The organism is Conexibacter arvalis (assembly GCF_014199525.1).
GTDB classification, from domain to species: domain Bacteria; phylum Actinomycetota; class Thermoleophilia; order Solirubrobacterales; family Solirubrobacteraceae; genus Conexibacter; species Conexibacter arvalis.
Genome location: NZ_JACHNU010000006.1, coordinates 1 through 56,292, shown reverse-complemented (window position 1 = coordinate 56,292; position 56,292 = coordinate 1). Strand labels below are relative to the sequence as shown.

Below are 56,292 nucleotides of genomic sequence, written 5' to 3'. Positions count from 1 at the left end.
ATGACGGAGACGACGCCGCCGCGGTCGTTGCTTCTCGCGCCGTCGGCGGCGACGGCCAGCTGGCGCGTGAGGCCGGCGGCGAGCGTCGCTCTCTCGGCCTCGGTCGCTCTCGACGCCGTTCTGACGTTGCCGAGCTTGCTGGCGTCGAGCGACTCCTCCTTGATCGCGCCGCCGCCGAGCGAGTCGCGCTTGAACTCCTGCCCGCGCAACGTGCCTCTCTTGAAGTCGACGTTGCGGATCGAGCCGTTCTTGATCTCACGCGACGTGACGGAGCCGACGCTGAGCGCGGCGTAGGACGTGCCGCCCAGCGCGGCGAACAGCGCGACGAGCGCGACGATCATCGCCGGCGAGGGGAGCTTCAGGCGCTTGGGGCGCTTCATGCGGAATCGAACCTCCGGGTGGGTCGTTTGCGGTTGCAACGCGAGAGGGGCGGCGGAGGTTGCGGTGCGGGCGGCCGATTGCACGGGCGCTGACCGGTCACGCTCGCGTGCGCCCGGCTCGGTGCTGGGAGCGTTCCCGCACCTGTGGCGTGCGCGCCGGTATCATCGACGGACCCGCGGGCGAAGTGTTGTGGTTGCACAGGAGCCTTCCAAGCTCTTAGGGCGGGTTCGATTCCCGTCGCCCGCTCTCCACTCCGGCCCGCCGCGAGGGCAGCGCCGACCGGCGCGCCGACTCGCGTCCGACCGGGGTATCATCCCGTGAGCGCGCGGCCAGCCCCCAGTGCCGCGAGTGACCACATAGCAGTGCCACGGGGAGTGGCGCAGTCTGGTAGCGCACCCGGCTGGGGGCCGGGCGGTCGCAGGTTCAAATCCTGTCTCCCCGACTGAAGGAAAGCCCCGCGCGATGCGGGGCTTTCGTCGTCATGACGGCGCGCGGTCAGAGCGAGATGCTGACCGTGCGCGTCTCGGTGAAGAAGTCGCGTGCCGCGCGGCCCTGCTCGCGCGTGCCGAACGACGACGCCTTCGTGCCGCCGAAGGGGGCGTGGAGGTCGACGCCGGCCGTCGACTGGTTGACGCGCACGAGGCCGGCGTCGAGCGCGTCGACCGCGCGCGCGGCATGCTCCAGCGAGCGGGTGAAGACGGCCGCCGCGAGGCCGTAGCGGACGCCGTTCGCCGACGCGATCGCGGCATCGAGGTCGTCGGCGGGAAGCACGCAGGCGACGGGCGCGAACAGCTCGTCCTGGCCGAGCGGGTCGCCCGGGTCTGCGAGCGCCAGCAGCGTCGGAGCCAGGACGCTGCCCGGCTCCAGCGGCTCGCCGCCGCACAGCAGCTCCGCGCCGCGCCCACGGGCCGCCGCGATCGCGGCCAGCGCGCGGTCGCGGGCGGCATCGTCGATCAGCGGCCCGACGGCCGTCGCCGCGTCGGCGGGGGCGCCGACGCGCAGCTCGCGGACCGCGCCGACGAGCCGCTCGGTGAAGGCGCCGAGCACCGAACGCTCGACGATCACGCGGCTGGTCGCCGTGCACTTCTGGCCGGCGAAGCCCATCGCCGCGTGGGCGATCGTCGCGGCGGCATGGTCGAGGTCGGCGTCGGCGAGCACGATCGACGGGTTCTGGCCGCCCATCTCGGCCTGCACCGGCAGCGAACGCGCGCCGCCGGCCGCGACGAGCGCGGTGCCGACGGCGGTGCTGCCCGTGAACGACAGGCAGGCGGTCGCAGGGTGATCGAGCAGCGCGCCGCCGGTCTCGGCACCGCCATGCAGGACGGTCGCGACGCCGTCGGGCAGGGCCTGGGCGAACAGCTCGGCGAGCGCGGCGCCGCAGGCGCTCGCCTCCTCGGCGACCTTCAGCGCGACGGCGTTGCCGGCCGCCAGCGCCGGCGCCGCCTTCCACAGCGGGATCGCGAGCGGGAAGTTCCACGGCGTGATCAGCGCGCAGACGCCGCGCGGCCGGCGGCGTGTCGCGAGCTGCCACGTGCCCGGCGCCGGCGGCAGCAGCTCGCCGTCGGCGTCGAGCGCGCTCTGGCCGTGATAGCGGACGATCGCGACCGCGCGCGCGACCTCGCCGCGCGCCTCGGTCAGCGGCTTGCCGACCTCGCGCACGATCAGCGCCGCGAGCCGCTCCGCACGCTCGCGCAGCGCGTCGGCGAGCGCGTCGAGCGCGGCTGCGCGGGCCGCCGCGCCGCCCGCCTCCCAGGCGCGCTGCGCCTCGACCGCGCGCGCCATCGCCGCGTCGACCGCGTCGCGGCCGGCGGCCTCGAAGCGGCCGACCTCGTCGGCCGGATCGGCCGGGTTGCGCGAGACGATCACGCCGCACCGCCGTTCGCGGAGGCCGACGAGCTGTCGCGTGCGCCGACCGCGGACGCGTCCGGCCCGGCGCTCGCCGCCGTTCCGGCGGGCGCCGCCGGCATCGTCGCCGGAAGGCCGTGCCCGGAGCTGCGGCTCATCACGGCCGCCGGCGCGGTGCGCTCCAGCAGCGCGATCCCGAGCGCGGCGCGGCGGACGCGCTCGCGCGCCGTCGACAGCGCCGCCTCGCGCAGATGCTCGCCGGAGGGGTAGAGCCCGGGCGAGTTGCGGACGGCGAACTTCAGGTAGACCGGCGCCGCGACGCGCACGATCTCGGGGATCTCGTGGTAGCGCAGCAGGCCGCCGAAGTCGTCGGTCGTCTCGACGTAGAGGTCGACCGGCACGTCGACGGCGGCCCGGATTGCCGCCAGCTGCGCGAGCGTCAGGTCGACCGGCAGGTTGATCGTCGTCGCGCCCAGCTCCTCCAGCAGCGCGGCGGTCGCCGGGTTGGAGGCCGGCAGCGAGACCGAGACCTTCAGCACGAGGTCGGACGGCAGGTGGCCGGCGGCGCGCAGCCGCCCGAGCACGCGCAGCAGGCCGAGGTCGCTGATCAGCACGCTGCGCAGCCCCAGCTCGCAGGCTCGCACGACGTCGTCGAGGCCGTAGCGGAGCTGGTCGGCGCCGCGGAGGCTCATCCCGGCGATCCGGCCGGAGCTCGTGACGGCCTGGACGCCGACGTCCCAGCCGGCGCGCGGGCCGGTGAAGAGCGACACCTCGAGGTCGCGCTCGGCGCCGAGCGCGACCATCTCGCGGATCTCGTCGTCGCTCTGAAGCGTGATCCCGCTCCCCTGGCTGACGCGATGGACGCGCAGGCCGTGCTCGTCGGCGGCCGCCAGCACGGTGCGCAGCGACTCTGGGCCCTCGGTCGAGGGGATCTCCAGCCGCCACTGCCCGCCGTCGTCGAAGCGCTTGGCGGAGGCCGGCAGGTCGTGGGCGTCGGTGTCAGGGAGGCCGAGACCGGCCAGCAGGTGACGGGTTGGGATCATGGCGCCGACCGTAGCAACGACATATCAATTAACCAATCGATATACCGAAACGTGACGGCATGTGAAAACACGCTTGACAAGCACGGGTCGCATGGTCGAGCATGCGGCGAACGTTCCGGCATTTCGATGAACTCTTCGATATTTCGAAACTCAGCGATGGACGACACCCGACACGCCGCTGCCACGCCCCCGCCGCGCTCGAAGGCGCCGGCGGCCGATCGCACGCTGACGATCCTCGAGCTGCTGACCGAGTCCGAGGGGCCGCTCTCGCTGACCGAGATCGCCAGCCGCGCCGACGTCCCGCTCGCGAGCTGCTCGGCGATCATGCGGACGCTGGAAGCACGCGGCTACGCGGTCGAACGCGTCAACGGGCGCACCCACCATTGGCAGCCGACGCTCGCGATCTACCGGCTCGGCGCGCGGCTGATCACGAGGCTCGGCCTGCCTGAGATCGCCCAGCCGCACCTCGAGCGGCTCGCCGAGGAGGTCGGCCTCCCGGCCCACGCCGGCGTGCTCGAGCGCGACCAGGTGATCTACCTCGCGAAGGCGGCGGGCCCGTCGTTCGTCCAGTTCCACACCTTCGTCGGCCGCACCGTCCCGTTCGGCGCCACTGCGCTCGGCAAGGCGATCGCCGCCCATCTGCCGGAGGACCGCCAGCGCGCGCTCGTCGGCGACGGCCGCGGGGCGGCGAAGGCGCTCGCCGGTCTGCGCGAGAGCGCCGCGGTCGGCTATGCGGTCGAAGACGAGGAGGAGTACGAGGGGATCGCCTGCATGGCGGCGCCGGTCTTCGACGCGACCGGCCGCTGCTGCGGCGGCCTGTCGGTCACCGGCTTCCGCGCCGACGTGCTCGGCGACGGGCGACGCGATGCGGTGCTCGCCGCCGTGCGGGCGACGGCCGCGCGCGTCTCCGAGGAGATGGGCGCCCCGCGGGGCTGAGGCGGCGGACTGACGCGATGCCCGGATCAGCCGACCGGCGTCGCCTCGGCGCGGTGGCCGAGCCGGCGCGACAGCTCGCGCGCGGCAGCGACGAGCGCCTCGCCGATCTCGGCGCTGTCGTCGTGGTCGAGCGCCTGCACGGGAGCGCTCACGGAGATGCCGTACGAGGGCGTGCCGCGGCGGTCGCGGATCGCGACGCCGACGCAGCGCAGGCCCAGCTCGGCCTCCTCCTCGTCGGTCGCGTAGCCGCGCGCGGCGACGCGGTCGAGCTCGGCCGCCATCGCCTCGGCGGAGGTGATCGTGTGCTCGGTCGTCGCCGGCATACCGTGCTCGGCGAGCAGCGCGAGCGCGCGCTCGCGCGGGAGGCTCGCCAGCAGCGCCTTGCCGAGCGCGGTCGAGTGGAGCTGGTCCTCCTCGCCGACCTGGGCGCCCTTCTTGATCGAGCGGTTGCCCTCCATCACCTCGATCAGCACGATTCGCCCGTTACGGAAGGCGGCGAGGTTGACCGTGTGCCCCCACGCGTCGCGCAGCCCCTCCATCTGCGGCAGCACGAGCGGGCGCGGGTCGACGTCGCCGAGCGCGCGCTCGCCGAGCACCAGCACGCCGAGGCCGAGGCGGTAGCGCGCGGTCGCCTCGTCGTACTCGACGAACTCGCCGTCGACGAGCGTCCGCAGGTAGCGCAGCGCGGTCGCCTCGCTCAGGCCGGCGCTGCGGGCGAGCGCGGCCAGCGGGGCGCCGATCGCGCCGGCGTCGCCGAGGTCCCGCAGCAGGCGGAGGGTCCGCTGGACGGCCTGGACCGCGTTGGTCCTGGGCTCATCTGGCGGCGCTGGCATGGTCATGACGGATTCTCCGGAAGACGGCTGAACGACAGGCCGAAGGACCATACCAAGCGCAGTGAAGGAGGGCTGCCGAAAAATTCGCAAGTGGTCTGCCAAAAATTTCGAAAGCTCGCTTTCATTCTGATACGGTCTCGCTCGTCAGTTGATCGAGGAGAGGTTTGTGGAGTCGATGAGCGCAACTCCGGCATCGCACGCGAACGGCGCTGCGGCGGGTGAAGCGAGACGTGTCACGGGGCTGCTGCCGCCGCTGCTGACGCCATTCAAGGACGGTGCGGTGGACTTCGAGAGCTTCGGGCGCGTGCTCGACGATCTCGCCGGACACGTCGCGGGCGTGCTCGTCGGCGGCAGCGTCGGAGAGGTGCCGAGCCTCACCCTCGACGAGCGCATCGCGCTGCTGCGAGCGGCCTGCGGTCGGCGGGACCTCGTCGGCGCGGTCGCCTTCTCGATCGGCGACAACTCGATCGAGCACAGCCGCCGGCTGCTCGACGCGGCCGGGGAGGCCGGCGCCGACCTGCTCGTCGTGTCGGTTCCGAACTACTTCGCCAACAGCCGCGACGGGCTGATCGCCCACTTCGGCGAGATCGCGGCCGAGGCGCCCGCCGACCTCTGCCTCTACGACAACCCCGCCGCCAACCACACCCCGCTCAGCGTCGCCGACGTCGTCGCGATCGCCGCGGCAGTCCCCAGGCTGACGCACGTGAAGGTCACGGACACGGCTCTGGAGAAGGTCGCGGAGTTGAAGGAGGCGACCGGGCTGACGGTCCACGCCGGCGACGACGCGGTCCTCTGGCACCAGTTCACGCGCGGCGCCGACGGCGCGATGGTCGCGCTGCCGATGGTCTACCCGGCGCGCGCCGCCGAGGTCTGGAGCCTGCTGCGAGCCGGCCGCACCGAGGACGCGTACGCCGCCTACCGGCCCGCGACCCCGTTCCTGCACGGCGCGCTCGGCGGCCGCGACTACGTCGCCGTCATCAAGGCCGTCCTGCTGGAGCGCGGCCTGATCGACTCCGACGAGCTGCGCCTGCCGTTGACCCCGCTCGGCGGTGCGCGCCGCCGCGAGGTGCTGGAGGCGTTCGCGGCGGAGGCGGCGCTGCGCTGATGCGCGCGATCGTCTACACCGCGCCGCTGACGCTCGAGCAGCGCGCCGGCCAGCCCGAGCCGGTCGCGGGCCCCGGGGAGGTCGTCGTCGAGGTGAAGGCCGTCGGCATCTGCGGCTCGGAGCTGGAGGGCTTCCGCAGCCAGAGCCCGTTTCGCATCCCGCCGCTGGTGATGGGTCACGAGATCGCGGGCGTCCGGCTCGACACGGGCGAGCGCGTCACCGTCAACCCGCTGATCGCGTGCGGCCGCTGCGACCGCTGCCTGCGCGGCCTGCGCAACGTCTGCCGCACACGGGCGCTGGTCGGCATCCAGCGCGACGGCGGCTTCGCGGAGCGGGTCGCGCTGCCCGAGTCGTGCTGCGTGCCGCTCCCGGACGGGATGTCGTTCGCCGACGGCGCGCTCGTCGAGCCGGTCGCCAACGCCGTCCACGCGCTCGCGCTCGCGCAGGCGCACGATCCGCATCCGGCGCGCGTCGGCGTGATCGGCGCCGGCATGCTCGGCCTCGCGACGGCGCTCGTCGCGCAGCGGCTCGGCGTCCCCGAGGTCGTCGTCAGCGACCTCAGCGAGGAGCGGTTGGAGACGGCCCGCGCGGCCGGCGTCGCGCACGCCGCACGGCGGCTGGAGGGCGAGTTCGACGTGATCGTCGACGCCGTCGGCAGCGCGGAGACGCGCGCCGACGCCGCCGCGCTGCTGGTCCCCGGGGGCAGCGCCGTCTGGATCGGCCTGCACGGCGCCGACGCCGGCTTCGACGGGCTCGCGCTGGTCCGCGGCGAGAAGCGCGTGCTCGGCACCTTCGCCTACCTGGAGCGCGACTTCGCGCGCGCGCTCGAGATCGTCGCGCAGCTCGATACGAGCGCGTGGGTGAGAAGCGAGCCGCTCGACGCGGGCGTCGAGGTCTTCCTCGACCTGCTCGAGCGGCCGCCGGCCCACGCGAAGACCCTGCTGGTGCCCTGAATCGATCCGGTGTCCCGATCGGAGGATGACGTGAGCAGCCGAATCCGCAGAGCAGCGACGACGCTGGCCGTCGCCCTGCTCGCCTTGACGACCGCAGCGGCCTCCGCGAGGGCGGAGGCGCCATCCTGCCCGGTCGGGGCGCCGGCCACCTGGACGCAGGAGAGCGTCGGCGGCCCCGGCAACGCCGTGTACGGCGGCTTCTACCTCGGCGACGCCTTCGTCGCCAGCGGCAGCTCGATCACGCGCATGGCCGTCTGGATGAAGCAGGCAGCCGACGCACCGGTGACGCTGTCGGTCATCGAGGGGACGGCGATCGGCGGCACGGTCGTCGGCACCGCCACGATCGCGGCCGGCGTGAGCGGCAAGGCGGTCGCGACGCCGAGCAGCCCGATCGCCGTCAGAGCGGGCGGCGACTACATCCTCAAGGTCAACGCCCCCGGCGCCACCAGAGGCCTCGCCGAGCTGATCCCGGCGACGGCGAGCAGATTCGTCTACGCCAGAGACGGCGGCAGAGGCGGCGGCGACTGGAGACCGACCAACTGGGACATGGCGATGGAGGTCGACTTCTGCGGCTCCGCGGGCGTTGGCAGCTGTACGCTCGGCGCGCCCGCGACGGTGCTGCAGGAGTCCGTCGGCGGTCCCGGCAACGCGATCTACGGCGGCTTCTATCTCGGCGACTCGTTCGTCGCCGCCGGCTCCTCGATCGAACGCGCCTCGGTCTGGATCGCCGCCGCGGCCGATGCTCCGGTCACCGTCTCGGTGATCGAGGGCGCGGCGATCGGCGGCACCGTCCTCGGCACCGCGACGATCGCGGCCGGCGTGACCGGCAAGGCCGAGGTGACCTTCCCGAGAGCGATCGCGGTCAGAGCCGGCAACACGTACATCCTCAAGCTCAACGCCCCCGCCGCGACGAGAGGGACGGCCGAGCTGGTCCCGGCCCCCTCCGGCTACGTGTACGTCAGAGACGGCGGCGGCGGAGGCGGCGACCGGAGAGCGACCGGCTGGGAGATGGCGCTGGAGGTCGGCTTCTGCGGCGCCACCGTCACGCGCGACACGCAGCCGCCGACCAGCGGCGACTTCGGCCCCGTCCACGGACCCGACGTCGCGGCGCAGGGGTTCAGCGCCCTCGACGGCACGCTCTACGACGCGTCGATCTGGCTGACCGAGGCCAACGATGGTCCGCTTTCCCTGACCGTCCGCAACGGCTCGCCCAGCGGCGCGGTCGTCGCCTCCGCCGAGTTGGCGGCGGGCCCGGCCGGCAAGCGCTCGGTCCGCTTCGAAGATGGCGCGGCGGTCAGATCGGGCAGCACGTACGTGCTCGTCGTCGGCACCGGCGCCGTCGAGACGGGCGCCGGCCGCGTCGCGCGACGCGCCGACGACGCCACCCAGCAGGCATGGGACGCCAGCGGGCCGGTCAGCCGCGACATGGCGATCGAGCTCTCGTTCGGCCCGAGCGTCGGCCGCGTCGGCGACCTCGTCAGAGCGCAGTGCGTCGCCAGACTGTCGTTCCCGGGCGGCTACGTCGCCTCCGTCGAGACGGCCCTGAGATCGAAGCCGGACGTGTGGGGCGAGGCCCTGCTGAGCGCGCCGGGCGGACCGACCTACGACAACATCAAGGACCATCTGCTGCCGCTGCGCGGCGTCGGTTCGCCGGCCGGCACCGCCGGCAACCGGCTGACCGACTCGGGCGTCTTCTACATCCCGATGTGGGCCCCGCAGGCGGACACGTTCGCGCAGAGCGGCGCGCTGCACGTCGCCGACGGCAGCCAGATCGCGTCCCGCAGAGCCGACGGACGTCGGATGACGACCTTCGTCGGCGTCGACGGGCGCGAACGCTACGGACTCTGCGAGGCGGCGCTGGAGGAGCCGGCGCTGGCCGACGGCCACCTGCCGGTGCTCCAGGTCTCCTACAGAGACATCGACGGCGTCGCGTACACGCAGGAGTCGTTCGTCGCCTGGCTGCCGGGCACGAGAACGCCGGCCAGCTTCGTGAAGCTGACGGCGCAGAGGGGAACCTCCTCGCTGAGCGCGGTCGACCTGCGCGTCGTGACCGGAGACAGCGCGCTGAGCGACGCCGGCGGATCGATCACCAGCGACGGAAACGTCGTCGTCTACGACGGCGCCGGCTGGACGCTGGAGCACGGCACGACCCTGAGGTCGACCGTCGACATCTCCAGCGGTGCGGTCCAGACGCGCTATCTGGTGCGCCCGGTCGCTCCGGCGGCGCCGAGCACCTTCACCGCCGACGCGGCGAGCTACGCCGCCGCGCTCAGCCAGGTGAGAACGGAGTGGAACGCGAAGCTCGCGACCGGCGCGACGTATCAGGTGCCGGAGCAGCGCGTGATGGACGCGCAGCGCAACCTGCTGATCCAGGCGCTCCAGCTGAACTGGCGCTACAGCTACGGCAACCTCTACGAGACCTACTTCCAGCCGGAGAGCAGCTCGGCGCTGCAGCGGCTCGCGGAGTACGGCTTCCCGGCGGCGGCCAGAGACGGGCTGCAGGCGCTGCTGCCGCTGAGCAAGGGAGCGACCAGATACCCCAACTGGGAGCGGGGCGAGAAGCTCTCGCATGCGGCGGCGTACTGGTTCCTGACCGGCGACACCGCCTTCATCAGAGCCAACACGCCGACGTACGCGAGCCTGATGGACACGATGGCGAGCCAGCTCGCCGCGGACCCCAACGGCATCCTGCCCAGAGAGGGCGCGAGCGGGGACATCACCGCGAGCCTGTACGGCACCCACGCGCAAGCGGTCGGGTGGCGCGGCATGCGGGACATGGCGCTCGTCTGGAGACTGATCGGCGAGTCCGCGCTGGCGGCCAGATACGAGCCGATCGCGGAGAGCTTCCGCAGAAGCCTGCGCGCGGCGATCGACAGCTCCAAGCGCTCCGTCGGCAGCGCGACGTTCGTCCCGCACGACCTGCTCGGCGGGCACGTGGCGTTCGATCCGATCACCGCGACGAGAATCGGCTCCTACTGGAACCTGCTGCATCCGTACGTGCTCGCGTCGGGCATCTTCGCGCCGGGCAGCGCGGAGGCCGACGACATCTGGCGCTACTCGCGCGAGCAGGGCGCGCTGATGCTCGGGCTGCAGCGCTTCAACTACTACCCGACCGCGATCGGTTCGGTGTTCCCCAACGGCCTCCCCGGCTACAAGACCACCGGCGACGACAACGTCTACATGATCGAGCGGGTCCGCTTCCTGGCCGCCAACGACAAGGCCGACAAGATCGTGCTCGCGCTCTACGGCAAGCTCGCGCACGGCATGACCCGCAAGACGTTCGTCGGCGGCGAGGGCCACACGATCGGGCCGGTTCTCGGCGAGTACTTCCGCTCGATGTACCTGCCGCCGACCAGCTCGAACGCCGACGGCTTCCTGGTCGCGCTGCGCGAGGCGCTGGTCCACGTCGGCGAGCGCGCCGACGGCATCCCCGACAGACTCTGGCTCGCCTTCTCGACGCCGCGCGCGTGGACGGAGGAGGGCAAGACGATCGCGGTCGACGACGCGCCGACGCCGTTCGGGGCGGTCTCCTACAGAGTCGTCTCGAGCATCGCCTCGGCGAGACGGCTCGACGTGACCGCCACGCTGCCCGCGTCGGCGTCGCTGAGAGAGCTGAAGCTGCGGCTGCGGCTGCCCGCCGGAAGGGCGGTCACCGCGGTCAGAGAGACGGTGACCGGCAGAATCGTGCCGTTCAGCGGCGAGACGCTCGACCTGAGCGGATTCACCGGTGCGGTGAGCCTGCGGGTCGAGGTGAGATGAGATGAAGTCATCTGGGAGAGAGGCAGGCACGGTGGTGCTGATGAGAGAGACACGCGCTGCGGCAGCGGCCGCGCGCATCGCGGGCGTCGCCGCGCTGACCGCCGGGTGCGCGGCGCTCGCGGTCGGCTGCGGCGGATCGAGCCCGACGACCGACCGCGGAGCAACGGGCGAGTCGCAGCCGGCGAGCGCCGGCGGAAGGCTCGTCTACGGGACGGCGTCGGGCATCTCGCAGCTCGATCCGCACACGCGGTCGGCGGCGCAGCAGCTCGTCGTGCATCCGCTGTTGTTCGACGGGCTGACGAGAGCCGGGCGCAACGGCGAGACCGAACCCGGCCTGGCCGAGTCGTGGCGCGCCTCGCCCGACCAGCGGACGTGGACGTTCACGCTGCGCTCAGGCGTCAGGTTCCACGACGGCACGCCGTTCGACTCGCGGGCTGTGAAGGCCAACCTCGAGCGCGTGCTCGACCCGAGAGTTCCCAACCCCGACCGCACGAAGATCGAGATGATCGCGTCGATCGGGACGCCGTCGCCGACCAGGCTGGTGCTCCGGCTCAGCGCGCCGAACGCGCTGCTTCCGGACGCGCTGGCAGCGTCGTCGCTCGTGATGGTGCAGCCGAGAACGTTCTCGACGGCCGCCAAGGCGGCGGTCGGCACCGGACCGTTCAAGCTCGCTGAGATGGTTCCCGACGACCACGTGACGCTCGTCAGAAACGACGACTACTGGGGAGAGCAGGCGAACCTCGACGAGATCGAGATCGTGCGCTCGCCCGACGCGACGGCCGCGGCGACGGCGTTCCGCTCCGGCGATCTCGACGTGCTGTGGTCGGTGCCGCCCGCCGACGTCGACGGGCTGGTCGCGGCGACGCAGGGGAGGGCGCTGGAGCCCGAGGACATCTCGGCCGGTGTCTACTGGGAGGTCGACAACGCCAGCCCGCCGTTCGACGACGTCCGCGCCCGGCAGGCGCTGCTGCACGCGATCGACCGCGAGACGATGCTGAGAGTCGCGTACGCGGGCAAGGGCCTCGTCCCCGAGACCGCCTCGATGCTGTCGCCCAGAAACCAGGCATTCGAAGCGTCGCTGGCGGCGTATCCGTTCGACCTCGACCGCGCGAGAGCGCTGTTCGCCGAGGCGGGCGTCGGCGCGGGCGAGACGCTCACCTTCCTGACCCCCGCCGGGCAGTTCCCCGAGTGGGCGCAGATGGGCCAGATCCTCCAGGAGGACCTGAAGAAGATCGGCATCACGCTGAAGATCCAGCGCGAGGAGTTCAGCACGTGGCTGGAGGCGTTCTACCCGGCGGGCAAGCGCTTCCCCGGGACGATCGTCGCCAACTACCTGTCGCTCCCGACGACGCCGATGTACCAGCTCAGCTTCCTCAACGAGGGCGTCTGCGAGTGCAACGCGAGACTGCCCGGGTGGAGAGAGCTGTCCAGCAGAGCGGTCGCCACCGGCGACGCCGCCGAGCGTGACGGCATCTACGCGCAGCTGCAGGAGGTCCAGAACAGAGCCGTGCCCGTCCTGCCGATCGCGTTCACGACGCTGCAGACGGTCGTCCAGCCGGACGTCGTCGGGGCGTGGGTCGACACGCAGGGCAACGTCGATCTGACGCAGGCGGGCTTCGCGCGGTGAACGGGTTGCGCGGCTATGTCTTGCGCCGGCTGGGCGCAGGGGTCCTGCTGCTCGCGCTCGCCTCGCTGCTGACCTTCGCGCTGCTGCGGGTCGTCCCCGGCGACCCGACGATCACGAAGCTCGGCGGGGCGCGCAACATCGACCCCGCGGCGTTGGCGGAGCTGCGCCATGAGCTGGGCCTCGACCGCTCGGTCGTCGCCCAGTACCTCTCGTGGGTCGGCGGCCTGCTGCAGGGCGATCTGGGGCAGTCGTACTTCAGCCAGTACGCGGTCACGACGCTGATCGGTCAGCGCGTGGTCCCGACGCTGGAGCTGGCGGGGCTGGCCTTCGTGGTCGGCCTCGTCCTCGCCGTCCCGGCCGCGCTCGTGAGCGCGACGCGGCCGCGCTCGATCGCAGCGCGCCTCGTCAACGCGGCGACCGCGGCGCTGATGGCCGCTCCGCCGTTCCTGGTCGGGATCGCGTTCGTGGTCGTGCTCAGCGTGCAGGCGGGCCTGCTGCCGGCGCGCGGCTACGTGCCGTTCGTCGAGGACCCGCTCGAGAACCTGCGGCTCGTCGCGATGCCGGCGCTGACGCTCGGGCTCGCGGTCGCCGCGCCGCTGGTCGTCCTGCTGCGGGCATCGCTGGGCGAGACGCTGCGGGCGCCGTTCATCCGCACGGCGACGGGCAAGGGCCTGCAGCGCCGGCGCGTGGTGCTCGGGCACGCGCTGCCCAACGCGCTCATCCCGAGCCTCACGTACCTCGGCGTGACGGTCGGCTACCTGCTGGGCGGCGTGGTCGTCGTCGAGTACGTCTTCGGCTGGCCGGGGCTCGGCTCGCTGGTGGTCGACGCGGTGCTGAAGCGCGACTACGCCGTGCTCCAGAGCGTCGTGCTGCTGGCGGTCGCGATCTTCGTGTTCGTCACGTTCGTCACCGACCTGCTGTACGGCGTGCTCGACCCGCGGCTGCGCGTCGGGGAGGGGCAGCCATGAGCGCGACCGTCGCGACGGGCCCGGCGCTCGAGACGGCAGCGGCGGGACGCGTCGGCATCGTGCGGCGGCTGTCGCGCCGGCCGGCGGCCGTCGTCTCGGCCGTCACGATCGCGGTGCTCCTGCTGCTGTCGCTGCTGGCGACGCCGATCGCCGGATCGCCGACGGCGATCGACACGCGGGAGATCCTCGCCTCGCCCTCCGGCGCCCATTGGCTGGGCACCGACGACCTCGGCCGCGACGTGCTCGCCCGCACGCTCGCCGGCGGACGGCTCACGCTGCTGGTCGCGTTCGGCGCGATGGCCGTCTCGATGGCCGTCGGGACGCTGTGGGGGTTCGTCGCCGCGGCGGCCGGGCGCGCCGTCGGCGAGGGGCTGATGCGCGCCGCCGACGCGTGCCTGGCGATCCCGCCGATCCTGCTGGCGCTGATCCTCGTCGCGGCGTTCGGCGCGAGCTCGTGGACGCTGGCGCTGATCAGCGGACTGCTGCTCGCACCGCAGACGGCGCGCATCGCGCGCTCGGCGCTGCTGACGGAGCTGCGCTCCGACTACCGGCTGGCGGCGCGCGCCGTCGGCGTCAGCCCGCTGCGCACCGTCTTCGGCGAGCTGCTGCCCAACGCCTCGCCAGCGCTCATCGCGCAGGCGTCGCTGACGGTCGCCTGGGCGATCGGGATCGAGGCGAGCCTCTCGTTCCTCGGACTCGGCGTGCAGCCGCCCGAGGCGTCGTGGGGCACGCTGCTGCAAGAGGGATACGCCGGCCTGTACCGCTCGGTCTGGCTGACGGTCGTCCCGGGAGTCGCGATCTTCGTCGCGATCCTCGCGTTCAACACCTTCGGGTCGCAGCTCCAGCAGGCGCTCGACCCGCGACAGGAGGAGCGATGACAGCTGCGCTCACCGTGACCGGGCTGACGATCGAGGTCGTCGGGCGTGACGCCCCGCTGCAGCTCGTGCGAGACGTCTCGTTTCAGCTCGGCGCCGGTGAGCGCCTCGGGCTCGTCGGCGAGTCGGGCTCGGGCAAGTCGCTGACGGCACTCGCGGTGATGCGGCTGCTGCAGGCGCCCGTGCGGATCAGCTCCGGGCAAATCACGTTGTCGGACGGAACCGACGTCGCTGCGCTGGAGGAGCGTGAGCTGGCCGCGATCCGCGGACGGCGCGCGGCGATGGTCTACCAGGATCCGCTCTCGGCGTTGAACCCGGTGCGTCGCGTCGGCGACCAGATCGCCGAGGCGATCCACGCCCATGAGGACGTCACCGCAGCGGTCGCGCGGCGACGCGTCGTGGAGCTGCTCCGAGAGGTCGGCGTGCCCGACCCGGAACGGCGGGCCGACCAGTATCCGCACGAGTTCTCCGGCGGCATGCGGCAGCGGGTGGTGATCGCGATGGCGCTGAGCGCCGGTCCCGAGCTGCTCGTCGCCGACGAGCCGACGACGGCGCTGGACGTGACGACGCAGGCGCGGATCCTCGAGCTGCTGCTGCGGCTGGCCGAGCAGCGCGGGCTTGCCGTGATCCTGATCACCCACGACCTCGGCGTCGCCGCGCGCTTCTGCGACCGCCTGCAGGTCATGTACGCGGGCCGGCTGGTCGAGACGGGGCCGCTGGCGGATCTCTATCGGAACCCGCTGCACCCCTACTCCGAGGGGCTGCTCGCATCGGTGTGCCGGCTCGACGCCGACCCGGCGGCGCCGATGCCGGCGCTCGCGGGACAGCCGCCGTCGGCCGGCCAGCTGCCGGCGGGCTGCTCCTTCCGTCCGCGGTGCGCGTACGCGTACGAGCGCTGCGAGCGCGAGCGACCGCCGCTGACGGAGATCGCCGGCGGCCGCGCGGCCGCCTGCCATCTCGCCCCCGAGCGAAGCGCCGGCACGGTCGCGCCGGCGCTCGCGCCGACCGGAGGCGACCGGTGAGCGCCGTCGATCCGCTGGTCGAGGTCGAGCACCTCAGCCGCCACTACCGCGTCGGGCGCCACCATGTCCACAAGGCCGTCGACGACGTCTCGCTGACGATCGCCCGCGGCGAGACCTTCGGGCTCGTCGGCGAGTCCGGCAGCGGCAAGTCGACGCTGTCGCGCCTCGTGCTGGGGCTCGACACGCCCACCTCCGGCCGCGTCCGCGTGGCCGGCCGCGACCTCGCAGAGCTGGACGGCCGCGAGCTGCGCAGGCAGCGCCGCCAGATGCAGATCGTGCTGCAGGACCCGGTCGCCGCCCTCAACCGGCGCAAGACGATCGAGCAGATCGTCGGGCTGCCGCTGGCAGTGCACGAGCGGATGCCGCGCTCGGCGCGCGCCGAGCGCGTGCGCGAACTGCTCGCGCTCGTCGGGCTGCCGTCGGCGTTCGCGCAGCGCTACCCGCACGAGCTGTCGGGCGGCCAGTGCCAGCGCGTCGGCATCGCGCGCGCGATCGCGCTCGAGCCCGAGCTGATCGTGCTCGACGAGGCCGTCTCGGCGGTCGACGTCTCGATTCAGGCGCAGATCCTGAACCTCCTGCGCGACTTGCAGGGGCGCCTCGGCCTCACGTACCTGTTCGTCTCGCACAACCTCGCGGTCGTCCGCTACATGTCCGACGTCGTCGCCGTCATGCAGCGCGGTCGGATCGTCGAGACCGGCTCGCGCGAGCGGCTGTTCACCGCACCCGAGCATCCGTACACGCGCGAGCTGCTTGCCGCGGTCCCCGAGCCCCTGCCGCACGCCCGCGAGATCGAGGGGGCGCGATGAGCGGCTCGCGTCCCGAACGCCGCGAGGCGACGGCCCCGCCGACCGCTCCCGGCCCGGCCGGCCCGTACTCGTCGGCGATCGTCTCCGGCGGCTTCCTCTTCCTCGCCGGCCAGGCGGCGATCACCCCGGAGGGCGCGATCGTGCGCGGCACGATCGAGGAGCAGACGGAGATGACGCTGGCGAACCTGGCCGCGGTCGCGGAGGCGGCCGGCGCCGACCTGCGCGACGCGGTGAAGGTCACGGTCTACCTGACCGACATCGCGCTGTGGGCGCGGATGAACACGGTCTACGCGAGATGGTTCGACGATCCCAAGCCGGTGCGGACGGTCGTCGCCTGTGAGCTGAACGGCTTCGACGTCGAGATCGACGCGATCGTGGCGGTGCGCTCGTGACCGCACCGATCCGCGTCGCGCTGGTCGGCGCCGGCGACATCGGGCGCGGCGCCCACCTGCCGGCGCTGCTGGCGCACCCGCAGGTCGAGCTGGCCGCGATCGTCGAGCCCTCGCCGGTCCAGCGGGCGCTGATCGACGCGCCCGGGGTGCCGGTGCTCGACGACGCCGAGCAGCTGCTCGCCGACGAGTCGGTCACGGCCTGGGTCGTCGCGACGCCGCCGTGGGTGACGCCCGGGCTCGTCCGCCTCGCCGTCGAGCACGGCCGCCACGTGCTCGCCGAGAAGCCGATCGCGACGTCGCTCGCCGCGGCGCGGGAGGCGTACGGCGACCTGCCGCCGGAGACCGCGGCGCTGCTGCAGGTCGGCTTCACCTACCGCCACGATCCGGCGATCGAGCGGCTCGCCGAGCTGATCGCCGACGGCGCGCTCGGCGATCCGCTGCAGGTGCGCGTGATCGTCTACGACGAGCTCGACGATCCGCTCGACCGCGAGCACGCCGAGCGGATGCGCGCGACGCTGGCGCACGGCCTGCCCGTGATCCACGAGGGCGCACACGTCGCCGACTGGCTGCGCGTCCTGCTCGGCCCGGAGGAGCTGGCGCTCGAGCACGCGTGGTCGCTGCGGACCGACCCGGCGCTGCCGGCCGACAACCTCTGCGGGGCCAGCCTCGCGCACCCCGCCGGCCATCGGATCGAGCTCGAGATCGGCTGGCTGCTGCCGGCCCCCGTCGCCGGCGAGATCACGGTACGCGGCCGCGGCGGCTGCGCGACGATCGACGTCGCCGCGTTCTCGCTGCGCGTCGAGTCGCGCGCCGAGACCGCCGAGCTGGTCGGCGCCGGCGACCGCACGACCCGCTGCTTCGGCCGCCAGCTCGACCGCTTCGTCGCCCATTGCCGCGGCGAGCGGCCGACGACCCCGACCGGCCGCCCAGCCGTCCCTCTCCTCGCCGACGGCCTCGCCGCGCTGGCGCTCAGCGAGCGGCTGGCCGAGGCGATGGAGCGCGGCGCACCGGACCGTACGGCAGGTGGAGCGGGCGGCCCGCGGGATCGCCCGGGCGCCCCGGCGGAGGCGACGCGATGACCGTCGTGCGCTGGGCCGAGGCGACGCGCGAGGAGCTGGCGGCGCTGCTTCCGGAGGCGGTCGTCGTGCTGCCGGTCGGCGCGACCGAGCAGCACGGTCCGCACCTCGCCACGGGCATGGACGCGGTCGCGGCCGAGCGGCTCGCGGCGGCCGCTGCCGAGCGGGCCGGGGCGGCGCGGGGCGGGGCGGCGCCTGCCGACCCGGCGAACGGCGGGGCGGCGCGAGCTGGCGCGGCGCAGGGCGGCGGCCAGCCGGTCACGGTCGTGCTCGCCCCGACGCTCGCGTTCGGCGCCTCCGAACATCACCTCCCGTTCGGCGGGACGCTGTCGCTGTCGGCGGCGACGCTCGCGCGGGTCCTGGGCGAGCTGATCGCAAGCGCGACGAGCTCCGGGGCGCGCCGGCTGCTGCTGCTCAACGGCCACGGCGGCAACAGCGCCGTCTGCGCGCAGGCGGCCGCCGACGCGGCGCGCCTCCACGGCATCGTCGCGGCGGCCGCCGACTACTGGGCGCTGGCCGCGGCGGACGGACCGTGGGGCACGTCGTATCCGGGGCACGCCGGCGCCTTCGAGACGGCGCTGATGCGCGCGCTGCGACCGGAGGGCGTCCGGGACGGCGAGCTGCGCCCGTCGCCGGGCACGTGGCCGTCCGCACCCGACGGCCTGCGGCTGGAGCAGCCGGGCGCGTGGGCGGCGATCGACGGCTTCACCGACGACCCGCGCGACGGCGCGGAGGCCGACGGCGCCGCCGCCTTCGAGCGGCTCGTCGACGCGGTCGCGCGCGCGATCGAGGCGGTCGCCGCGGCGCCGCCCGCGTCTGCGCCGTCCGCCGCCCCCAAGGAGCCGGCGCGATGATCGACTTCCACGTCCACAAGCCCTCTGAGGGCGGAGAGGGCGGCCGGTACGACTCGCGGCCGTACACCGCGGCCGACTACGTCGCCGTGATGGACGAGCTCGGGATCGACGTCAGCGTCGTCTTCACGCTCGACGGGCTGTGGCACCCGTCGCCGGCGGAGAACGACCGGGTCGCGGCGTGGGTCGCGGAGGCGCCCGACCGGCTGGTCGCCTTCGGCACGGTCGATCCGCGGCTGCCGGACGCGGCGGCGGAGACGGAGCGCTGCCTCGGCGAGCTGGGCATGCGCGGGCTGAAGTTCCATCCGTGGATTCAGGCGTTCTGCCCGCACGAGGCGTGCATGGACCCGATCGCGGAGGTGGCGGCCGCGCACGGCGCGCCGATCCTCTTCCACGACGGGACGCCGCCGTATTCGACCCCCTTGCAGATCGCCGCGCTCGCGCGCCGTCATCCCGACGTGCCCATGGTGCTCGGGCACGGCGGTCTGCAGGACCACTGGCGCGAGGCGATCGCGGCGGTCACCGGAACGCCGAACCTGTGGATCTGCCTCTGCGGGACGCCGAACGCCGGGATGCGCGCCGTCGTCGCCCGCTGTCCGTCGCAGCGGCTGCTGTTCGGCACCGACGCGGGCCTCGGGGCAGCCGTCAGCCAGCCGTTCGCGGCCGAGCGGATCGCCGAGGTCGAGCAGCTGGAGATCGAGGAGGAGGTGCGCGCGGCGATGCTGGACGGCAACGCCCGCGCGCTCCTGAGACTGGAGGAGCAGGTCGGATGAGCCGCGAGCAGGAGCATCGGATTCCCGCGGTCGTCGCGGTCGAGGCGACGACCGTCACGCCGCGGGTGGACCCCGATCTCGTCGTCCACGGCGCGAGAGGGACGCACGGCAGCTCGCCGTTCGCGCTCGTGCGCGTCGGCTGCGACGACGGGTCGGTCGGCTACGGGGAGATCTCCGCGACGCCGCTGTGGAGCGGCGAGGACGGCGTCACCGCCGTCCACTTCGTGCGCGGGCTGCTGCGCGAGGCGCTCGTCGGGCAGCCGCTGGCGCCGGTCGCGGCGCTCGCCTCGCGGATGGACCGCGCGCTCGCCGGCAATCCCTTCACGAAGGCCGGCGTCGAGATGGCGCTGTGGGACGCGCTCGGGCGCAGCAGCGGGCTGCCGGTGGCGGCGCTGCTCGGCGGGCCGTTCCGCGACGCGGTGCCCGTGAAGCTGTCGCTGAGCGGGGACGAGGAGGCGATCGACGTCGCCCACGCCGCCGCCGTCGCGCGCGGCTTCGGCGCCTTCAAGCTGAAGGTCGGCTTCGATCCGGCCTACGACGCCCGCCGCATGGCGCACGCCCGCCGGCTGGTCGGCGACGGCGCCTTCCTCGGGATGGACGCCAACGGCGGCTGGAGCCGCGGCGACGCCGCGCGCGCGATCGAGCTGTGCGCTCCCGCGCGACCGGCCTTCGTCGAGCAGCCGCTCGCGGCCGACGACCTCGACGGGCTGCGCGACCTGCGCGGACGCGGCCTGCCGCTGCTGGTCGACGAGTCGGTCTTCTCGCTCGGCGACCTTGCGCGGGTCGTCCGCGCCGATGCGGCTGACGCGGTCGCGGTCTACGTCGGCAAGAGCGGCGGGCTCGGGCGGGCGGTCGCGCAGGCCGGCCTCGCCGCCGCCTTCGGCCTCGAGACGATCATCGGCTCCAACATGGAGGGCGACCTCGGCGCGGCGGCGCAGCTGCACGTCGCCTGCGCGATCGAGCGGCTGAGCGAGACGATCCCCTCCGACATCGCGGGGCCGCTCTACTACGCCGAGCGGTACGCGCGCGAGCCCGTCGCGATCGACGGCAGGACGGCGAGGCTGCCCGGCGGGCCGGGCCTCGGCGTCATCCCGAGCGCCGAGCTGGAGGCGACCTTCCGATGAGCGCGAAGGCCAAGGCGCGCGCGGCCGGGGGAGCGGCACCGGTGCGCGAGACCGCGCCGGCCGGCGCGGCGGCGCCGTTCAGATACGCGCCGTACGTCTGGACCTACCCGGAGGAGGCGCTGCTTGCAGGGCCGGAGCGGCTCGCGGAGCAGATCGCCGCGCTCGGCTTCGGCGGCGTCGCCGTCGCGCTCACCTACCACCGCGCGCGTCTGCTCTTCCCCCGCTACGGCCGCGTCGAGACGGTGCCCGCCGGGCACATCGCCTTCGAGCCCGATCGCTCCCGCTACGAGGCGCTCGCCCCGTCGCGGACCGCCTCGGCCGAGACCGTGCGGGCCGTCCACGAGCTGCGTGCCGCCTGCGCGCGACACGGGATCGGCTTCCACGCCTGGCTGGTGCTGCTGCACAACGAGGCGCTCGTCGCCGCGCTGCGGGAGGCGGAGGCGCAGTCGGCCGACGGCGCGTCGGTCGGCCGCTCGCTGTGCCCCTCGCATCCGCAGTCGGCGGCGTACGTGCGCGCGCTGGTCGACGATGTCTGCCGGCAGTTCGGACCCGACGGCGTCGAGGTCGAGGCCGCCTGGTACCCGTCGTGGGAGCCGGGCTACACGATCACGATCTGGCAGGGCGAGCCGTCGGCGCGCGCGCTGCGGCTCGGCAGCCAGTGCTTCTGCCGGTCGTGCCGCGCCGTCTTCGCCGCGGCCGGGGAGGACCCGGAGAAGCTTGCCGCCGAGACGCGCGCCGCCGCTGGTCCGCCGTTCGCGGTGCCGGCGAACGGGTCGGCCGCGGCACCGTCTGCGGCCGGCGCCGCCGGGGCGTCCGCGAGCGCGTGTCCCGCGGTCGCGCCCGGCGCAGAGCCGGCCGACGCGGAAGCGGTGGAGGCGGCGCTCGCGGCTCGGCTGATCCCGCCGCGCGCGGCGGTGATGGGCAGGCTGCTCGCGCGCGCCGCCGTGCAGGCGCACGCGCACGGCGCCACGCTGCGCACGACCGCGTACGGAGAGGCGGCGACCGTCGCGCTGCAGGGCGTCACGCCGGAGGCGGTCGCCGGGGTCGACGGCGTGATCCTGACACTCGGCGAGCGCTCGGACCAGGAGATGCTCGCCCACTTCGCCGCGCTGCGCAGGCTGACGGGCGACGCGCCGGCGGTCGTCTCGACCAACTGGGATCCGTCGCGCACGCCGGCGTCGATCGCCGCCGACGTCGCAGCGCTGCGGGCGGCCGGGGCCGACGGGATCGCCTTCTACAACCACGCGCTCGCGCCGCACGAGGCGCTGCCGGCCCTCGCCGCCGGCGCCGCGGCGGCCGCGTCGCCCGGCCGCTCCATCCCCGCTCTCCCGACCGAGGCACGATGATCGTCGACGTCCACACCCACACGCCCACGCACCGCGACGCGGTCCCCCCGTCCGAGCGGCGCGCCTACGACCGCTGGCGGCCCGACCGGGCGGTCGTGACGACGAACAGCTGGGCCGACTACGACGAGCAGCTCGCGGCCGCGGACGTGTCGATCGTCTTCAACATCGCGCTGCCCGATCCCCTTGGCGGCACCGGCATCCCGACCGATCCGGCGCGGATCAACGAGTCGACGGCCGAGTTCGCCGCCGCCGACCCCGCCCGGCGGATCGGGTTCCTGTCGGTCGACCCGACGGCGCCCGGCAGCATCGAGGAGGCGGAGCGCTGCCGCGTCGAGCTGGGCCTGCGCGGCGTGAAGCTCGGCCCCAACTACCAGCGATTCGACCCGCTCGGCCCGGCCGCGTGCGAGCTGTACCGCTGGGCCGAGCGCCACGGCCTGCCGATCCTGTTCCACCAGGGCACCTCCCCGATCCGCGACGCGCCGCTGCGCTACGCCCACCCGCTGACGATGGACGAGATCGCGCTGGCCTTCCCGCAGCTGCGGATCGTGATGGCGCACATGGGCCACCCGTGGCAGCGCGACACGATCGCGGTCATCCGCAAGCACCCGCACGTCTACGCGGACGTGTCGGCGCTGCCGTATCGCGCATGGTCGTTCTGGGAGTGCATGCGGCTGGCGTCGGAGTGGGGCGCGACGCACAAGCTGCTGCTCGGCTCCGACTTTCCGATCGCGACGACGGCGGAGACGATCGCCGCGTTGCGCGACGTCAACGCGATCGTCGAGGGCACGGCGCTTCCGCGTGTGCCGGAGGAGGAGATCGAAGCGATCATCCACCGCGACGCGCTCGCCGCGCTGGGGCTCGAGCGGCCCGCGCCCGGCGAGGCGTCCGACGCGCGCGGCGACGCGTCCCCGCCGGCCGGTGGGCCCGGCGACGCCACGGAGGAGACGCGGTGACGCTGGTCTTCGACGCCCACGTCCGCCTCGGAGTGGGTCGCGACGCCTCGCTGACCGCCGGCGAGCTGCTCGCCGCGATGGACCGGCTCGGCATCGACCGGGCCTTGATCTCGCCGCAGGAGCGCTGCCTCGCCGTCGACCATCGCGACGGCAACGCCTTCGTCGCGGAGGCCGCGCGCCGCTCCGGGGACCGCCTGCTGCCGTACGCCGTCGCCAGCCCCTGGCGCGGTCGCGGTGCGCTCGACGAGCTGGCCCGCGCGGCCGACGACGGCGCGGTCGCGCTGGCGCTCGATCCGGCGGTGCAGGGCTTCGACCTGCTGGACGGCCAGGCCGATCCGCTGGTCGAGGCGGCGGCCGCGCGCGGCTGGCCGATCTACGTCCGCACGGGCACGCCGTCGTTCGCCCTGCCGCTGCAGCTCGCCGAGCTCGCCGTCCGCCATCCCCAGGCGAGCTTCGTCATGGGCAAGAGCGGCGCGACCGACTTCTGGATCGATGCGCGCCCCGCGCTGGAACGGGCGCCGAACCTGTACGCCGACACGGCCTACGCCCCCTGGGACGTCGTCCTCGCCGGCCTCGCAGCTCCTCCGATCGGTTGGGGGCGGCTGGTCTTCTCGACCGACATGCCCAACAGCGCCCCCGCGATCGAGCGCGCGCGCCATGACGCCTGGCCCCTCGGCGACGAGGCGCGCGCCGCGATCCTTGGCGGCACGCTCCAGCGCCTGCTGCCCTGAGGGCGCGCTGCGGCAGGATCGCTGCAGCGGCTGAGAACTATGAGCTACGAGCCGACGGCGCTCGCTCTCGGTTCAATCGTGCCAGGGGAGCGCTTCGTGGAGTGATCAATTCGCAGCGTTGAAGTCGACGCGATCGCCCGTTGGTCGTTCTGTGTGATAGTTCTCGCATGGAGCTGAGGTCGTTCTCGACACTGGATATCCCGCTGGCATGGCGCCGCGTCCGTACGTGGGCGCAAGGACTGGGGATGGACATTCCCGACCGACTCCCGTTCGAGGTCCTTGATCGCCTTCATGGAGATACAGGGCCATCTATTCGAACGCACATCGAGGTCAGACCTGGCGTTGTTGTGATCGCTTCGAAGAAGAGCGGCACATTCCGCCCTTTCGTTCGCTTGGACCCGATGGACCTGATCGTGTATCAGGCATTGGTAGATGCCCTTGGGCCGGCGATCGAGACGACGCTGCCGCCTCGGGAGTTCGTGGGAGCCTACCGTCAAGCACTTTCGAGCGACGATGATGCCTTCGCAGGTAACGCAAGTAACGATGAGTTCCGGGCTGGAGTCAGCGAAGCTATTGAAAGGGCGGGCGAAGCGTACGTTCTGCAGACCGACATTAGCGGCTACTTTTTGGGTATTCGACCGGGAACGCTGAAAAGCCAACTGTTGGAGGTGTCTGATCGCGCGGATGTCGTCGGGGATCTGGCGCAGATGTTGGGGCGTTGGCAGGACCTGGGGATCCGGGGGTTGCCGCAGGGGGTTCGACCGTCATCCCCACTTGGAAACGTCTATCTCGCCTCGCTCGATCGCCTTCTCGGATCCATGTCTGTTCCGTTCTTTCGTTGGATGGACGATATGTGGGCGATCTGTGATTCGTTTGGTGCTGCTCGGCGGGTGCAAGATCACATTGAGCGGCATCTGTACGGCATGGCTCTGACTCTGAATGGAGAGAAGACTCGGATTCTCCGTGCCGAGACCGCGATCAGACGTCTCAAGCCTGCCCGTGAGCGATTTGAGCAGAAGAAGCAAGCGGCAATGGACGCCGGCACCGTTACGATTACGTGGGGCGACTATGAGGAGGAGGAGATCCTTCCTGATCCTGACGAGATTGATCGCGAACTCACGCTCGAAGAGTTCGACCGGCTCATGTCGGATCTCGAAGCCGAAGACCTTCCCTCGGCGTTCAGCGCAGACATGGGCCTTGTGTTTCGAAAGCTGGAGGCGATTGGGGACGCACAGGCGGTGGTTTTCGTCCCGGACATTCTGCGGCGCGTGCCAGACATAGTGGATACTGCTATGCGATACGTCGCGGCGGTGGCCAGAACCAACCGCGAAGCTGCTACTAGCGTGTTCGCTGAGGTCCTGCACGCGGATCGATCCAGTCGCGACTTCGAGAAGCTTGCGACCTGCAACCGGGCTCTTTCTTTGCCGAGCGGTGACGGCAGAACGCTCGCATCGGTGCTTGGGGGCATTGCATTGAACGATGCGAACCCACTCATCCGTGCGAAGGCGCTTGTTGCTTGGGGTAAGCACAGCGCGATCAACGACATATCGGTTGTGGAAGCGTTCTTGCGCTCCTCGGACCCGGGATGGCGGATGTATGCCTTCGTCGCACTGCAGGAAAAGGCGAGGGTGGTTCGAGACAATGCGTACGACAGATGGGGCGGCGCTTCGCCGGGTCTCAAGCAGATCGCCGATTTGTTGCGCGGCTCGCCGATCAGATGGAGCAAGCTGTAGGTGGCCGTCGCCTCCGATGGGAGGCGGCCTGGCGTGTGACAACAGCGTGTTATGCCGCGGGTCGTGTATCGCCACGCCGCCCACGAGGGGCTGTCTCCCCTGGTGACGCTGTCGGCGATCTCCAACGACGCCGTATTCGCGGGCGGTCGTGTCCGACAGGTCGCTGTTGATCTTGGGGACGATGCTGTAGTGCGCCCTTCGACTGCGGCGCACCGCCGGCGACGTGCGCTTCTATCGGGCGTCGACGCGGGCGTCGCAGCGGCGATCGGCGTCGCCTACCGAGCGTACAGCTTAAGTTAGGTTGCCCTAACAGTTGTGTTAGGTTGCTGTCTGCGCTCGGACTCAAGCGCATTCGCCAACCGAAGGAGACCCGCCCCATGCCGTCGCTGCACCTGCCCTCTCGGAGAGGGTCGCTCGCCCTTGCCGTGCTCGTCGCGGCGCTGGCGCTCGCCGCGAGCTGCGCGTCCGGCGCGCGCGCCGCGCAGACGCCGATCGCCTCCGGCGCCGGGCTCGACTGGGGGCTGAAGGAGTCGTGGCGCAACTACATCGGCGAGGCGGGGACGAGCGTCTCCGCCGGCGCGACGCGCAATCCCGACGGCACGTTCCACTTCCCCGTCAGGGGCGGCAGCTACGACGACGTGACGCGCAACACGACCGTCCAGTTCGGCGGCACCGTGCAGTTCCTCAGCCACTGCGCGGGCGGCGTCGCGACGCGGCCGTGCGAGCTCGACCTGACGATGGCCGATCCGCGCGTCGAGATCACCGAGGACGGCGCCTTCCTGTACGCGAAGATGACCAGCCGGCCGATCACCGGCGGCGAGATCGTCGACTACCCGCAGGTGAAGGTCGCCGAGCTCGACGTCGAGGAGGCCGTGCCCGCGGTCGACGGCGGCACGACCCGCTGGGCCGGCCTGCCGGCGACCGTCGCGGAGGAGGGCGCCGCGGTCTTCACCTACTCGGTCGGCACCGTGATCGACCCGGTCACGTTCGCCTACGACGGCCCGGGCGGCAAGCCGGCCGGCGAGACGTGGGCGACGCCCGGCACGATCGCCTACGCCACCTCGCCGCTGGCGAGCACGGCCGGCGCGACGATCAAGTGGACGCAGCCGGGCCGCACCGCCGGCGAGCGGCTCGCGATCTACGGCCAGGACAGCTCCGGCTTCGCGCTGGTCGACGCCGCGACCTTCGCGGTGAAGCCGGGGACGCGGATCGCCTCCTCCGACGCGGAGCCGCAGTCGGTCGCCTTCGACCCGGCCACCGCGACGATCTTCTCGACCGGCACCGGCGCGAACGTCCCGATCGTCGTGCGCACCTGGGACGGGAGCGCGTGGACGGGCGGCCCGATCGCCGGCTCCGAGGTCGCGCACGCCAACGGCTTCGACGTCGGCGGCGGCGTCTGGGACGCGGCCGGGAGACGCTACCTGCTGCCTCGCGTCGTCGGCGGCGTGCAGCAGCTGTGGGAGGTCAGACAGGTGGGCGGCGTCTGGACCCACTCGGTCATCGGGCCGATTCGCGGCGGCAACGGTCTGCCGCTTCCGGTGCTCGTCGACCTCGAGGCGATCCCGAACGGCTCGACGTCGTCGTCGTACATCGTCGCCGCCGACGCCGACGGCGGGCCGCTGCGCCGCCTGCACGTCGTCGACGGCGTCGTGATCGCCGAGCCGCTGCAGCAGGCGAGAGGCGCCACCGCGCGCGCCCTCGCGAAGACGAACGGAGGCCTCTACGTGATCGGCGCCAGCGAGCTGACCTTCCTGCCGATCCGCTGGAACAGCCTGCTCGCCGCCGAGACGCCCGCCGTCGACATCGCCGCCGCCGGCGCCCTCGCCGGGACGATCTACGGGACCACGGCGGTCGACGCGGCGCGCGACCGGCTCTACCTGGCCAGACACGACCGCCAGGCGATCATGCGCTTCGACGCCGGGGTGCTCACCCACTCGTTCGCCGGCCATCACGCGAGCGGGCCGATGCGCTACTGGAGCGACTTCCTCGTCGGCGCGACGACCGACGGCAGACTGGTGCACAGCGTCGCGGGCGTCGCCAACGACGGCTCGCCGAACGCCGACGCCGGCCTCTACGCCCGCGCATACGCCAGCCGCACGCCGAGCTTCACGACCCAGCCGAGAGCGCAGCCGGCCGTGCTGCGCGAAGCCGGCCAGCCCGTGCCGGCGACGATCTCGGCGGTCGTCGACGGCGATCCCGCGCCCGCGCTGCGCTGGCAGACGCGCGCGCCGGGCCAGTCGAGATGGAGCGATCTCGCCGACGGCGACGGCGTCTCCGGCGCGGCGACCGCGACGCTGACGTTCGCGGCCGGCGCCGGCGACAACGGCCGCCAGTTCCGCGCGATCGCCTCCAACGCCGGCGGCGAGGTCGCCTCCGCGCGCGTCGCGTTCGAAGTCCACACCCCGCCGCAGGTCTCGGTCGAGCCCGACGACGTCGCCGTCGTCGCCGGCACCCCCGCGCAGCTGAAGGTGATGCCGCTCGGCAACCCGGCGCCGACCGTCACGTGGCAGCAGCAGATCGACGGCTTCTGGCGCGAGGTCGACGCGCGTTCCGGCGACTTCGACGTCGACGGCGGCTTCCTGACCGTCGTCGACCCGAACGTCGCGATGTCCGGCGCGCGCTTCCGCGCGAAGCTGGAGAACGCCGCCGGCGTGCGTTTCTCGCGCGCCGTGACGCTCTCGGTCCACCGCGCGATCACGACGGCCGTCACGTTCGGCGGCGGCCACGTCGACTGGGGCGTCTCCAACCGCTGGCGCTGCTACGTCGTCGGCAACATCTCGCGCGGCGGGATCGAGGTCTCGGGCGGGGCGACGCAGATCCCCGGCACGCTCGCGAGCGGCGATCTCTGCCGCGGCCGCGAGGCCGGCTCGGAGTCGCTGCGCTTCCCGGTCCAGGGCGGAGTGTACGACCCGGCGAGCGGACGGCTCGAGGTGACGCTCGGCGGCGCCGTGCGCTTCTGGGGCCACGACTACCACGTGCCCGGCAGCACGACGCCGCAGCTCGACACCACCTTCTCGAACCTGCGGGTGGTCGTCGAGGGCGAGGTCGGCACCCTCTACGCCGATGTCGTCGGCGCGACGATGGAGAACCCGACCTCGGTCACGCGCCTCGGCGTCGCGCTGGCGCGGCTCGACGCCGCCGGCAGCTCGCTCGTGCCGACCGCCGACGGCGCCGCGTGGAGCAGCCTCCCCGCGGTGCTGACCGCCGACGGCGCCCCGGTCTTCGGCAGCTACCACGCCGGCGAGCCGCTCGACGCGCTCTCGCTGTCGCTCGTCTACGGCACGCCGAAGACCGTCGAGCCGCCGACGCCGGCTCCGCCGCACGAGGAGCCGCCGACGCCCGCCCCGCCGGTCGCGAGACCGGCCGCCGCCGCGCGCGTGACGGCGGTCAGGGGCGTGCGGCGGGTTGGCGCCAAGCGGCGGGCGGCCGTCGCCACGATCGTCTGCCCGGCCGGCGGCGCCTGCCGCGTGACGACGCCGAAGTCGGTCGTCGCGCGGATCGGCGGCAAGCGCTTCAAGCTCGCCGTCGTCGCTCCGAAGACGATCAAGGCCGGCAAGCGCGCGACGGTGCGGGTGAGACTGTCGAAGCGGGCGGTGCAGCGGCTGCGCGGCCGCAAGGCGACCGTGCGCGTGAAGACGACGGTCGTCACCGGCGGCAAGCGGACGACGCGCACGGTGAAGGCGACGATCGCGGCGAAGAAGATCGCGAAGCGGAAGGCGGCGCGCAGGTAGCGGCGTCGCGAAAGCGGGCCGGACGCCGCGCCGTCCGGCCCGCCCTGCATCGTGGTGGGCGATGTCAGACGTCGATTCGCTCCAGAGAACAGAAGAGGCCGTCGCGCAGCTGCGCCAGGAGGCGGCCGCGGCGCGGCACCGGGAGGTCGTCGAGGACCTGCGCAGACCGCCGCTGGCGGACACCGCGAACAAGCCGCGGCGGCGCGTGACCGCGTCGCTCGCGCAGGTTCGGACCGCGACCAACATGCGCGAGGGCCCGCTGCCGGAGGTCTACGAGCTGGCCGTCTCGCTGATCGAGACCGGGCTGCTGCACCCGCCGCTGGTGCGCGAGACCGGCGACGCGGCGGAGCCGTACGAGGTCGTCTCCGGCCACCGCCGCGTCGCGGCGATGAGGCTTGTCGACGAGGCGCTCGGGGAGCCGCGCGAGTGGGAGCTCGACGTGCGCGAGGGGATGAGCCGACGCGAGGCGCTGACGCTCCAGTTCGCGGAGAATTTCCACCAGAGAAAGCCCGAGCCGATCATGTTCGCGCGCGCCGTACGGCAGATCATGATCGAGGACCCGACGCTGACCGCCGCCGAGGTGTCGCGCATCACCGGCGCCCCGGCGAAGTGGACGCTGAGCGCGCTGAAGCTGCTCGAGCTGCCGGCGGTCGCCGAGCGCGTCGAGGCCGGCGACCTCGCCTTTACCGCCGCCGACATGGTCCGGCGGGCGGTCTCGACCGGCCGCGTCGACGAGGCCGAGGCGGTCGAGCTGGCGCAGAAGGCCGCCGACGGCGAGATCACGACCGGCGAGCTGAGAAGAGCGGTCGGCTACGTGCCGCCCAAGCCGGAGAACTACGACCAGCTCTCCTCTGAGCTGGACAGAGCGCGGTGGGAGGCGAGACGGGCGGCCGAGCACGGCGGCGGGCGCGACGCCGACGCCGACCAGCGCGAGTGGGAGTCGGGCGGCTCGTCGGCGTCCTCGTCGGAGGGTCCGTCGTTCAGCGCGAACGTCGCCTCGGGCGCGGCGGCCGGCCTCGCGGGACCGGGCGGGGCGGAGGGGATCGGTTCCGCGTCCGGCGACCCGGCCGACGAGATCGACCCGGAGATCCGCGCCGTCGCGCTCGACGCCTACCTGCTCGGCCGGCTCCTGCGCGACGTCGCGCCGGCCCACCGGGAGGCGCTCGGGATCACCGACAGGGAGGGCGAGACCTTCCAGTACGCCTTCACGCTGCGCCCGTACGAGCGGACCGCCGCGCTGCGGACGCTCGCCGGCGCCCTGCTCGCCGAGGACGACAACCCGCCGCGCGAGCTGCGCCACCTGCTGCAGCCGGCCTGAGCCGCCGCCGGAGCGTGCGTGGCCGTACTGAGCCGCCGCCCCGGCGTGCGCGGCCGAAGGAGCGGCGTTCTGGGGGTGAGATACACCCCCAGATCGCCACTCCTCCCGCCGGGCCGGCTGCTCGGGCCGACCGCGGCATCAGCTGCGCGCGTCGGCGCCCAGCTCGGCGAGGAGGGCGGCCCAGGCGGCGGCGTCGGCCGGCCCGAGGCGCGTCGGGAGGCCCGGCGGCAGCGGGACGGCGGCCCGCAGGTGAGCCGGCCGCTCGGCGCGTCTCGCCGCGGGGACGGCGGCGAGCAGCTCGAGCGCATCCGCGGCTGGCCCGTCGGCGACGAAGACGAGCACGCCGCGCGACGCGAGCAGCGCTGCCGCCGGCAGCACCGCCGCCTCCGGCGCGACCGGCGCGCCGTGCGGCGAAGGCGTCTTGGGCGCGGCCGGCGCGCCGTGCGGCGAGGCCGTCTGGGGCGCGGCCGGCGCGCCGCGCGGCGAAGGCGTCTTGGGCGCGGCCGGCGCGCCGTGCGGCGAAGGCGTCTGGGGCGCGGCCGGCGCGCCGTGCGGCGAGGCCGTCTGGGGCGCTGGGGCAGTGTGCGGCGGTGCGGTGGCGGCTGCGCCGGCCGGCGCGCCGTGCGGCGAGGGCGCCGGGGCGGCGTGCGGCGGTGCGGCGGGGAGGACGAGCGCGGCACAGGGGCGCTCGCGGACGGGCAGCAGCAGCGTGCCGGGCGCGCCGTCGCGCCAGCGGCGGACTCTCACGCCGTCGGCGAGCAGGCGGCGTCTGAACGTGCGCGCCGCGGCGCGGCCGTCGACGGTCTCGGCACGCAGCTCCAGCGCGACCGGGCGCAGCGAGCGCAGCGCCGCGACGTCGCCGGTCGTCGCCTTCGCGGGCGTCCATGCGGTCGCGAGCGCCTCGGGACGGTCTGCGGTCGCCCGCCAGACGCGCCCGTCGTCGTCGCGCAGCCGCGCCTGCCAGGTCACCGGCTCGCCCCCGGCGCCCCGCGCGGTCAGCGCCAGCGGCTCGTCGAGCAGCACGTCGCCCGCGCCCCGCAGCTCCAGCGCGCCGCCGCTGCCGCCGACTACATCCGCGCGGCCGCTCTCGCGCGCGCCGCTCCGGCCCGCGCCGCCGCTCTCGCCCGCGCCGCCGCTCTCGCCCGCGCGGCCGCTCTCGCCCGCGCGGCCGCTCTCGCCCGCGCGGCCGCTCTCGCCCGCGCGGCCGCTCTCGCCCGCGCGGCCGCTCTCGCGCGCGCCGCCGCCGCTCCCGCCCCCGCCGCTCACCAGCCCCCCTCGATCCGGCGGCGGAAGGCGGCGGAGGACTCGACGGCGCAGCCGAGCGCGTGGGCCTGGTCGGCGAGCCAGCGGTCGGAGGTGGCGACCCAGGTCGCGGCGCGCGCGCCCGGCGCCATCGCCTTCAGCCGCCGGACGATCTCGTCGTCGGCCGCGTCGGCCTTCGCTCTCGGCGCGTGGGCGACGTCGACGACGGTCGAGCGGATCGGCGGCGACGGCGGCTTCTCGAAGACGACGGTGACGTCCTCGCCCGACTCGACCGACCACCGCTCCAGCAGGTCGACCAGCCGCACCATCGCGCCGTGGCGGTCGCGCCACCAGGCGTCGGGGCGGGTGCCGATCACGTTCATGCCGTCGACGAGCCAGTGCATCGCGAACCGGACGTTAAATGGAAACGGCCCGCCGAGGCGGGCCGATTCCGGGAGGAGAGAGATGTGTCTATGTGAGGTGATGCTGTGATCGGTGGAGGAAGTCTCTGTGCTGCTGCGCCGGAGCGGCGTTCCATCGATCAGGCGAGAACCATGATGGGCCCTGCCGACCCGAACGTGTGTGAGCTGCATCACGTGCGGCCGCCGCGGCACTCCGCCGGCACCGAACGGCGGTCGCCGGCCGCGACCATCTAGGCTGCTGGACGTGGACCGCCGCGGGTTCTTCAAGTCGATGCTCGGCAAGGGCCTCTCGCACGGGGCGAGACAGGTCGACGCCGTCGTGATCCCGTTCGAGCGGGCCGCGAGAGCGGCCCGCGACGCGATGCCGGCGGACGATCCCGCCGACGACGCAGTCGACCTCAGAGCGGTCGACGACCTCGAGCACGACGACGATCTCGCCGGCGAGGAGCGGCCCGCGCCGCTGCCGGCCGTCCCGGTCGCCAGACCGTGCGACGACGACGACCTGATGCGCGTCGCCGCCGACGCCGGCCTGATCCTGCACGTCGAGGCCGCGGTCGCGCTCGCGCGCCGCGGGGTCCGGATCGCCCCCGGCGAGGGCGCCCCGCCGCCCGGCGCCCGCTCCCGCTTCGGCGGCGCCCCCGACCTGCCCGCCGGCGCGGTCTGGCCCAACTGGGACGCCGAGCCGCTGACCTTCCTCGCGCAGATCGACCTCGCCGAGGCGCACGCCGCCGGCATCGATCCGCTGCTGCCCGCCGACGGCCTGCTGCTGCTCTTCTCCGCGCTCGACCGCACGCCGTCGGGGACGAGCCCGCTCGACCGCGAGAGCACCCATCTGATGTGGGTCCCCGCCGAGCAGGTCCCCGAGCGCGCGCCGGAGCCGGTCGGCGCCTGCCAGCCGGCCGAGGCGCGGGCGATGTCGCTCACCTCCGAGGCGATGCTGCCGCGCGTCTGGAGCGAGCCCGTCCAGCGGCTCGGGCTCGACGACGCCCAGCAGCAGGCGTGGGAGGGCGCTCGCCGCGACCTCGCCGAGCTGCAGGGCGTCGAGGCGTGGGAGGCCGGGGCGCCGCTGCGCTCGCTGCACCGGCTGCTCGGCCATGCGGAGGAGTCGCGCGGCGACATGCCGATCGCGCTCGAGCTGGCCGCGCGCGGGATCGACGTCGGCTACGGCGCCCCGTCGGCCCATCCGGAGGCGAGACGGCTCGGACGCGCGCCCGAGCGGTGGCGGCTGCTGCTGCAGCTGACCGTCGACGACCAGCTCGGCTGGGAGTTCGGCCGCGGCCGCGAGCGCCTCTACGTCTGGGGCGTCGAGGACGAGCTGAACGCCGGCGTCCTCACGTCGGTTCGCGCGCTCGCGCGCTGAGCCGCCGCACCGCGTCGCGCGGGCGGTCGGAGGGGGCCGCGCCGGGACACCCGCGGGGCTGCGGGTGCCGTGCGGCGCAGAGGAGGTCAGCCCTCGGGGTGGGCCTTCTTCCAGTACTCGCTGACGGCCTGGATCGCGCCGCCGGTGATCGAGCTCTTGAAGACCTCGGTGTCGAAGGCGTGCGGCAGCGGCTCGTCGGGGACCGGGACGCCGAGCGCCTCGCAGATCGGCTCCCAGCCGTCCTTCGGGTTCCAGACGATCAGGCGGTCGGCCGGGACGGTCGACTTGACCTCGTCGTTCCAGCGCTCCATCGCCTCGATCAGCGGCTCGCGCTCGCCGAACGTGTTCGCGAGCGTGCCGCGCGGGCCCTTCCAGAACGTGTCGATGTTGAGGTCCATCCACGCCGCCCAGTCGGGATCGATGCGGTAGCGCGCCAGGCACATGCTGCGCATGAACGAGTTGCCGAAGTAGATCTGGACGATCGTGTCGTTCATCGACTTCGCCCATGCGTCGCCGTCGCGGACCGACAGCAGGATCTTCGCGTCCGGGTAGTGGTCCATCAGCTCGCGCCAGTGGTACGCGGCGGGCCAGTCGACGGTCGCCTCGAAGCCCTCGAAGACCTCGTCCCACGGCTGCTCGCCGAGGTAGGCCCGACGCCAGACGTCGACCCCTCTTCTGAGGTCGGCCATCATGTCCTTCATGTGGTAGGTCGGCAGGCCCAGCATTCTGAGGGCGATCCACTGCGTCGTCGTCGCGGTCCGCGGCAGTCCGGCGCCGATGATCTTCATCCAGGCTCCTTCTCGGGGGTTTGGGAGTCGACCACCACAACCGCGCAGTCGGTCGGGGGTTGCGGCCCCGCCGTCGAACGCGCCGGGCTGCACTAGGCTCTCGACTCGTGGCGACCCGCGAGCCCGCAGCCTTTCCCGTCGCGTTCCACCGGCCCGAGGCCGAGCGCCGCGTGGTGATCCTGCCGGGCGCACGCTACCCGACGCGGGGGCCGTTGCTGTGGTTCGCCCGCGAGGTGGCGCTGGCGAAGGGCTTCGGCGTGCTGGAGGTGCTCGACGAGCCGCCGACCGGCGAGGACCCGTTCGCGTGGGTCCGCGACCGCGCGCTGCGCGCGCTCGACCACCAGCCGGCGCCGACGACCGTCGTGATCGGCAAGTCGCTCGCGAGCGACGTCGCCGACCTCGCCGCCGACCGAGAGCTGCCGGCGATCTGGCTGACGCCGCTGCTCGACCGGCCGAACGTGCGCGCGGCGCTCGCGCGCGCGACCCGTCCGCTGCTGATCGTCGGAGGCACCGCCGACCCGACCTGGCAGCCGGACGCCGTCCCCTCCAGCGCGCTGATCTCACAGCTCGAGCTGCCCGAGCACGACCACAGCCTCCAGCGTCCCGGCGATCCGCTCGCCTCGATCGCGTCGCTGAGGAAGGTGACCAAGCAGGTCGAGCGCTTCCTCGGCGGCGGCTGGCTGCGCTGAGGCGCGGCCGCCGGCCGCGGCGCACGCCCTCGTTCAGCTTCCTCTTAGGACCCTTTAGCGACCGCTTCGATTTCTTTCAGTGACGGCTCAGGGTGGCGCTCCATCCTGATCGTCATGAGAACACCGAGAGCCATCGTCACCCTCGCCGCGGCAGCCGTCCTCGGCGCCGCGGGCGGCGCTGCGGTCGTCGGCGTCACCGGCGACGGCGGCTCCACCAGGACCGTCCTCGAGCCGGCACAGACGCAGCCCCAGCAGGTCAGCGTCGCCGACAGCTCGGGCGGTCTCAGCGCGAAGCAGGTCTACGACCTCGCCAAGGACTCCGTCGTCTTCATCTCCGCCCACGTCACCGAGCAGGGACAGTCGGGCGAGGCGACCGGGTCGGGCTTCGTCGTCTCCAGAGACGGCTACATCGTCACCAACGCCCACGTCGTCGGCGGCGCCTCGACCGTCAGCGTCAAGATCGGCGACCGCAAGACGCAGCAGGCAGAGGTCGTCGGCACCGACGAGTCGACCGACATCGCGCTGCTGAAGGTCGACGGCGCCGGCGACCTGAAGCCGCTCCAGCTCGGCGACTCCTCCAAGCTCGAGGTCGGCGACGCGACCTTCGCGATCGGCAACCCGTTCGGCCTCGACCGCACGCTCACGACCGGCGTCGTGTCGGCGCTCGACCGCCACATCACCGCTCCCAACGGCTTCTCGATCGACGGCGTCGTGCAGACCGACGCGCCGATCAACCCCGGCAACTCCGGCGGCCCGTTGCTCGACGCGCAGGGGAAGGTGATCGGCGTCAACTCGCAGATCCTGACCGGCTCCAGCACCAGCGAGGGCAACGTCGGCATCGGCTTCGCGGCGCCGTCGAACACGGTCAGAAACGTCGTCGAGCAGCTGCGCGAGCACGGCTCGGTCAAGCACGCCTACCTCGGCGTCCAGATGGGCGCGACCGAGAGCGGCAGCGGCGCGCTGGTCGGCGCCGTCACCCCGGGCGGTCCCGCGGCCGACGCCGGACTGCGCGCCGGTGACGTGATCGTCGCCTTCGACGGCCACGCGGTCGGCTCGCCCGACGCGCTCTCGAGCCTCGTCAACGCCAAGCAGGTCGGCGACTCGGTCGAGCTGACCGTCCGCCGCGGCGGCGCCGAGCAGAAGCTGACCGTGACGCTCGGCGAGCAGCCCGCCTCGACGGCGACCGCCGGCGCCCAGCCGCAGCAGCAGGGCGACCCGCAGATGCCGGCCGATCCCTTCGGCCAGGCCGACCCCCACGGCCAGCAGAGCGACCCGTACGGCCAGGGCGGCGGCCAGCAGGCCGACCCCGGGCAGGGCCAGGGCGGCCAGCAGCAGATCGACCCGCGCGACCTGCTGGAGCAGCTGATCCCGTAGCCCGCGCGACAAGCTTCCCGCTCCGGCCGCTCGCAACCCCCCGTGCCGGACGGAGTGGGACCCGCGCGCCCGACAGCCCCCCTCTGTCGGGCGCGCACCCCTGGGAGGAGAGCGCGAGCCGCCGCCGCACGGCGGCGGCTCGTATCCTTTGCCGCCGTGCGCAACCAGCTTCGCCCTCTCTTCGACCGCGTCGTCATCAAGGAACTGGAGCCCGACCGCGTCCGCGAGTCGGGACTGGTCGTCCCGGCAGGAACGCATGAGCCGCCGCCGCAGCACGGGATCGTGCTCGCCGTCGGCGCCGGGCTCGACTGGTGGCAGCACGTCGGCGTGACGATGCCTGTCAGACCGGGCGACCACGTCGTCTTCCCGGCCTCCGCGGGCGCGTGGGTCGAGGTCGACGAGGAGCGCCTGCTCGTCTGCCGCGTCGGCGAGCTGCTCGGCGTGCTCGAGCCGGTCCACGTGCCGGAGTGAGCGCGGCGGTCGAGCGGGAGGCGGCCGGAGGCCGAGGGCCGTGACCCTGCTCGAGGCGCTGCTGGTGCTGGCGGCCGGCGTCGGCGCGGGGACGATCAACACGGTCGTCGGCAGCGGCACGCTGATCACCTTCCCGGTGCTGCTCGGCGTCGGCTACTCGCCGATCACCGCCAACGTCTCCAACGCGCTCGGGCTCGTGCCCGGCTCGCTGTCGGGCACGTGGGGCTACCGCCGCGAGCTGGCCGGCCAGCGGGCGCGGATCGTCCGCTACGGGACCTTCTCGTTCCTCGGCGCCGCGACCGGCGCGGCGCTGCTGTTCGTGCTTCCGTCCGAGGCGTTCGACGCGATCGTCCCGGTGATGGTCGCGATCGCGCTCGTGCTGGTCGTCCTCCAGCCGTGGCTGAGCCGCCGGCTCGCCGACCGCCGCGACGCCGACGCGCCGCCGCGCGAGGGCGGCCCGGCGACGCGTGCGCTCGGCTACCTGACCGGCGTCTACGGCGGCTACTTCGGCGCCGCCCAGGGGATCCTGCTGCTCGCGATCTTCGGCGTCGCGCTCGACGACGACCTGCAGCGCGTCAACGCGCTCAAGAACGTGCTGGCGACGATCGTCAACATCGTCGCCGGGCTGATCTTCCTGTTCGTCGCGGACGTCGCCTGGGAGGCGGTCGCGCTGATCGCCGTCGGCTCGGCCGTGGGCGGGCAGGTCGGCGCCAAGGTCGGTCGCCGCCTGCCGCCGAACGCGCTGCGAGCGGTGATCGTCTGCGTCGGCCTCGTCGCGATCGCCCAGCTGCTGGGGCGCTGACGGTCGCGCCGGCGCCGTCCGCCCGTCTACAGCGGCGGTTGCTCGGCGATTGAGAAGCCGACGCGCTGACCGTCGATCTGCGCGTCGAGCAGCTTGTCGTCGAGCAGCGCGACCGCATGCTCGTCGACGAAGACGCGCGCGCCGTGCTCGTCGAGCACCTGGTCGGACTCCGCTGGCACGTCGGCGACGCTGACCTCCAGCATGCCGCTCTGCTCCGCGCCCGGCTTGGTCGCGATGCGGATGCCGGCTCCGTCGGGGATCTCTGGCGCTGCGACGATGCCTCGGATCGCCTCGGCCGCGGTCTCGGTGATGGTGAGCACAGGGTGCTCCTTCCGGTCGTTGGCGTCCTCAGGCGTTGCCCGGCAGGTCGCGATCGGAAACCACCAGGTCGCGCACGGCGGCGGCCGAGTCGGCCGCCAGCGCCGCGTGGGCGAGCGCCGCGGCGTCCTCGAGGTCGAGCTGCCGCACCGCCGCCTTGACGGCCGCGACCGACGGCGCGGCGACGCTCAGCTCGCGCACGCCGAGGCCGACCAGCAGCGGGACGGCGACCGGGTCGGCGGCCAGCTCGCCGCAGACGCCGACCCAGCGGCCGTTGGCGCGGGCGGCGTGGCAGACCTCGTGGACGAGCCGCAGGAGCGCGGGGTGGAGGCCGTCGGCGAGCTGCGCGAGCGCCGCGTTGCCGCGCTCGGCGGCGAGCGTGTACTGCGTCAGGTCGTTGGTCCCGAGCGAGAAGAAGTCGACGACGTGGGCGAGCTGGACCGACAGCAGCGCCGCCGCCGGCACCTCGACCATGATCCCGACCTCGAAGCCGTCGCGCGGGGTGCCGCCGACGTGGGCGCATGCCTCGTCGACCATCCTGCGCGCGGTGCGCACCTCGTCGACGGTCGCGACCATCGGGAACATCACCTTGATGTTCTCGTGCGCCGTCGCCGTGCGCACGATCGCGCGCAGCTGCGTGCGCAGCAGCTCCCGCCGGGCGAGGCCGAGGCGCAGGCCGCGGACGCCGAGGAAGGGGTTCTCCTCCGCGGGCATCGCCAGGTAGGGGAGCGGCTTGTCGGCGCCGGCGTCGAGCGTGCGGATCACCAGCGGTCGGCCTCCAAGGGCGGTCGCGGCGGCCTCGTACAGCGCCGTCTGCTCGTCCTCGTCGGGCATCGCGGGGCGGCCGAGGAAGGCGAACTCGGTCCGCAGCAGCCCGATGCCGTCGGCGCCGGCCGCGACCGCGGCGGCCGCGTCGTCGGCGTCGGCGGCGTTGGCGGCGACCTCGATCCGCGTCTCGTCGCGCGTGAACGCCGGCTGGTCGGCGGCGGCGCGGGCCTGCTCGGCGGCGGCCGCCTCGCGCGCGGCGCGCTCGCGGTAGGCGCGCTCGAGCTCGGGCGCCGGGTCCGGCACGAGCAGCCCGGCGGCGCCGTCGAGGATCGCGCGCGAGCCGTCGGGAAGGTCGAGCAGCGGCTCGCCGACCCCGACGACCGCCGGTACCCCGAGCGCACGCGCGAGGATCGCGCCGTGCGAGGTCGGCCCGCCGAGCGCCGTCGCGATCCCCTTCACCTCCGCCGGATCGATCGCCGCCGCGTCGAGCGGCGTCAGCTCGCGCGCGAGGAGGATGGCGGGGCCGGGGCGGTCGCCGGCGGCGGCTGCGTCGCTGGCGCCGGACGCCGCGCTGGCGGGTCCGCCCGTGCCGCTTGCGCCGGCTGCGCCGCTTGCGCCGGCTGCGCCGCCGGCGGGGCCGCCCGTGCCGCTTGCGCCGGCTGCGCCGCTGGCGCCGGCTGCGCCGCTGGCGGGGCCGCCCGTGCCGCTTGCGCCGGCTGCGCCGCCGGCGGGGCCGCCCGTGCCGCTTGCGCCGGCTGCGCCGCCGGTCGCGCCGGAGCCCTGGCCGCCGCCGGCCCGCTCGCGGGCGAGCGCGGCGAGGACGCGGCGGCCGAGGTCTGCGAGGTCGCCGGCGCGCTCGCGCTGGTACGGGTCCTCCAGCGCGCGGTAGCGGGCGGCGACCGCCTCGACGGCGTCGGCCCAGGCGCGGGCGGCGCTCGCCGATCGCTCGTCGATGGCAGCTCGCGCCGGGCCGAGCAGCGCGTCGTCGTCGAGCATCAGCGCGAGCGCGTCGAGGATCTCGGCCTCCTCGGCGCCGACCTGCGCGGCGAGCCGCTCGCGGCGCGCCTCGACGTCGGCGCGGACGGCCGAGCGCGCCCGCTCGAGCGCCGCCCACTCCTCGTCGGGGCCGCCCGCAGGCTCCTCCGCGATCGGCGGCTCGGCCTCCGCCGGCCCCGCGGCGCCGAGCCGCCGCAGCGGCGCGATCGCGATCCCGGGCGAGGAAGGGATCCCGGCGAGGGCGCCCGCGGGAGCGCCCGGCGGGAGGGGGCGCGCGGGCGGGGCGGCGTGACGGCCAAGGGTGGCGGGCTCGGGGCCGCGCGGCGGGGCGGCGCCCTCGGCGTCGCCGCTCCCGGCCGCGGCTGTCGGCTCGGCGGGTGGCGCTCCCTCGGCCTCGCCGCTTCCGGTTGCGGCTGTCGGCTCGGCGGGTGGCGCTCCCTCGGCCTCGCCGCTTCCGGTTGCTGCTGTCGGCTCGGCGGGTGGCGCTCCCTCGGCGAACGGCGGCTGGGGAGAGGACGGCGCGCCCAGCGCGCCGCTCGGCGCTCCCGCCTCGGGCGCCGCGGGGCCGGGTGCCGAGGCGGCGGACGTCGCGGCTCCGGGTGCCGCGCCCTCGCCCGCACCGCCGCTCGGCGCTCCCGCCTTGGGCGCCGCGGGGCCGGGTGCCGGGGCGGTGGGCGCCGCGGCGCCGCCGGTCGCGACGCGGCGGAGCGCGTCGATCGCCTGTTGCGCCTCGGGGCCGTGGGCGCGGACGACGATCTCGTGGCCCTCGCGGACGCCGAGGGTGGCGATGCCGTTGAGCGAGGTGGCGGGGGCGGGGCCGGCGCCGGTCGTCGCGTTCTCCACCTCGATCTGCGCATCGGCCGCCGCGGCGGCGCGCACGAACTGCGCAGCCGGTCGCGCGTGCAGCCCCTGCGAGACGGTCACGGCGAACCGCTCATCCAGCGCCGCGCCGCGATCTGCGTCAATCTGCCTACCGCTGCGGTAGGCAGATTGACGCAGCTCCCCGTCGGCGGGCTCGGGAGCGCCAAGGTGGGACTGTTTTCCGGCCAGCCCGGCGGAGGCCTCGGCGCAGACGTCGTCGGCCGATCCGCCGGCCTGGGCGGAGACCGCGGCGGCGACGGCGCCCTCGGCGAGCGGCGCGGGGCAGAGGCGGACCCGCTCGCCGGCCTCGGGCTCCAGCAGCTCGACCGCCATCTCGGCGCTGAGGACCGCCGAGCCGAGGTCCATCAGCACGACGACGCCGTCGCCGGAGCCGTCGTCGGCAGCCTCGACGGCCGCCATCACCCGCGCCGCATCGGTGCCGAGCGGCGCCGGCTCGCCCGCGGACGGCGGCTCCAGCCCGCCGGCCGGCTCCAACCGCACGTCGGCGGCCATCTCGCGTGCCAGCTCGACGACGCCCTCGGCCAGCCGCGCGGAGTGGGAGACGACGACGATGCCGACCATCAGCTCACCGCCGCTCCCGCCGCGTGCCGCTCCTCGCCCGCTCGTCGCCCATCGCGACCGCCGTGCGCAGCAGCCGGCCGGCCCGGCCCGCCGTCAGTCGCCGTCCCTCGCCCAGCCGAGCGTCCGCTGGACCGCCTCTCTCCACCGCGCGTAGCGCTGCTCGACCTCGCCCGAGTCCATGTTCGGCTCCCAGCGCTTGTCCTCGCCCCAGTTGCGCGTCACGTCGTCGGTTCCTCTCCAGACGCCGACCGCGATCCCGGCCGCGTAGGCGGCGCCGAGCGCGGTCGTCTCCGAGACGGTCGGGCGGATCGTCGGGACGCCGAGCACGTCGGCCTGGAACTGCATCAGCAGCTCGTTGGCGACCATGCCGCCGTCGACCTTCAGCTCCTTGAACGGCGCCTCGCTCGCCTCGTTGGCGGCGTCGACGACCTCGCGGCTCTGCCACGCCGTCGACTCCAGCACCGCGCGCGTGATGTGGGCCTTGTTCGTGTATGCGGTCAGACCGACGAGCACGCCGCGCGCGTCGTCTCTCCAGTACGGCGCGAACAGGCCCGAGAAGGCCGGCACGAAGTAGACGTCGCCGGTGTCCTCGACCTGCGCCGCCAGGCCCTCCGACTCCGGCGCCGTTCTGATGATCCCGAGCTGGTCGCGCAGCCATTGCACGCCCGCGCCGGTCACGGCGATCGAGCCCTCCAGCGCGTAGACCGCGTCCTGGTCGCCGATCTTGTAGCCGACGGTCGTCAGCAGCTTCTCGGAGGGGACCGGCTCGTTGCCGGTGTTGACGAGCAGGAACGATCCGGTGCCGTAGGTGTTCTTCGCCGTCCCCGGCTCGAAGCAGGCCTGCCCGAACAGCGCCGCCTGCTGGTCGCCGAGCACGCCGGAGATCGGCACGTCGTCGAGCACGCTGCGCTTCGTCTCGCCGTAGACCTCCGAGGAGGAGCGGATCTCCGGCAGCATCGCCCTCGGCAGCCCCATCACCGACAGCGCCTCGTCGGACCAGTCGAGCGTTCTCAGGTCCATCAGCATCGTGCGCGAGGCGTTGGTCACGTCGGTGACGTGGACGCCGCCCTCCGTGCCGCCGGTCAGGTTCCAGATCACGTACGTGTCCATCGTCCCGAACAGCACGTCGCCGGCCTCGGCCTTCTCCCGCACGCCCTCGACGTTGTCGAGGATCCACTTCGCCTTCGGGCCGGAGAAGTAGGTCGACAGCGGCAGGCCGCAGATCTCGCGCAGGCGGTCGGGGCCGCCGTCTCTCGCCAGCTCGGCGACGATCCCGGAGGTGCGCGTGTCCTGCCAGACGATCGCGTTGTAGACCGGTTTGCCGGTGTTCTTGTCCCACAGCACGGTCGTCTCGCGCTGGTTGGTGATGCCGATCGCCTTGATCTCACGCGGCCTCACGTCCGATCTGCCGAGCGCCTCGGCGATCACCTCTCTGATCCGCTGGCGGATCTCGTCCGGGTCGTGCTCGACCCAGCCGGCTCTCGGGTGGATCTGTCTGTGCTCGCGTTGGCCGACGCCGACGATGTTGCCGTCCGTGTCGAAGATGATGAAGCGGGAGCTCGAGGTTCCCTGGTCGATCGCACCGACGTACTCAGCCATCTGATCTCCTCATCTCGTCTCGCCCCATGCCTCCGCGGCGGCACGCAGCAGCAACGCTGAGGAGGCCGCGCCGGGGTCCAGGTGTCCGGCGCTCCGCTCGCCAAGGTAGCTGGCGCGCCCCTTTCTGGCGACCAGCGGGATCGTCTCCAGCGCACCCCGCTCGGCCGCCTCCGCGGCGGCTCGCAGACCGTCGGCCAGCGACGCGCCGTCGGCAGCCGCCGCGTCGAGCGCCTCGCGCGCGGGCACGAGCGCGTCGACCATCGTCTTGTCGCCGGGCTCGGCTCTGCCGCGCCGCTGCACGCCCGCGACGGCGGCCGACAGTGCCGCCGCCCACTCGGGCGCGCCCAGCTCCGGCTCGGGCCCGGCCTCTCTCAGCGCCGTCGCCATCCCGATGAAGAACGAGCCGTAGAGCGGCCCGGCCGCGCCGCCGACCGTCGACAGCAGCGTCATGCCGACCGCTCTCAGCTCGGTCGCGGGATGGTCCTCCGGCGCGCCGTCCATTCTCGCGACGACCGCCGCGAAGCCGCGCGCCATGTTGGCGCCGTGGTCGCCGTCGCCGATGTCGGCGTCGAGCCGGTTCAGGCGATCGCGGTCGCGCTCGAGCACGGCGGCGGTCATCCGCATCCAGTCAGGTACTCCCATGCACGCTCCTCGTCGGGCTCCTCACGCTCCCCAGCGCAGACCGGGGGTGTCGACCGGCGCATCCCACAGCGAGACGAGCTCGTCGTCGAGCTTCAGCAGGGTGATCGAGGCGCCGGCCATCTCCAGCGACGTGATGTAGCTGCCGATCAGGTTGCGCTCGATCGTGATCCCCCGATCGCCGAGCACCTGCGAAACCCGCCGGAAGGCGATCTCCAGCTCGATCTGCGGCGTCCCGCCCATGCCGTTGACGAACGCGAGCACGCGGTCGCCGCTCTCGAACGGGAGGTCGGTCAGGATCGGGTCGAGCAGGAGGTCGACGATCGCGTCGGCCGGCGCCAGTCTGACCCGCTGGCGTCCCGGCTCGCCGTGGATGCCGATGCCGATCTCCATCTCGTCCTCGGCCAGCTCGAAGGTCGCTCTGCCGACGTGCGGGACGACGCACGAGGTCAGCGCCATCCCCATCGAGCGGGCCTGCTCGTTCACGCGCCGGGCGAGCCCGGCCACCTCCCCGAGCGGCCGCCCGGCCTCGGCGGCCGCCCCGGCGATCTTCTCGGCCAGCACGGTCGCGCCGACGCCGCGGCGGCCGGCGGTGTAGGTCGAGTCCTGCACGGCGACGTCGTCGTCGATCAGGACCGACTCGACCTCGGCGCCCTCCGCGATCGCCAGCTCCGCGGCGGACTCGAAGTTCATCACGTCGCCGGTGTAGTTCTTGACGATGTGCAGGACGCCCGCGCCGCCGTCGATCGCCTGCGTCGCGGCGAGCATCTGGTCGGGCGTGGGGGAGGTGAAGACCGCCCCCGGGCAGGCGGCGTCGAGCATGCCGGGGCCGACGAAGCCGCCGTGCATCGGCTCGTGCCCGGAGCCGCCGCCGGAGAGCACGCCGACCTTCCCCTGCACGGGGGAGTCGGCGCGCACGACGTAGTTGGGGTCGAAGTTGACGCGGAGGCGGTCGCCGTACGCGGCGGCGACCCCCTCCAACGCCTCTCTGACGACCTCCTCGGGGTCGTTGATCAGCTTCTTCATGGCGCGCCCCGTGGCGGCGGGACGTCGCTGCCGACATCGCGGTCGCGGACGGTGCGGCCGGGCGGGATGTCGCCGGCGTAGCCGGCGCGCGCGCCGCGCTCGTCGACCTCGACCTCGGTCACACCCTCCTCCTCCACGCCGACATCGGGCTGGACGCCGCGCGCCTTCAGCACGTTGCCGAGGAAGAAGTCGTAGAGCACACCGCCGATCACCCCGCCGACGAAGGGACCGACGATCGGGATCCACATGTAGCTGTTGACATTGCCGTAGTCGCCTGGGACGGCGATCTCCTTCCAGCCGTAGATCCACGTGACCAGCCGCGGTCCGAGGTCACGCGCCGGGTTGATCGCGTACCCGGAGTTCGCGCCGAACGAGAGGCCGATCGCGACGACGATGAAGCCGACGATCAGCGGCGCGAGGTTCGACTTCGGCGGCTGGTTCATGTTGTCGATCAGCGAGAAGATCGCGAACACGAGGATCGCTGTGCCGACGACCTCGTCGAGGAACGGGCCCCACCAGTTGCCGAAGTAGGCGGCCGGGAAGGTCGCGAAGATCGAGTAGGTCGTGAGCGAGTCCGGCGTGCCGCGGGTGATGTCTCTCGCCCGTTCGAGCGAATCGATCGAGGCGCCGTACACCTGGTAGAGGAGTATCGCCGCGACGAACGCGCCGGCGACCTGCGCCACGATGTAGGACGGCACCTTCCTCCATGGGAAGCCGCGCCAGGTCGCGAGCGCGAGGGTTACAGCCGGGTTGATGTGGGCGCCGGTGATGCCACCGGCCGCGTACACGCCGAAGGTGACGCCGAGCCCCCATCCGAAGGCGATGATGAGCCAGCTCGCGGTGTCGAACGTGCCGCGGCCTGACTCCGGGAGTGCGGCCACCGCCATCGCGACGGAGCCGACACCGAACATGATGAGGATGAACGTCCCGGCGAACTCGCCGAGTGCATCCCCGAGTGTTGAGCGCCGCCAAGCTGCATCGGGGCCGAACAGCGAAGTCCCGCCAGGCTTGGGCGCTGGCTGTGTGGCGGACATGACTTCGGCGTACCCCGAACCGCGAACGACGAAAGCCCGGTGAGTAACGTTCACACCATGCGCAACCCACTGCCGCAGTCGGCGCTGGAGCGGCCGTTCGACGTGATCGTGATCGGAGCGGGGATCAACGGCGCCGGGATCGCCCGCGACGCCTCGCTGCGCGGGTTGTCGGTGCTGCTGGTCGACAAGCACGACATCGGGGCCGGCACGACCAGCCGCTCGACGCGGCTGGTCCACGGCGGCCTGCGCTACCTGGAGCACCGCGAGCTGCCGCTCGTGCGCGAGTCGCTGCGCGAGCGCGAGGTGCTGCTGCACATCGCGCCCCACCTCGTCCACCCGCTGTCGTTCCTGCTGCCCGTCTACGAGGAGCACAGACGCGGCACGAAGCTGATCCGCATGGGCATGATGGCCTACGACGCGCTGTCGCTCGACAAGTCGATGTCGCGCCACCGGATGCTCAACCGCGCCGAGGCGCTGCAGCGCGAGCCGGGCCTGCGCCGCGAGAGACTGCGCGGCGCCGCCGCCTACTACGACGCGCAGGCCGAGTACCCGGAGCGGCTGTCGCTGGAGAACGCGCTCGACGCCCGCCGGCTCGGCGCGGTCGTGCTGCCGTACATGCGCGTGACCGAGCTGCAGCGCGGTCAGGGCGGGCGCGTCAGCGGCGTCGCGCTCCACGACGAGCTGCACGAGGTCGACCACGTCGCCCACGGCGCCGTGATCGTCAACGCCGCCGGGCCGTGGGTCGACCGCGTGCTCGGGCCGATCGAGCCGGCCGGCCAGCGGATGATCGGCGGCACGAAGGGATCGCACCTCGTCGTGGAGCCGTTCCCGGGGGCGCCGAAGGAGGCGGTCTACGCCGAGGCGGTCGAGGACGGGCGGCCGTACTTCGTCGTGCCGTGGAACGGCCTCTACCTGATCGGCACGACCGACACGCGCTTCGAAGGCGACCTCGACCGCGTCGAGGCGACCGACGAGGAGGTCGCCTACCTCGTCTCGGAGACGAACAAGCTCTTCCCCGAGGCGGGGCTGTCACCCGAGAAGGTGCTCTACACCTACGCGGGCGTGCGGCCGCTGCCGGCGGCGCCGGAGGGCGACGAGGCGTCGATCACCCGCAGCCACGTGATCCACGATCACGCGCCGGGGGTCGAGGGGCTGCTGTCGATCGTCGGCGGCAAGATCACGACCTACCGCCAGCTGGCCGAGGAGGTCGTCGACGCGGTCGTCAAGAAGCTCGATCGCAAGGCCGGCAAGTGCCGCACCCACCAGATCCCGCTGCCGGGCGGGACGGCGTACAGATTCGAGCTGTTCCGCGACCGCTTCCACGCGACCAGCGGCCTGCCGCGCGCGACCGCCGACCGGCTGCTGCGGATCTACGGCACACGCGCGGCGGAGGTCGTCGACCACGCCAACGGCCGCCCGGCGCTGCGCGAGCCGTTCGACGCGGAGACCGGCGCGATCGGCGCCGAGATCGCCTTCACGCTCCAGACCGAGCTGGCGGAGACGCTCGCCGACGTGCTCGCGCGGCGGACGATGGTCGGCTTCGGCGCCGACGCCGGCCTGTCCGCGGTCGACGCCGCCGCCGAGATCGCCGTCCGCCACCTTGGCTGGGACGACGCGCGCGCCGAGCGCGAGGCCGCCCGCTTCCGCGCCGAGGCGGAGCTGCTGCGGCCGCGCGCCTACAGCGCGAGCTGACAGTCGGCCAGCTCGTCGTCGCGCTCGGCGGCGGCGACCGTCGTCTCGGCGTCGTCGTCACGCGGCCGGCCGTGTTCGGTCAGCTCGTGCAGGTACGTGGCGATGACGCCGAGCGCGGCCCGCTCGCGTCGGTCGCTGCCGCGGCGGGGGATCTCCGTGACGGTGCGTGCGGCCATGAACGTCCCTCCTTGGTTCGATTTGCTTCGAACTCAACGTAGCACCGTTCCGAAGATGCACCAACGATCTGGGCGCGGGCCAGCGGCATGCGCTGCGCTGCGGCGGGCGGAGGTCGCCCGCCGCGGCGGACCTCATGCGGCCCCTCGCGCGCTCAGGCCGCGGGCGTCGTCGGGTCGGGCTGGGCGGCGGCCTGGCCGGCGTCGGCCGCGGGCTCGCCGGGCGTCGAGCCCGGCTCGTCGACCTGCTCGCCCTCGGCTCTCGCCATCGCCATGATCGCCGCCGCGCCCGCGAGGCCGGCGACGAGCTGCGCCAGCGCCCAGCCGCTGCCCCACCGCTCGCGGCCGCGGCCGGCGTCGAGCGACAGCGGGCCCGGGCCGGCGTCGGTGATCGCCGCCGCGGTGCCGATGATCACCGCGTTGTACTCCCAGCCCCCTTCGGTCACCCACGGCCCTCTCGGCCCGTGGACGGTGATGATCGCGGTCGCCATCGCCCCGGTCACCGCGGCGCCGCCGAGCGGCGTCATCAGCCCGAGGGCGATCAGCGCGCCGCCGCCCGCCTCGGCGGCGCCGGCCGCCAGCGCGTTCCGTCTTCCCGGTCTCAGCCCGAGCGACTCCAGGAACTGGCCGGTGCCCTTGGGTCCGTGGCCGCCGAACCAGCCGAACAGCTTCTGCGTGCCGTGGCCGATCATCAGCCCGCCGAGCAGCAGCCGCACGAGCGTCATGCCGAACTTCATCGCGTCGCCTCCAGCGTCGAGGTGGGATACCGCTCCTTCGCTCGCCGCTGCGGGGCCGCTCCAAACCACGTTGGCGCGGGTAGGTTGCCCGCATGCTGCTCTCCGTGATGGTCGAAGGCCAGGAGGACGTCACCTGGCCCAACTGGCGGGCGCTGGCCGAGACGGCCCAGCGGCTCGGCTACACCGGCCTCTACCGCTCCGACCACTACCTCTCCGTCGTCGGCCGCGAGGAGCGCGGGGCGCTCGACGCGTGGGGGACGATCTGCGCGCTCGGGCCGATCACCGAGCGGATCCGCCTCGGCACGGTCGTCTCGCCGGCGTCCTTCCGCCACCCGTCGATCCTCGCGAAGCTGGTCGTGACGGCCGACCACGTCTCCAGAGGCCGCGCCGAGCTCGGCCTCGGCGCCGGCTGGCTGGAGGAGGAGCACCTCCGCTACGGCTTCCCGTTCCTGCCCGTCGGAGAGCGGTTCGACGTGCTCGAGGAGCAGCTGGAGATCATCACGCGCAGCTGGGCCGGCAAGCCGTTCTCCTTCCACGGCGCCCACTACGCGATCGAGCAGCTCGACGCGCTCCCGACGGCGCTCCAGGACCCGCGCCCGCTGCTGCGCGTCGGCGGCCGCGGCAAGCGCGCGGCCTCGCGCTCGCCGCCCGCTTCGCCGACGAGTACAACACCGTCCACCAGTCGCCGGCGCAGTGCGCGGCGATCCGCGCGGCGCTCGACGACGCCTGCGTCGCCGCCGGCCGCGACCCCGCCGACCTGCCGATGTCGCTGATGACCGGCTTCGTCGTCGGCCGCGACGAGGCGCAGCTGCTGCGTCGCGCGGAGGCGATCCTCGACTGGCTCGGCCGCGGCGAGGAGGAGGTGGAGGAGGCGCTGGCGCAGCTGCGCGAGAGCTGGCTGGTCGGCACGCCCGACGAGATCGCCGAGCGGGTCGCCGAGTACAGCGCCGCCGGCGTCACGCACGTGATGCTCCAGCACCACCTGCACGAGGACGACCACGCGCTGGAGCTGATGGCGGAGCGGCTGCTGCCCGGGTGAGGCGGGGCCGCAGGCCGGCGCTACGCCGGCTCGCCGGACCCCTGCAGGTAGGCGAGCACCGCCAGCACGCGGCGGTGGTCGGTGTCGGAGGGCGGCAGCGAGAGCTTCCCGAAGATGTTCGAGATGTGCTTCTCGACGGCGCCCTCGGTGACGACGAGGGAGGCGGCGATCGCGCCGTTGGAGCGGCCCTCTGCCATCAGCTTCAGCACCTCGGACTCGCGCGGCGTCAGGTCCTCCAGCGGCCCACCTCCGGTGCGGCGGGTGACGAGCTGGGCGACGACCTCCGGGTCCATCGCCGTGCCGCCGCCGGCCACCCGCTCGACCGCGTCGACGAACTCGCGCACGTCGGCGATGCGGTCCTTCAGCAGGTAGCCGACGCCGCCCTGACCGTCGGCGAGCAGCTCGGTCGCGTAGGTCTCCTCGACGTACTGGGAGACGATCAGGATCGCCGTGCCCGGGACCCGTCTGCGCGCCTCCAGCGCCGCGCGCACGCCCTCGTCGCGGAAGGTCGGCGGCAGCCGCACGTCGCAGACGGCGATGTCGGGCTTGTGGCCGTGGACGGCGCGCACGAGCGCGTCGCCGTCCTCGACGGCGGCGACGACCTCGTGGCCGTTGTCGCGCAGCAGCCGGATCATGCCGTCGCGCAGCAGCGCGAGGTCCTCGGCGATCACGACGCGCATCGGGCGGGGGTGGGGCGGCGGGCGCGGGTCACGACCCGCACGGTACCTCGGCGTGCAGCGTCGTGCCGGACGACCGCGGGCTCATCACGTGCAGCTCGCCGTCGAGCGCCTCGATCCGGCGTCTCAGCCCGACCAGCCCGCTGCCGGCCGGATCGGCGCCGCCGACGCCGTCGTCGGCGACCTCGACGACCAGTCGCGCGTCGACCAGCTGGAGGCGGACCAGCACCCGCAGCGCGCGGCTGTGCTTCGTCGCGTTGGCGAGCGCCTCGGCGACGACGAAGTAGGCGGCCGCCTCGATCGACGGCGGCATCCGCTCGGGCACGTCGGCCTCGATCGTCACCGCCAGCGGGCTGCGGGCGGCGAGCGCGGTCACGGCCGCCTCCAGGCCGCGGTCGCTGAGGATCGGCGGGTGGATCCCGCGCGCGAGGTCGCGCAGCTCGGTCAGCGCCGTCTTCGCCTCGCCGCGCGCCTCGGCCAGCAGCTCGCGCGCCGTCTCGGGGTCGCTGTCGAACTTGTCCTCCGCCATCCCGAGGTTCATCGCGAGCGCGACCAGCCGCGCCTGCGCGCCGTCATGGAGGTCGCGCTCGATCCGCTGCAGCTCCGCCGCCTGGGCGTCGACGGCGCCGGCGCGCGTCGTCGTCAGCACCTCGACCCGCTCGGCCAGTGCCTGCTCGCGGCTGGCGCGCAGCAGCGGCCGCATCAACGCCAGCTCGGCGATCGTCAGCGCGCGCACGACCCAGCCGCAGACGGGCAGCAGCACGACGCCGATCGCCGCCGTCAGCAGCGCCAGCGGCAGGTTGTCGACCTCGTAGATCCCGACGTTGGCCGACTCGGGCAGCGCCCAGAACCAGAGCGGCAGCGTGACCATCCCGACGACGAGGCCCCACAGCATCAGCGCCACCAGCGACAGCGCGAAGCCGAGCGTCCCGCACAGCAGCGTCCAGGTGAAGTCCTTCCACGTCGCCGGGTCCTTCGCCATCAGCTTGAGGCGGTGAAACCAGCCCGAGCCTCTCGGGACCGCGTGGTAGCGCTCCGGGATCGGCTCGCCGAGCACGAGCGCCGCGCGGTGGCGCTCCAACCGCGCGAACCAGCGGAAGGCGTAGAAGGAGCCGAGCGCGACCGCGAAGCCGATCACGAAGACCAGCAGCGACAGCGTCACCGAGACGGCGGTCACCCAGACGCAGAAGCCGACGATGCTGGTGACGAAGCCGACGCTGTGGAAGGCGAAGTCGCGCCCCCACTCGGGGAGCCGCCGCCAGCCGAGCGGTCGCAGCGTCATCGTCGGCTCCATCGCCATCGTCGGATTATCGTGCGTCGTGTCGGTCATGCGATCCTCGCGGTCCAGGGGGCGCGGCGTAGTGCAAGGATCGGGGGCGGGGCCGGCCGGCGCCATGGCGCGAGCGGGCGTCCGGGGCTGGGGATAACCCGACAGGTCGACGGAGCGCTGACGTGCCCGCTTCGCGCTCTACGATGCGGCGGCGATGTCGCAGATCGGGGTTCGACGCAGACCGGCCGCGGCCGCTCCCGGCCGCCTCCGCGAGCGCGGCGAGGAGCTGCGCGCGATCGCCGCCGCGCTGGCGGCGGCGCGGGCCGGCGAGGGATCGCTGCTGCTGGTCGAGGGGCCGGCTGGGATCGGCAAGACGCGGCTGCTCGACGCCGCGCGGTGTCGGGCGCGCGAGCTGGGCCTCGACCTGCTGTCGGCGCGTGGGGCGGAGCTGGAGCAGGAGCTGCCGTTCGGAGTCGTGCGCCAGCTGCTGGAGGCGCGGGTCGCCGGGCTCGGCGAGGAGGCCCGCACGGCGCTGCTCGACGGCCACGCGGCGCGGGCGGTGCGGCTGCTGGACGGGGCAGAGGAGGGCGTCGCCGGCTCCGACCCGCTGCCGGAGCTGCTGCACGCGCTCCACTGGCTGTGCGCGACGCTCGCCGCCCGGCGGCCGCTCGTGCTGGTCGTCGACGACGCCCACTGGGCCGACGGGCCGTCGCTGCGCTGGCTCCACTACCTGGCGGGCCGCGTCGAGGACCAGCCGCTGCTCGTGTTGGTCGCCGCCCGGCCAGCCGAGCCCGGCGCGACCGTCCCGCCGGCGACGGCGCTGGGCGCGGTTCCCGGCGCGGTGCGGATCGCTCCGGCGGCGCTCAGCGCCGCGGCGGTCGCCGAGGCGGTGCGCGAGCGGCTCGACGTCGCCGACGAGGAGCTCTGCGCCGCCTGCCATCGCGTCACCGGCGGCAACCCGTTCCTGTTGCGCGAGCTGCTGACGACGCTGCGCGACGGCGGCGCGACCGTCGCCGCGGTCGAGGCGGCCGACGCGCGCGACGTCTCGCGCTCGGTGCTCGCGCGCGTGCGGCGGCTGCCGCAGTCGGCCGAGGGGCTGGTGCGGGCGCTGGCGCTGCTCGGCGACGACGCGCCGCTCGACGTCGTCGCCGAGCTGGCCGGCGCCGACCTCTCCTCCGCGCGCGCGAACGCGGACGCGCTGGCGGCCGCGGGCCTGCTCGACGCCGGTCCCCGCCTCCGCTTCGTCCACCCGCTCGTGCGCGCGTCGATCGCGGCGCAGCTGCCGGCCGGCGAGCGGGCCCACCTCCACGGCCGCGCCGCGCGGCTGCTGCACGCGCGCGGGGCCGAGTCCGGGATCGTCGCGCTCCACCTCGACGCGGCCGAGCCGAGCGGCGACCCGTGGGCGGTCGCGACGCTGCGCTCGGCGGCCGGCCGCGCGCTGCGCAGCGGCGCGCCCGAGGTCGCCGCCCGCCACCTGCGGCGGGCGCTGGCCGAGCCGGCGTCGGCCGAGCTGCGGCCGCGGCTGCTGCTGGAGCTGGGACGGGCGGCGGCGGCGCAGCTGGGGCCGGGCGCGGAGGAGGACCTGACCGCCGCGCTCGACGCTGCGCCCGACGACGCGGCGCGTGCCGTCGCCGCGCTGGAGCTGGGGCGCGTGCTGGTGCTGGCGGAGCGGCCGATCCCGGCGCTGGCGACGCTCGACCGCGGCGTGCGGGCGGCGCGCGGCCTCGGCGACTCGGAGCTGCTGCTGCGGCTGGAGGCCGAAGCGCTGACGGCCGGCAACACCAGCCTCGAGCGGGCGCGGCTGGTGCCGCCCCGGGCCGAGGCGCTGCTCGCGCAGGTCACGGCCGGGGCGACGGTCGGCGAGCGGCTGGTGCTGGCAGGAATCGTCTGGCATTGGGCGATGGCGGTCGCGCGCAGCGCCGAGGAGACGGCCGAGCTGGCCGAGCGCGCGCTCGCCGGCGGCGCGACGCTCGCGGTCGCGACCGCCGACGCGCCGCTGATCCACAGCGCCGCGGCGGCGCTGACGATGGCCGACCGGCTCGCCTCGGCGGAGAACCATCTGACGGCGGCGATGGAGGAGGCGCGGCGGCGCGGTTCGGTCAGCGGGCTGGCGCTGGCGGCCTGCTGGCGCTCGTGGGCCGGCTACCGCCGCGGGGCGCTGGCGGCGGCCGAGGAGGACGCGACGCTGGCGGTGCGGCTGTCGTCGCGCAGCGGCCGCGGCCTCGGCAGCGCGGTCGCGCTGTCGGTGCTGATCGAGTGCCGCGTCGCGCGCGGAGCGGTCGCAGAGGCCCGCGACGCCTTCGCGCGCTGGCACGAGCCGGAGCCGATGGGGGAGACGACGCTGTACGGGCCGCTGCTGGCGAGCGAGGGGCGGCTGCACGCGCTCGCCGGAGACCTGCCGGCCGCGAGACGAGCGCTGGAGGCATGCCGCGAGCGCCATGAGCTGCTCGGCTTGCGCAATCCCGGCTCGGCGACCTGGCGGGCGGGGCTGGCGCGGCTGGCGGCGGTCGAGGGCGACGGCGCCGAGGCGCGGCGGCTGGCGCACGAGGAGCTGGAGATCGCGCGTGCGTGGGGCGGGCCGCGCAACCTCAGCATGGCGCTGCGGACCGTCGCCGCGCTGAGCGACGACGGGGCGCGGCGGCGGGAGCTGCTGGAGGAGGCGGTCGCGCTGGGGGAGCGGTCGGAGGCGCGGTTGGAACGGGTGCGTGCGCTGGAGGCGCTCGGCGCCGAGCGGGCGGCGGTCGGCGGCGAGGGCGACCTCGCGGTCGCGCGCGAGCTGCTGCGCGCGGCGCTCGACGGGGCGGCGGCCTGCGGCGCGGCGCCGCTGGTCCACTCGCTGCGGGCGGCGCTGGTGAGAGCCGGGGCGCGGCCGCGGCGCCTGCGGTCGAGCGGCGTCGGGGCGCTGACGCCGAGCGAGCGGCGGATCGCCGGGCTGGCTGCAGAGGGGCTCTCCAACCGCGCGATCGCCGAGCGCGAGTTCCTCGCCGTGCGGACCGTCGAGCTGCACCTGACGCGCAGCTACCGCAAGCTCGGGATCGACTCGCGCGCCAGATTGGCCGCGGCGCTGCGCGACGGTCGCTGAGCGGGCGCCGGCCGCCGCGTCCGGCCGGCGGGACCGAGAGGTTTTCGCCGCCCGACCGCACTCTTTCTCAGGCCTCCGGCGCTGCCGCCGAAAGGACGGGGTGGACCTGTCCCCAAGCGAAGGAGAAGCCGGATGAGATCGACGTGGACGAGAGCGGTCGCGGGAGCGGTGACGGCCCTCCTGCTGGTCGCGCTGACGCCCGCGAACGCGCAGGCGGCGGCGGGATGGTCGACCGGCTCGCCGATGTCGATCGAACGCAACGCCCTGACCGCGACCGCCCTGCGGGACGGCACGGTGCTCGCCGTCGGCGGGCAGCGCGGCGCGAGCCCGTGGCCGGCGATCGCCACGGCCGAACGGTGGGATCCCGCGACCGGGACGTGGCGGCCGGCCGGCGCGATGAGAGCGGCGCGCCGCGGCCACAGCGCGACGCTGCTGCGCGACGGCCGCGTGCTGGTCGCCGGCGGCGGCGCCGACAGCGCCTCGTTGGCGACGGCGGAGATCTACGATCCTGCGACCGACGGCTGGAGCGACGCGGCCCCGATGGGGACGGGTCGGCAGAACCACACGGCCGTCCTGCTGGAGGACGGGCGCGTGCTGGTCGTCGGCGGTCTCGCGCCCTCGACCGCCCCGCTCGACACCGCCGAGCTCTACGACCCGCAGGCCGACGCGTGGACGCCGGTCTCCGAGGCGATGGCCAGCCGCCGTGCCGAGGCCGGCGCGGCGCTGCTGCCCGACGGCAGCGTGCTGATCGCCGGCGGCCGCGCGAGCGGCCACGTCGCGACCGCGAGCGCCGAGCGCTACGACCCGGTTGAGGACGGCTTCGAGCCGCTGCCGCCGATGGCGACGCCGCGCGCCGCCTTCCCGCTGGTCGCGCTGCCGGGGAGGCTGCTCGCGGTCGGCGGCTCGATCGACGGGTGGTCGGCCGTGACCGGCACGAGCGAGTGGTTCGACGTGGCCGGCGGGCGGTGGAAGCCGGCGCCGGCGATGGGCTACGAGCGGGCGTCGCATGCGGCGACCGTGCTGAGCAGCGGCGACGTGCTCGCGACCGGCTTCTGGTCGGAGAGCGAGCTGCTGGGAGCCGGCGCGGAGGGTGCTGAGGGGTGGCGTGAGGTGGAGCCGATGCCGCGCGAGCTCGCCAACTACGCGCAGGTGCTGCTGCGCGACGGCAGAGTCGCCGTGATCGGAGGCTGCGACTGCGGCGACGCCTTCCCCGACCTGTTCCTGTACACGCCGGCGACGAGCGCCGACGCTCCGCCGGCCGACTTCGGCGACGTCGTCGCGGGCCTGCGCAGCCCGCTGACCTGGGTGCCGGTCGAGAACACCGGCCGCGAGCCGCTGTGGGTCGAGCGGTCGACCGTCTCGGGGCCCGACGCCTCGCGCTTCGCGGTCGAGGTTGACACCTGCGACGGCAGAGCGGTGGCGCCGGGCCGCAGCTGCCGCATCGGCCTGCGCTTCCGACCGGCCGCTGCGGGCGCCGCGACCGCGACGCTGACGCTCGACGCCAACGACGCCGCCGGTCCGGTGGAGATCCCCCTCGCCGGCGCCGGCGTCGCGGCGCCGGCCGGAACGCCGGGGGCGGACGGGGCCGACGGGGCGGCGGGGCCTGCGGGGCCTGTTGGGCCGGTCGGGCCGGTCGGGCCGGTTGGGCCGGCCGGCAGAGATGGCGAGACGGGCGCGGCCGGCGCGAGCGCCGGGCTGCCGCGCGTGACCTGCACGTCGAAGCCGCTGAAGCCGACCGGGAGAGGCCGCAGACGCAAGCAGCGGATCCGCACCACCTGCAAGGTGACGTCGGCCAAGCCCGCGACCCGCGCGACCCGCGTCCGCGTCGCCGCCGGTGCCCGCACGATCGCGCGCGGCACCCTCCGCGCCGGCCGCCGCACGGTGACCCTCCGCGCGATCACCGCCACGCCACCGCGCGGCCGCGTCACCGTGACGCTGCGCTGAGCGGAGGGAGGCCCACCGCCGGACCGGCGGGCCGCGCCGGCCCGAGAACGACGAAGGCCCGCTCCAAGGAGCGGGCCTTCCACGATGCGGCTGAGAGGACTTGAACCTCCACGAGCCGAAGCTCACAGGCACCTGAAGCCTGCGCGTCTACCGATTCCGCCACAGCCGCACGGGACCAGCCAGGCGAAGATACACGTTCTCGCTCCGAGACGGCGTCGCGGTCGCCTCCCGCACCCCGCCGCACGTCCCAGCCGCTTCCGTGACGGGCCGCACATCCCGCGCGCGCACGCCTTTGCTACCCTCCTCTCCGCGCGCTGCTCATGCGGAGCGCACCAGTCCTGCCGCTATCGTCTAGGGGACTAGGACGCCGCCCTCTCACGGCGGAAACCGGGGTTCGAATCCCCGTAGCGGTACTGCGAGAAAGCCCCGCAAACGAGGCTGTCGCGCAAAGTGCGCGGCGGCCTCGGGCGGGGCTTTCTATTTGTGAGGTTCTCGTGGTCGGCGGCGGGGCCAGCGGGCCAGGACA

Annotated in this window: 46 protein-coding genes, 4 tRNA genes and 1 pseudogene (1 of these 51 only partly in view); 33 read left to right on the top strand and 18 right to left on the bottom strand. The window is 74.1% G+C overall.

Translation table 11 applies throughout. From position 1 onward, the window contains the following. Window positions 1-380: the 5' portion of a hypothetical protein gene (locus BDZ31_RS18290; protein ID WP_183343803.1), read on the bottom strand. It extends 232 nt beyond the left edge of the window; 380 of the gene's 612 nt are visible here — the first part of the coding sequence; it begins with the start codon at window positions 378-380; its stop codon lies beyond the left edge, outside the window. A 176-nt stretch (window positions 381-556) separates the two neighbouring features. On the opposite strand from BDZ31_RS18290, the gene BDZ31_RS18285 reads away from it, so the two are divergent. Beyond that, a tRNA-Gly gene (locus BDZ31_RS18285) sits at window positions 557-627 on the top strand. Between the two features lie 122 nt (window positions 628-749). Beyond that, window positions 750-823, top strand: a tRNA-Pro gene (locus tag BDZ31_RS18280). A 53-nt stretch (window positions 824-876) separates the two neighbouring features. Here the strand turns inward: BDZ31_RS18280 and BDZ31_RS18275 are convergent. Together BDZ31_RS18275 and BDZ31_RS18270 are read right to left on the bottom strand one after the other, a co-directional pair. Beyond that, window positions 877-2,247, bottom strand: a complete 1,371-nt coding sequence (locus BDZ31_RS18275) for an aldehyde dehydrogenase family protein (protein WP_183343802.1) — start codon at window positions 2,245-2,247, stop codon at window positions 877-879. Continuing rightward, on the bottom strand, window positions 2,244-3,269 hold the full coding sequence (locus BDZ31_RS18270) for a U32 family peptidase (protein ID WP_183343801.1): 1,026 nt from the start codon (window positions 3,267-3,269) through the stop codon (window positions 2,244-2,246). The genes BDZ31_RS18275 and BDZ31_RS18270 overlap by 4 nt, the downstream gene beginning before the upstream one ends. 156 nt (window positions 3,270-3,425) lie before the next feature. Here BDZ31_RS18270 and BDZ31_RS18265 point away from each other — a divergent pair, with 156 nt between their 5' ends. Then, window positions 3,426-4,205 carry an IclR family transcriptional regulator gene (locus BDZ31_RS18265; protein ID WP_183343800.1) on the top strand — a complete coding sequence of 260 codons (780 nt, stop codon included), beginning with the start codon at window positions 3,426-3,428 and terminating at the stop codon, window positions 4,203-4,205. Window positions 4,206-4,231: 26 nt separating this feature from the next. Here the strand turns inward: BDZ31_RS18265 and BDZ31_RS18260 are convergent, their stop codons facing one another. Further along, window positions 4,232-5,044, bottom strand: a complete 813-nt coding sequence (locus BDZ31_RS18260) for an IclR family transcriptional regulator (protein WP_183343799.1) — start codon at window positions 5,042-5,044, stop codon at window positions 4,232-4,234. A 169-nt stretch (window positions 5,045-5,213) separates the two neighbouring features. Here BDZ31_RS18260 and BDZ31_RS18255 point away from each other — a divergent pair, with 169 nt between their 5' ends. The 19 genes from BDZ31_RS18255 to BDZ31_RS18165 all read left to right on the top strand — a co-directional run bounded on the left by BDZ31_RS18255 (window position 5,214) and on the right by BDZ31_RS18165 (window position 30,181). Continuing rightward, the gene (locus BDZ31_RS18255; RefSeq protein WP_183343798.1) at window positions 5,214-6,143 is read left to right on the top strand and encodes a dihydrodipicolinate synthase family protein; all 930 of its coding nucleotides are present in this window, start codon (window positions 5,214-5,216) and stop codon (window positions 6,141-6,143) included. Next, entirely contained in the window at window positions 6,143-7,096 is a 954-nt protein-coding gene (locus BDZ31_RS18250; protein ID WP_183343797.1) for a zinc-dependent alcohol dehydrogenase, read from the top strand. The genes BDZ31_RS18255 and BDZ31_RS18250 overlap by 1 nt, the downstream gene beginning before the upstream one ends. A gap of 30 nt (window positions 7,097-7,126) precedes the next feature. Next, complete coding sequence (locus tag BDZ31_RS18245) at window positions 7,127-10,855, top strand: hypothetical protein (protein ID WP_183343796.1); 3,729 nt, start codon at window positions 7,127-7,129, stop codon at window positions 10,853-10,855. A 1-nt stretch (window position 10,856) separates the two neighbouring features. Continuing rightward, on the top strand, window positions 10,857-12,482 hold the full coding sequence (locus tag BDZ31_RS18240) for an ABC transporter substrate-binding protein (RefSeq protein ID WP_183343795.1): 1,626 nt from the start codon (window positions 10,857-10,859) through the stop codon (window positions 12,480-12,482). Continuing rightward, the gene (locus tag BDZ31_RS18235; protein WP_343075627.1) at window positions 12,479-13,450 is read left to right on the top strand and encodes an ABC transporter permease; all 972 of its coding nucleotides are present in this window, start codon (window positions 12,479-12,481) and stop codon (window positions 13,448-13,450) included. The genes BDZ31_RS18240 and BDZ31_RS18235 overlap by 4 nt, the downstream gene beginning before the upstream one ends. Then, window positions 13,447-14,328: an ABC transporter permease gene (locus tag BDZ31_RS18230; RefSeq protein WP_183343794.1), complete on the top strand. Its 882-nt coding sequence runs from the start codon at window positions 13,447-13,449 to the stop codon at window positions 14,326-14,328. The genes BDZ31_RS18235 and BDZ31_RS18230 overlap by 4 nt, the downstream gene beginning before the upstream one ends. Next, window positions 14,325-15,347, top strand: coding sequence for an ABC transporter ATP-binding protein (locus BDZ31_RS18225; protein ID WP_183343793.1), 1,023 nt, complete (start codon window positions 14,325-14,327; stop codon window positions 15,345-15,347). Before BDZ31_RS18230 ends, BDZ31_RS18225 begins: the two co-directional genes overlap by 4 nt. Next, window positions 15,344-16,153: an ATP-binding cassette domain-containing protein gene (locus BDZ31_RS18220; protein WP_183343792.1), complete on the top strand. Its 810-nt coding sequence runs from the start codon at window positions 15,344-15,346 to the stop codon at window positions 16,151-16,153. Before BDZ31_RS18225 ends, BDZ31_RS18220 begins: the two co-directional genes overlap by 4 nt. Continuing rightward, window positions 16,150-16,545: a RidA family protein gene (locus BDZ31_RS18215; protein ID WP_183343791.1), complete on the top strand. Its 396-nt coding sequence runs from the start codon at window positions 16,150-16,152 to the stop codon at window positions 16,543-16,545. The genes BDZ31_RS18220 and BDZ31_RS18215 overlap by 4 nt, the downstream gene beginning before the upstream one ends. Next, entirely contained in the window at window positions 16,542-17,624 is a 1,083-nt protein-coding gene (locus tag BDZ31_RS18210) for a Gfo/Idh/MocA family oxidoreductase (protein ID WP_183343790.1), read from the top strand. The genes BDZ31_RS18215 and BDZ31_RS18210 overlap by 4 nt, the downstream gene beginning before the upstream one ends. Beyond that, window positions 17,621-18,475 (top strand): creatininase family protein, encoded by an 855-nt coding sequence (locus BDZ31_RS18205; protein ID WP_183343789.1) that lies wholly within the window; start codon window positions 17,621-17,623, stop codon window positions 18,473-18,475. Before BDZ31_RS18210 ends, BDZ31_RS18205 begins: the two co-directional genes overlap by 4 nt. Continuing rightward, complete coding sequence (locus BDZ31_RS18200; protein ID WP_183343788.1) at window positions 18,472-19,245, top strand: amidohydrolase family protein; 774 nt, start codon at window positions 18,472-18,474, stop codon at window positions 19,243-19,245. Before BDZ31_RS18205 ends, BDZ31_RS18200 begins: the two co-directional genes overlap by 4 nt. Then, on the top strand, window positions 19,242-20,369 hold the full coding sequence (locus BDZ31_RS18195) for a mandelate racemase/muconate lactonizing enzyme family protein (RefSeq protein ID WP_183343787.1): 1,128 nt from the start codon (window positions 19,242-19,244) through the stop codon (window positions 20,367-20,369). Before BDZ31_RS18200 ends, BDZ31_RS18195 begins: the two co-directional genes overlap by 4 nt. After that, window positions 20,366-21,715 carry a hypothetical protein gene (locus BDZ31_RS18190; RefSeq protein ID WP_183343786.1) on the top strand — a complete coding sequence of 450 codons (1,350 nt, stop codon included), beginning with the start codon at window positions 20,366-20,368 and terminating at the stop codon, window positions 21,713-21,715. Before BDZ31_RS18195 ends, BDZ31_RS18190 begins: the two co-directional genes overlap by 4 nt. Beyond that, the gene (locus BDZ31_RS18185) at window positions 21,712-22,668 is read left to right on the top strand and encodes an amidohydrolase family protein (RefSeq protein ID WP_183343785.1); all 957 of its coding nucleotides are present in this window, start codon (window positions 21,712-21,714) and stop codon (window positions 22,666-22,668) included. The genes BDZ31_RS18190 and BDZ31_RS18185 overlap by 4 nt, the downstream gene beginning before the upstream one ends. After that, window positions 22,665-23,399 (top strand): amidohydrolase family protein, encoded by a 735-nt coding sequence (locus BDZ31_RS18180; protein WP_343075626.1) that lies wholly within the window; start codon window positions 22,665-22,667, stop codon window positions 23,397-23,399. The genes BDZ31_RS18185 and BDZ31_RS18180 overlap by 4 nt, the downstream gene beginning before the upstream one ends. Before the next feature lie 401 nt (window positions 23,400-23,800). Continuing rightward, a complete protein-coding gene (locus tag BDZ31_RS18175) occupies window positions 23,801-25,132 on the top strand; it encodes an RNA-directed DNA polymerase (protein ID WP_246345480.1) in 1,332 nt (443 codons plus the stop codon). 377 nt (window positions 25,133-25,509) lie between these two features. Continuing rightward, on the top strand, window positions 25,510-28,863 hold the full coding sequence (locus BDZ31_RS18170) for an HtaA domain-containing protein (RefSeq protein WP_183343783.1): 3,354 nt from the start codon (window positions 25,510-25,512) through the stop codon (window positions 28,861-28,863). A gap of 61 nt (window positions 28,864-28,924) precedes the next feature. Beyond that, window positions 28,925-30,181 carry a ParB/RepB/Spo0J family partition protein gene (locus BDZ31_RS18165; RefSeq protein WP_183343782.1) on the top strand — a complete coding sequence of 419 codons (1,257 nt, stop codon included), beginning with the start codon at window positions 28,925-28,927 and terminating at the stop codon, window positions 30,179-30,181. A 138-nt stretch (window positions 30,182-30,319) separates the two neighbouring features. On the opposite strand, the gene BDZ31_RS18160 is transcribed toward BDZ31_RS18165, so the two are convergent. Further along, the gene (locus tag BDZ31_RS18160) at window positions 30,320-31,447 is read right to left on the bottom strand and encodes a hypothetical protein (protein WP_183343781.1); all 1,128 of its coding nucleotides are present in this window, start codon (window positions 31,445-31,447) and stop codon (window positions 30,320-30,322) included. Beyond that, complete coding sequence (locus BDZ31_RS18155) at window positions 31,444-31,827, bottom strand: NYN domain-containing protein (RefSeq protein WP_183343780.1); 384 nt, start codon at window positions 31,825-31,827, stop codon at window positions 31,444-31,446. Before BDZ31_RS18155 ends, BDZ31_RS18160 begins: the two co-directional genes overlap by 4 nt. A 262-nt stretch (window positions 31,828-32,089) precedes the next feature. Between BDZ31_RS18155 and BDZ31_RS18150 the strand changes: the two genes are divergently transcribed. Continuing rightward, a complete protein-coding gene (locus tag BDZ31_RS18150) occupies window positions 32,090-33,205 on the top strand; it encodes a DUF1963 domain-containing protein (protein WP_183343779.1) in 1,116 nt (371 codons plus the stop codon). Between the two features lie 86 nt (window positions 33,206-33,291). Here the strand turns inward: BDZ31_RS18150 and BDZ31_RS18145 are convergent, their stop codons facing one another. Further along, window positions 33,292-33,993, bottom strand: coding sequence for a sulfotransferase family protein (locus BDZ31_RS18145; RefSeq protein ID WP_183343778.1), 702 nt, complete (start codon window positions 33,991-33,993; stop codon window positions 33,292-33,294). A 107-nt stretch (window positions 33,994-34,100) separates the two neighbouring features. Between BDZ31_RS18145 and BDZ31_RS18140 the strand changes: the two genes are divergently transcribed. From BDZ31_RS18140 to BDZ31_RS18125, 4 genes are all read left to right on the top strand, one after another. Then, entirely contained in the window at window positions 34,101-34,682 is a 582-nt protein-coding gene (locus BDZ31_RS18140) for an alpha/beta hydrolase (protein ID WP_183343777.1), read from the top strand. A gap of 114 nt (window positions 34,683-34,796) precedes the next feature. Further along, on the top strand, window positions 34,797-36,056 hold the full coding sequence (locus BDZ31_RS18135; RefSeq protein WP_183343776.1) for a S1C family serine protease: 1,260 nt from the start codon (window positions 34,797-34,799) through the stop codon (window positions 36,054-36,056). A gap of 156 nt (window positions 36,057-36,212) precedes the next feature. Beyond that, complete coding sequence (locus BDZ31_RS18130) at window positions 36,213-36,527, top strand: co-chaperone GroES (protein ID WP_183343775.1); 315 nt, start codon at window positions 36,213-36,215, stop codon at window positions 36,525-36,527. Between the two features lie 40 nt (window positions 36,528-36,567). Then, entirely contained in the window at window positions 36,568-37,329 is a 762-nt protein-coding gene (locus tag BDZ31_RS18125; protein WP_183343774.1) for a TSUP family transporter, read from the top strand. A gap of 26 nt (window positions 37,330-37,355) precedes the next feature. Here the strand turns inward: BDZ31_RS18125 and BDZ31_RS18120 are convergent, their stop codons facing one another. The 6 genes from BDZ31_RS18120 to BDZ31_RS18095 all read right to left on the bottom strand — a co-directional run bounded on the left by BDZ31_RS18120 (window position 37,356) and on the right by BDZ31_RS18095 (window position 45,029). After that, window positions 37,356-37,649, bottom strand: coding sequence for a HesB/IscA family protein (locus BDZ31_RS18120; protein WP_183343773.1), 294 nt, complete (start codon window positions 37,647-37,649; stop codon window positions 37,356-37,358). A 28-nt stretch (window positions 37,650-37,677) separates the two neighbouring features. Further along, window positions 37,678-40,854, bottom strand: coding sequence for a phosphoenolpyruvate--protein phosphotransferase (gene ptsP, locus BDZ31_RS18115; RefSeq protein ID WP_183343772.1), 3,177 nt, complete (start codon window positions 40,852-40,854; stop codon window positions 37,678-37,680). A 93-nt stretch (window positions 40,855-40,947) separates the two neighbouring features. Then, window positions 40,948-42,453 carry a glycerol kinase GlpK gene (gene glpK, locus BDZ31_RS18110; RefSeq protein WP_183343771.1) on the bottom strand — a complete coding sequence of 502 codons (1,506 nt, stop codon included), beginning with the start codon at window positions 42,451-42,453 and terminating at the stop codon, window positions 40,948-40,950. Window positions 42,454-42,462: 9 nt separating this feature from the next. Then, window positions 42,463-43,095, bottom strand: coding sequence for a dihydroxyacetone kinase subunit DhaL (gene dhaL, locus BDZ31_RS18105; protein ID WP_183343770.1), 633 nt, complete (start codon window positions 43,093-43,095; stop codon window positions 42,463-42,465). Window positions 43,096-43,116: 21 nt separating this feature from the next. After that, on the bottom strand, window positions 43,117-44,118 hold the full coding sequence (gene dhaK / locus BDZ31_RS18100) for a dihydroxyacetone kinase subunit DhaK (RefSeq protein ID WP_183343769.1): 1,002 nt from the start codon (window positions 44,116-44,118) through the stop codon (window positions 43,117-43,119). After that, on the bottom strand, window positions 44,115-45,029 hold the full coding sequence (locus BDZ31_RS18095; RefSeq protein ID WP_425492740.1) for an MIP/aquaporin family protein: 915 nt from the start codon (window positions 45,027-45,029) through the stop codon (window positions 44,115-44,117). The genes dhaK and BDZ31_RS18095 overlap by 4 nt, the downstream gene beginning before the upstream one ends. Before the next feature lie 180 nt (window positions 45,030-45,209). On the opposite strand from BDZ31_RS18095, the gene glpD reads away from it, so the two are divergent. After that, a complete protein-coding gene (gene glpD, locus BDZ31_RS18090) occupies window positions 45,210-46,844 on the top strand; it encodes a glycerol-3-phosphate dehydrogenase (RefSeq protein WP_183343767.1) in 1,635 nt (544 codons plus the stop codon). Here the strand turns inward: glpD and BDZ31_RS18085 are convergent. Both BDZ31_RS18085 and BDZ31_RS18080 read right to left on the bottom strand, forming a co-directional pair. Further along, window positions 46,829-47,020, bottom strand: a complete 192-nt coding sequence (locus tag BDZ31_RS18085) for a hypothetical protein (protein ID WP_183343766.1) — start codon at window positions 47,018-47,020, stop codon at window positions 46,829-46,831. The genes glpD and BDZ31_RS18085 overlap by 16 nt on opposite strands. Window positions 47,021-47,172: 152 nt before the next feature. Continuing rightward, window positions 47,173-47,754 (bottom strand): DoxX family protein, encoded by a 582-nt coding sequence (locus BDZ31_RS18080; protein ID WP_183343765.1) that lies wholly within the window; start codon window positions 47,752-47,754, stop codon window positions 47,173-47,175. Window positions 47,755-47,846: 92 nt separating this feature from the next. On the opposite strand from BDZ31_RS18080, the pseudogene BDZ31_RS25115 reads away from it, so the two are divergent. After that, window positions 47,847-48,377, top strand: a pseudogene (locus BDZ31_RS25115) (LLM class flavin-dependent oxidoreductase); the annotation flags it as partial. Further along, window positions 48,263-48,793, top strand: a complete 531-nt coding sequence (locus BDZ31_RS18075; RefSeq protein ID WP_246345509.1) for an LLM class flavin-dependent oxidoreductase — start codon at window positions 48,263-48,265, stop codon at window positions 48,791-48,793. The pseudogene BDZ31_RS25115 and the gene BDZ31_RS18075, both read left to right, overlap by 115 nt. A gap of 20 nt (window positions 48,794-48,813) precedes the next feature. On the opposite strand, the gene BDZ31_RS18070 is transcribed toward BDZ31_RS18075, so the two are convergent. Both BDZ31_RS18070 and BDZ31_RS18065 read right to left on the bottom strand, forming a co-directional pair. Beyond that, the gene (locus BDZ31_RS18070) at window positions 48,814-49,473 is read right to left on the bottom strand and encodes a response regulator (protein ID WP_183343763.1); all 660 of its coding nucleotides are present in this window, start codon (window positions 49,471-49,473) and stop codon (window positions 48,814-48,816) included. 28 nt (window positions 49,474-49,501) lie between these two features. Beyond that, the gene (locus BDZ31_RS18065) at window positions 49,502-50,800 is read right to left on the bottom strand and encodes a sensor histidine kinase (RefSeq protein ID WP_183343762.1); all 1,299 of its coding nucleotides are present in this window, start codon (window positions 50,798-50,800) and stop codon (window positions 49,502-49,504) included. A gap of 154 nt (window positions 50,801-50,954) precedes the next feature. Between BDZ31_RS18065 and BDZ31_RS18060 the strand changes: the two genes are divergently transcribed. Together BDZ31_RS18060 and BDZ31_RS18055 are read left to right on the top strand one after the other, a co-directional pair. Next, window positions 50,955-53,822 carry an ATP-binding protein gene (locus tag BDZ31_RS18060; protein WP_183343761.1) on the top strand — a complete coding sequence of 956 codons (2,868 nt, stop codon included), beginning with the start codon at window positions 50,955-50,957 and terminating at the stop codon, window positions 53,820-53,822. Window positions 53,823-53,954: 132 nt separating this feature from the next. After that, window positions 53,955-55,766, top strand: a complete 1,812-nt coding sequence (locus BDZ31_RS18055) for a Kelch repeat-containing protein (protein WP_183343760.1) — start codon at window positions 53,955-53,957, stop codon at window positions 55,764-55,766. Between the two features lie 85 nt (window positions 55,767-55,851). Here the strand turns inward: BDZ31_RS18055 and BDZ31_RS18050 are convergent. Then, window positions 55,852-55,935: transfer RNA gene (locus BDZ31_RS18050), tRNA-Leu, on the bottom strand. A gap of 171 nt (window positions 55,936-56,106) precedes the next feature. Between BDZ31_RS18050 and BDZ31_RS18045 the strand changes: the two genes are divergently transcribed. Next, window positions 56,107-56,179 (top strand) — tRNA-Glu (locus tag BDZ31_RS18045). Window positions 56,180-56,292: the final 113 nt, after the last annotated feature.

What these genes read in the sequence shown, in the direction of transcription:
- BDZ31_RS18265 (WP_183343800.1), top strand. Translation starts at nt 3,426, where the DNA reads ATGGACGACACCCGACACGCCGCTGCCACGCCCCCGCCGCGCTCGAAG.
- BDZ31_RS18095 (WP_425492740.1), bottom strand. Translation starts at nt 45,029, where the DNA reads ATGTTCGGTGTCGGCTCCGTCGCGATGGCGGTGGCCGCACTCCCGGAG.
- BDZ31_RS18240 (WP_183343795.1), top strand. Translation starts at nt 10,857, where the DNA reads ATGAAGTCATCTGGGAGAGAGGCAGGCACGGTGGTGCTGATGAGAGAG.
- BDZ31_RS18185 (WP_183343785.1), top strand. Translation starts at nt 21,712, where the DNA reads ATGATCGTCGACGTCCACACCCACACGCCCACGCACCGCGACGCGGTC.
- BDZ31_RS18170 (WP_183343783.1), top strand. Translation starts at nt 25,510, where the DNA reads ATGCCGTCGCTGCACCTGCCCTCTCGGAGAGGGTCGCTCGCCCTTGCC.
- BDZ31_RS18255 (WP_183343798.1), top strand. Translation starts at nt 5,214, where the DNA reads ATGAGCGCAACTCCGGCATCGCACGCGAACGGCGCTGCGGCGGGTGAA.
- BDZ31_RS18190 (WP_183343786.1), top strand. Translation starts at nt 20,366, where the DNA reads ATGAGCGCGAAGGCCAAGGCGCGCGCGGCCGGGGGAGCGGCACCGGTG.
- BDZ31_RS18070 (WP_183343763.1), bottom strand. Translation starts at nt 49,473, where the DNA reads ATGCGCGTCGTGATCGCCGAGGACCTCGCGCTGCTGCGCGACGGCATG.
- BDZ31_RS18250 (WP_183343797.1), top strand. Translation starts at nt 6,143, where the DNA reads ATGCGCGCGATCGTCTACACCGCGCCGCTGACGCTCGAGCAGCGCGCC.
- BDZ31_RS18195 (WP_183343787.1), top strand. Translation starts at nt 19,242, where the DNA reads ATGAGCCGCGAGCAGGAGCATCGGATTCCCGCGGTCGTCGCGGTCGAG.
- BDZ31_RS18200 (WP_183343788.1), top strand. Translation starts at nt 18,472, where the DNA reads ATGATCGACTTCCACGTCCACAAGCCCTCTGAGGGCGGAGAGGGCGGC.
- BDZ31_RS18155 (WP_183343780.1), bottom strand. Translation starts at nt 31,827, where the DNA reads ATGCACTGGCTCGTCGACGGCATGAACGTGATCGGCACCCGCCCCGAC.
- BDZ31_RS18225 (WP_183343793.1), top strand. Translation starts at nt 14,325, where the DNA reads ATGACAGCTGCGCTCACCGTGACCGGGCTGACGATCGAGGTCGTCGGG.
- ptsP (WP_183343772.1), bottom strand. Translation starts at nt 40,854, where the DNA reads ATGGTCGGCATCGTCGTCGTCTCCCACTCCGCGCGGCTGGCCGAGGGC.
- BDZ31_RS18175 (WP_246345480.1), top strand. Translation starts at nt 23,801, where the DNA reads ATGGACCTGATCGTGTATCAGGCATTGGTAGATGCCCTTGGGCCGGCG.
- BDZ31_RS18165 (WP_183343782.1), top strand. Translation starts at nt 28,925, where the DNA reads ATGTCAGACGTCGATTCGCTCCAGAGAACAGAAGAGGCCGTCGCGCAG.
- BDZ31_RS18055 (WP_183343760.1), top strand. Translation starts at nt 53,955, where the DNA reads ATGAGATCGACGTGGACGAGAGCGGTCGCGGGAGCGGTGACGGCCCTC.
- glpK (WP_183343771.1), bottom strand. Translation starts at nt 42,453, where the DNA reads ATGGCTGAGTACGTCGGTGCGATCGACCAGGGAACCTCGAGCTCCCGC.
- BDZ31_RS18060 (WP_183343761.1), top strand. Translation starts at nt 50,955, where the DNA reads ATGTCGCAGATCGGGGTTCGACGCAGACCGGCCGCGGCCGCTCCCGGC.
- glpD (WP_183343767.1), top strand. Translation starts at nt 45,210, where the DNA reads ATGCGCAACCCACTGCCGCAGTCGGCGCTGGAGCGGCCGTTCGACGTG.
- dhaL (WP_183343770.1), bottom strand. Translation starts at nt 43,095, where the DNA reads ATGGGAGTACCTGACTGGATGCGGATGACCGCCGCCGTGCTCGAGCGC.
- BDZ31_RS18205 (WP_183343789.1), top strand. Translation starts at nt 17,621, where the DNA reads ATGACCGTCGTGCGCTGGGCCGAGGCGACGCGCGAGGAGCTGGCGGCG.
- BDZ31_RS18230 (WP_183343794.1), top strand. Translation starts at nt 13,447, where the DNA reads ATGAGCGCGACCGTCGCGACGGGCCCGGCGCTCGAGACGGCAGCGGCG.
- BDZ31_RS18135 (WP_183343776.1), top strand. Translation starts at nt 34,797, where the DNA reads ATGAGAACACCGAGAGCCATCGTCACCCTCGCCGCGGCAGCCGTCCTC.
- dhaK (WP_183343769.1), bottom strand. Translation starts at nt 44,118, where the DNA reads ATGAAGAAGCTGATCAACGACCCCGAGGAGGTCGTCAGAGAGGCGTTG.
- BDZ31_RS18260 (WP_183343799.1), bottom strand. Translation starts at nt 5,044, where the DNA reads ATGACCATGCCAGCGCCGCCAGATGAGCCCAGGACCAACGCGGTCCAG.
- BDZ31_RS18270 (WP_183343801.1), bottom strand. Translation starts at nt 3,269, where the DNA reads ATGATCCCAACCCGTCACCTGCTGGCCGGTCTCGGCCTCCCTGACACC.
- BDZ31_RS18080 (WP_183343765.1), bottom strand. Translation starts at nt 47,754, where the DNA reads ATGAAGTTCGGCATGACGCTCGTGCGGCTGCTGCTCGGCGGGCTGATG.
- BDZ31_RS18065 (WP_183343762.1), bottom strand. Translation starts at nt 50,800, where the DNA reads ATGACCGACACGACGCACGATAATCCGACGATGGCGATGGAGCCGACG.
- BDZ31_RS18085 (WP_183343766.1), bottom strand. Translation starts at nt 47,020, where the DNA reads ATGGCCGCACGCACCGTCACGGAGATCCCCCGCCGCGGCAGCGACCGA.
- BDZ31_RS18215 (WP_183343791.1), top strand. Translation starts at nt 16,150, where the DNA reads ATGAGCGGCTCGCGTCCCGAACGCCGCGAGGCGACGGCCCCGCCGACC.
- BDZ31_RS18145 (WP_183343778.1), bottom strand. Translation starts at nt 33,993, where the DNA reads ATGAAGATCATCGGCGCCGGACTGCCGCGGACCGCGACGACGACGCAG.